This window comes from Asaia sp. As-1742, assembly GCF_011753235.1.
Lineage (GTDB): Bacteria > Pseudomonadota > Alphaproteobacteria > Acetobacterales > Acetobacteraceae > Asaia > Asaia bogorensis_B.
This window is the reverse complement of the sequence record NZ_VWWA01000003.1, coordinates 461,371-517,734: the sequence shown is the minus strand read 5'-3', so window position 1 is coordinate 517,734 and position 56,364 is coordinate 461,371. Positions and strand designations below refer to the sequence as shown.

The following is a 56,364-nucleotide window of genomic DNA, read 5'->3' as shown; positions in this document are numbered from 1 at the left end:
ACCTCTGCTGACGTTCTACCAGAAAGTAAGTTCACTCTGTCCGTCTCGACGCTAGTTCGTAAATCTCGTTATCGGCTCTGCGGCCAACGACAATCACATATATCACGATCCGCTCGTCGATGACCTGATAAACAAGGCGGTAGCCATCTTTCCGAAGCTTGATCTTGTAAAACCCTGATAGGTCGCGGTGAAGCTCGTTTCCTGGAGAGTGAGGATGCCAGATCAGCTTTTCCAGCTTCTTTTCGAATTTCTTCCGCACACTGCCGTCAAGAGCATCCCACTCCCTGAGCGCTCTATCGTCGAATTCAAGACAATACGCTTTCATTCGTGATGACGGCTCTTAAGCTCTGCAATAGTCATACGATGCTTTTGGACAGGGTTTTTGAGACGTTCACGCACAATCTCGATAAGATGCGCATCCTCGTCTGTGACAAGTGTGCGCTTGACCGGAGCGCGACCTGTTTCAGCGATATATGCGAGGGTATCGCGCAATGCGTCAGAAAGCGAAATGCCTTGAGCAGACAGCTTCTCAACAGCAGCAGCCTTCAGTGTCTCATCTACCCGAAATGTAACGGCAGACATGTTAAGCCTCCTTGCATGTATGAACATCTGTATCACAATTGTTCATACGAGTGAAGCGCAAGATGGCTGATGCCGCTGTCTGCTTTAAGGAGGCCAGATCGGCCGTGGAAACGGCAGAAAAGGAGCGGAAGCTGACATCCGATCTTGGGCGCGGCGGTACCGGCAGCGCCGATGATCTACGCTAAATCGAAACCGTGCCTCAGAGGCAGGTTTTCTGCCCGATCCGCTGACGTTTCGCGCCCCCGGGTACCTACTTCCGATAATATAATCTATCCGAAGTAGATCGGCACCAGGAAAACCCCGCCAAAAACTGTTTGTCCAGAATGGGAGGGGAACCGACTGTCGGCTTCTAGTCAGGGCGGCTGAATGAGCAGACGTTGTCAGGCTGTGAGACGCTCAGGACCGCAAGCTGCGCAACTGGCAGAAGGCCACGCTCGATCGGCCGTCCGAACGCCCTCTTCAACTTCGCCAAAAGCGGAGCGCCAGCCTTCGGTCAGTAGCCCACCAAGTGACATGATGCGGCGCAGCGATGCGACGAACACACGGCTGAAAGATTGTGCAGGTGGATCGAGAAGACAGTCCAACACGACTTCCGCGATCATAGCATTCACGTAAGCGAGCTCCACCGGACCATAGGGCTGATAGTGCGCGCCGCAGGCCGGTTCCTCCTGAGCGATGTCGCTGCCATCCGGCCAGTCCACTGCCGTGAGTTCGGGCGTGCCGGTGCGCCCGATGTGACATTGCAGGCAGCCGCCCCTCTGACCGATGGCGACCGCGTGGCCAGCGCAGGCATGTGTCTCGGTCCACCCATATGGGTCCCGCTGACGTGGCCGTGTCGCATTCTTGAGTTCATAAGCACGCCCAAGCAATGGGCATGCCTGTGGCCATGCGGTGGCATCGAGACCTTTGCTCTGGACGACAGGCGCCGGCGCGTTGTTTTCATGCGCCCGGAGGAAGCCTACGCGGTGCACCAGAAACACCCGCTGGTGGATATCTCGCTCAATGAGCAAACGCTCACGCTGCGTTTTCGCAGGCCAAGCGAGACACGTGGCACAATCAATGCCGAACCTGCATTGCGGCGAGCCTGCCATCTGCCCGTGACGGGGCGCCACAAGGACCAAGCCGCATGAGCGATGACGCCTGGAATGCCCTCTATCTCGCCGCTGCCATTACGATGGTGATCCTGTGGTTCGCAACGAATGAAGTCCGAAGCTACCTGCGTCGTCGCGATCTGCGCGCCCAGCTCAGGCCGCTCGACCACCTGCAAGCACTCAGCTGCCAGCATCAGCACACGAAACAAGGAAAGGCCCCATGACCGCCGCCGAAGCCTGGGACGCAGGTGATTACGAACTGGCCGACAAGCTGCGCCACAAACAGGTCATGCAGGAAGCAATTCGCGCCCGGATAGCGGCGCAGGAACAAGCGCAGGAGGCCGTGAAGGGCCGGAGCGCAGGGGAGAGACGGGGATGAGTGACAGCAATGATGGCAGGCCCGTTCCGATTTATAGCAGGGGTGAGGCATTAGCAGTCGTCAGTATCAGCGGAGGCAAAGACAGCCTCGCCACTGCACTCGTTGCCATTGAGCAGTTGGGCCGGGAACGAGTGCGCCTTGTCCATGCTGATACGGGAAACGAGCACGAGATCACTGAACGGTATGTGCGCGATTACCTCCCGGGGGCGCTGCGCCTTCCCATCGAGATCGTACGCGCCGACTTTTCAACCGATATTGAGCGCAAGCGCCAGGTGGTGAAAACGAAGTGGGTTGCTGAAGGCGTCCAGCCCGAAGTAATCGCGGCCGCGTTGGACGTGCTGCACCCAACAGGTAGCCCGTTTCTGGACTTGTGCATCGAAAAGGGCCGGTTCCCGTCGCGCCTGGCGTCTTTCTGTACACACGAGCTGAAGCACAAACCGCTCGATGCGTATCTCTCGGGGCTGAAGACCGGACAGGCTCGCAAAGCCGAAAGCTGGCAAGGTATCCGCAGGGACGAAAGTCCAAACAGAAGGGATGCTTTGCTTTGGGAGGTTGGAGACTTCGGAGGGTGGATCCATCGCCCCCTGATCCATTGGACTGCGGGCGACGTACTCGCGATCGCGCGGCGGCATAACGTCGAACAGAACCCCCTCTATCTCCAGGGCATGGGGCGCGTCGGCTGCATGCCTTGTCATCAATGCAGCAAACGCGAACTGCGCGAGATCGCGCGGCGCTGGCCCGAGGTGATCGAACGTATTCGGCGTTGGGAGGCGATTTGCTCGCGAGCGAGTAAGCACTCGCTTACGGCCTTCTTCTTTTTCGATCAGGCTGAGGGGCGGACGAATATTGAGCACGCCTCGGCAAACAGCATCGACCAGGCAGTGAACTGGGCTCGGACCTCAAGAGGCGGAAAGCAACTCGACCTTGAAGCATTCACGCCCGCCGCGTCCTGCTCCTCAATCTATGGATTATGCGAATGACCCACGAACAGAAGCCGGAGAGCGCGGAGTTTCGGACGCGGGAAGCGAGCGCGTGGCAACCAATCAGCACTGCCCCGAAAGACGGGTCTTACATCGACTTGTGGGTTTTGGGGCTGGAAGAAGAATTTCGTTTTGAAAACGCGCATTATGGCGTCGAACATCACGATTGCGGCGAATATGGCAGGTATTGCGACAGTTGCCCCGCTCCCGGAAAGCGGTGGATTGATGCCTTTGGTATGGAGATTGCCGGGACTGTCACTCACTGGCGCGCAATTCCCGCATCCCCAAAAGCCGAGGCAGAGCAGCGCCGGAAGGATGCGGAGGGGGCGGAGCCGGTAGGGTATGTCAGGCCGGATATGATTGAGTATTTCCGTCAGTCCAAGGCGCTTTTCACCAGCGCGTCGATTACCCCGGTGCGGGATGAGACGCACACCGAAGCCCTCTACACCCGCCCCGCCAACGTCGCCGCGCTTAGTGCATCGTTTGCGTGGCTGGTCGAGGATATGCGCAAGAAAGATCAGAGTGCCCCACCTTTGGCGCGCTTTGACATGCTCTTTGGCAACGATGAAGTCTCAATCTCCGAGGCGCGGGAGAGGCTTAAAGCTCTGGGCATCGAAAGCCTCTACATCACAGACGATTGGGAAGACGCAACCGAAGGGAATGAGCTTTCTCGCGCAGATGTTGAGGCGCTTCCTCCGCTTCACGAGGATGAACAGAAAGCCGGTTGGAAGTTGGCCAGCGCTTGGGATACCGAGGACGGGACAGTCATTCGTCATTACGTCCGACCGTTGCGCACCTCGGACCAAGGCACCGCCAACGTCGCTACAGGGGTCGATATCTCGGCCATAATCAGAGCAGTATGCGAGCTTCCCGACCGCTTATCTCCTGAAGATCAACCTGACATGATGCAGGTTACGCGGGATGAACTGCGTCTGATCCTTGAAACCGTGCAGCCCGCCAACGTCGCCGCGCTTGAGGATCGGGTGAAGGAGTTGGAGGGGGAGAATAAGGCGTGGAGCGGCGCTGCTACTAACGCGCTGACGTGGCTCGAGAACGGGCGTCAAGCGAATGCGCGGGATGAACTTAAGGCGGCCCAACGCCGTGTCGCAGCCCTCCGCGAGGGAGGCGAGCATGGGTAAATGGGATGCAATGAAGCGTGAAGCACAAGTGAGGCATCGGGCACGTCCTCGATTGCTCGTGACGCTGAAATATCTCGAGAACTTACCGGAATATTCGTGCAGTCTGCCCACCGGCACCACGCCGGGCAAGCGGTGGAAGGGTGAGGTACATTTCCAGCCGTATGGCAAACGTTCCCTGCCTCGCATCGGCTGGATGATCAGTGAGTATTACGAAGGGCCGGAGTTACCGCCGAATCGGATTGGTATTCATTGGTATCGCCCTGTCATCCGCGTGAAGGCAGAAACAGAAAGGGCAACGCTATGACTGACCCCACCCCCTTCAACCGCCTCCTGGGCGAGCGGGTGCGTCGGATGATCGTCTCGCGAGGGCGAACGCAGGAGAGCGTAGCTATCGAGGCCGGGATTTCCACAAGCACGCTGAGCTTCTTGATTAGGGGCCAGAACAGCACCATCAACACGGTCCTTAGCGTCTTGGCCGCGCTCAAGGCCCCGCCTGAAGTCATGGCCGCGATCTATGCTGACTTCGTGGAGCATTGGAAGGAGAGGGCGGATGGGTGAGGGATTGCCTCGGCTGCTTACCGTCAAGAAAGCAGCCTCCGAGATCGACGTTTGTCCTGAGACGGTTCGCCGGGCCATCCGGGCTGGAAAGCTCGCAGCCTATCGCAGGCCGGGCGGATACCGCGTCTCAACAACTGACCTCCAAGCCTACATGGACACCTACCATTGCCCCGCATCAGAAATGATAAGCCCCACCTGGAATTACGTCGCGGCAAATGGGCGATCGTCTGGTGGGAAGAAGGACAGAGAAAACGACTTTCGACTGGCACAGAGGACGAGAAACGCGCTCGCCAAGCGTTAGCAGACTTCGAGGGAGCGCTGGAAAAGGCGCCCCTTAAGATGGCGGTGTCTGAGTGTTTGTCTCGATATGTCGAGAGCAGAAGGGGGAAGGTATCGGCGCTGAAGCGCCTCGAGGAAGCTACAGTGCCGCTCGAAGAGGCGTTGGGCCACCTCCGCATTGACCAGATCGACCAGAAGCGTTGGGACACTTTCGCCGCAAGCCGGTTCAAGAAACGTGGAGAGGCGAATGTCCCGATCTCTGCGGGGACGCTGCGCCGTGAGTTCAACGTCCTACGGGCGGCGCTGCGCCGTGCGTGGAAAGACGGTTATCTCGTCAGACCGCCCGAAATCGAGCCGCCACGTGATAGCGCCCCGCGTGACCGATTCCTGACCAAGGAAGAAGCCCGACGCCTGATCGACGCTGCGCAGACTCCACATGTTCGGCTGTTCATGGCCTTGGCCATTTACACGGGCGCCCGCAAGGGCTCGATACTGGCGCTCACCTGGGACCGGGTCCACTGGACCACCAACATGATCGACTTCCAGGAGCCAGGCCGCGCTCTAACCCGTAAGCGCCGCGCAACCGTGCCAATGACCAAGGCGCTACGCGAGGAAATGGAGGCGGCGTTTGATGAAAGGAATGGCGACTATGTTGTGAACTGGCATGGCAAGCCGATCCCGACCGGGCTGCGCTGGTCCTTCAACAAGGCTTGCGAAAGGGCAGGGCTGACATGGAAGCCAACGCCCCATCACCTGAAGCACTCTCTGGCGTCATGGTTCGCGATGGACGGCGTGCCGATTGATCAGACCTCAGACTGGCTGGCCACTGATCCGCAGACATTGCGTCGCGTCTATCGGAAGTTCGAACCGTCATACCTGAAGAACATTGCGGAGGGCTTTAATTTGTAGTGGTCCATGTGGACCGCTACTATGCCTGTGGATAACAGAGAAACCTCAATGTTATCAATGGCGTCCCATAGGGGATTCGAACCCCTGTTGCCGCCGTGAGAGGGCGGTGTCCTAGGCCTCTAGACGAATGGGACGAGGCGAGGTGCGTTCTATGATACCGGACGGAACCCCGCAAGAGGGAAAATACGAATCTAACGAACTAATTTCGCGCTTAGCTTCTCGCCGGCCAAAAGATGCACGTGATAATGGGGTACTTCCTGTCCCGCATCGCCGCCAGCGTTGCTGATCAATCGATAGCCCGTCTCGGTGACATCAAGGGCTTCAGCGACTTTCGAAATTGCCCGTGCAAAACCGGCTATCTCCGTAACGGATGCATGCAGGCCGAAATCCTGTGCACTGACATAGTGCCCCTTGGGAATAATCAATACATGCACGGGGGCTTGTGGCGCGATATCCGGGAAGGCGAGGGCGAAGTCGTCTTCGTATATAGGCTTGACCGGAATCTCCCCGCGCAAAATTTTCGCGAAGATGTTTTGCGGGTCGTATGGAAGGCGCAAGTCAACAGCCATCGGTCAGACTCCCGGCTCGACGGGGCGCGAGGCCTTTTCCTCAACACCGCTCATAGCCTCCCGGCGGCGTAACTCCTGCCATACGTCATGCGGCGTCACGCCAGCGTCCACCCACATAACAATAAGATGGTAGAGCACATCCGCGCTTTCACTGACGAGCTCTGATGGCTTGCCAGCAACCGCCTCGATAAGACACTCAACAGCCTCTTCACCAAACTTCTGGGCGATCTTCTTGCGCCCACGCGATAGAAGTCGCGCCGAATGGCTCAGTGATGGATCGGTACCTCGTCGGGATTCAACAGTTGCGAACAGACGATCAAGAACCTGCGCGTCAATCGGGCTCAGATCAGCTTCGGGCTTTTTGACAGCGTTTTTCTTGCCCTGCGCTTTCTTCGTGTTGTCACTCTTGGGCGCAGCGTTCTTGAGACCCTTCTTTCCGGCGCCTCCTTCGGTCTTGCGGGTCGTCCGTTTTGTGGCAAGCGCCATGATCGTCATCCGTCTGAAAACGAGGTGAAAAGAATGCGTTAGTTGGCTGGCCTCACAGGCAGTCCCGCAGCTTCAAGCGCTGCCTTGACCCCCGCAATACCGAATGTGCCAAAATGGAAAACGCTGGCGGCCAGGAGGCCACTCGCTCCGGCCTTGGCGCCTTCCACGAAGTGCTCGAGCTCTCCCACACCACCGGAGGCGACGACCGGAATGGTGATCTTGCCGCAAACCTCACGCAGAAGGTCAAGGTCGAAACCTTTACCCGTTCCATCGCGGTCCATGCTTGTCAGCAAAATCTCACCTGCACCCCGCGCCTGCGCCTCCTGCGCCCAGGCAACCGCATCTATACCGGTCGGTTCTCTACCGCCCTTGGTATAAACTTCCCAACCGCCCTTGCCATTGGAACGCGCATCAATCGCGACAACGACGCATTGGCTGCCGAACCGATTGGCTGACTCATTAATCAGCTCCGGATTCACGACTGCGGCTGAATTCACGGCACATTTGTCAGCGCCCGCAAGGAGCAGTTTGCGCATATCCTCGGGGGCACGCACACCACCGCCAACAGTCAGGGGCAAAAAGACACGCTCTGCGGTGCGACGGACCACATCATAGATCGTGTCGCGGTTCTCGACACTTGCCGTGATGTCCAGAAAGGTCAGCTCATCGGCTCCTGCCGCATCATAGACGACGGCCTGCTCCACCGGATCTCCTGCATCCCGCAGCGATACAAAATTGACGCCCTTGACCACGCGGCCATCCTTGACGTCGAGGCAAGGGATAACCCTCAGCTTCAGCATGTGGCCCCCTCGACAATGCTGAGCGCTTCCTCAAGCGATATACGCCCGTCATAAAGCGCGCGCCCTACGATCACGCCCTCAAGCCCAGAAACCTCCTGGGCAATCGCACGGAAATCACGCAGATGCTGCGCCGAACCAACGCCGCCGCTGGCAATGACAGGAATGGACAATACACGTGCCAGATCAGCCGTCTGTTCCAGATCCAGCCCTTCGAGCATGCCGTCGCGTGTGATCTCGGTGAAGATCACGGCAGCCACGCCAGCATCCTGCATCCGCAGGGCAAGGTCACGCGCATTGAGCTCGGAAACTTCGGCCCAACCTTCAGTCGCGACACGCCCCTGACGCGCATCGATGCCCGCGACAATCCGCCCAGGAAAAGCCTTGCAGGCCTCACGCACAAGCCCGGGGTTTTTCACTGCAACCGAACCAAGAATGACCCGGTCCAGGCCGGCTTCCAGCCAACGCGTGATGCCCGCCATATCGCGAATGCCACCACCAAGCTGCACCGGCAGATCGGTCGCAGCGATAATCGCCTCTACCGCGGCACCGTTTGCCGATTTCCCGGCAAAGGCCCCATTGAGATCGACCACATGCAGGCGTGAACATCCGGCTTCAGCAAAAGAACGCGCCTGTGCGGCAGGGTTATCGGAATAGACGGTGGCATCGTCCATCTCGCCGCGTCGGAGACGTACGCACGCGCCGTCCTTCAGATCAATGGCCGGATAGAGGGTGAGGGCGCGATGGGGGGTGCTGTCCGTACTGGCCACGATATGATCCTTCCCGGAATGTTTCTTGTGTCTCGCGCCACCACTTTCGGGAGAGAGGGGCAGGGTCATAAAGACGCCCCTGACCACCCCGTCGTGATTGCGGGCATAAAGGGGGTGCGTGCCCCAGGGCTCGAAACCGAGCGAGCGGAACATGGACAACGCGGAGGCCTGTGTCTCCGGAACCTCGCAGTTCAGTACGCGGCAGCCCAGTGCTCTCGCGGCCGCAATCACGGCATCGGCTAGAACATAACCCAGCCCACGACCGCGCATATAGGGTGCTACGAAATAACCCCTGATCTGCGCCGTCTGGGCTTGTGCCTCGTTATTGCGTGAAGGTCGCACAAGCTGGGCGCAACCCTGTATCTGCCCCGTTTCATCGCGCACAACGAAAAACCGGGTTTCCGGCACAAGCAGCAGACCACTGAAATAGCGTTCGAGTACGGCCCGCCCCGGCGGCGTGAGCCAGCCAAGGCCGCCCCCGTCGATGATCGCCGCCGTTGTGATCTCGCACAGGGCGGCCATGTCACTGTCATCGATGCGCGACAGGCGCTCGGCAATGCGGGTCACGGCATCCAGCTCAGAAAGTTAGCCATGATTGTCAGTCCGGTCTTCTGGCTCTTCTCGACGTGGAATTGGGTGCCACACCGGTTGTCCCGCGCGACGATTGCCGGCACGGCCCCGCCGTAACTTGCCGTGGCGACGATGTCAGCGGAGTTCCACCCTGTCAGAGCGTAGGAATGCACGAAGTAACCGTGGTCGCCCTGTTCCAGCCCTGCAGTCAGCCTGTGTGCGCCGGGTTCGAACTCCAGAACGTTCCAGCCCATGTGTGGCAGACAGAGCCCCGCCTCGAGCGCGAACTCCATTCTCGCGATACTGCCCTCTATCCAGCCGAGCCCTGGCGTGCGTCCGTGCTCAAGGCCCCATTCTGCCATAAGCTGCATGCCCACACAGATGCCCAAAAAAGGCGTGCCGCGATCGGTCGCCTCAACCAGCGCTTCGCGAAGGCCACCCCGCAGCCCGGAGGCGCAATGAGCAAACGCACCCTGTCCGGGAAGGATGATATGGTCTGCCTTCAGAACAGTTTCAGGGTCGGCCGATATCTGCACTTCGGCGTCCAGCCCGCGCTCCGCAACGACGTGGCGCGCCGTTTGTGCTGCTGAGGCCAGATTTCCACCATCATAATCGATGACTACAACGCGTCTCATAAGGCAGCGCGATCCTTGTCCATCAGCCTGAGGCGAGCCTCCTCAGCCGAGCGCCCCATCCAGAGCCCGTTGCTGGCATAGCCCTTGAGCCGGGCATCCCAACCAATCACTTCGGCCCCGAACACGGCCAACAAGACGTTGAAGGCCCACGAAAGCAGCAGCCCTGCACCCCCGCCACAACGCAGGAGGAGTACACTAACCAACGCTGTCAGAGCGAACGCAATCCAGCGCCCACTGGCCAGCAATGCGAGCGGACCGAAAACGAGCAGGGACCAGTGAAAACCCTGCTTAACCATGATCGGCGTACCATGACCGTCGGCGCGATAGGCAAGATAGTCGTTCACAAGACCCCCTTCGTGGATGGAATCATGCCAAGCGCTCGCGGATCATGCGCGACCGCCATTCGCAGAGCGCGGGCAAATGCCTTGAATCCGCTCTCTGCAATATGATGAGCGTTGCGCCCGGCCTTGCAGGTCACATGAAGCGCAATCGACGATGCCATGGCAAAGGCGCGATAGAATTCCTCGAACAGATCCGTATCCATCTCGCCGATACGCTCGCGCTCGAAGGTTACATTCCAGGCGAGGTAGGGCCGGCCCGAGATATCCACGACCACCTCACACAGCGCCTCATCGAGTGGCACCAGCGCATGCCCGAAGCGGGTGATGCCCTTCTTGTCACCCAGCGCTTGGGCAAAGGCCTTGCCGAGGGCGATGCCAATATCCTCGACGGTATGATGGCCATCCACATGAAGGTCACCGTGACAGCGCACATCGAGGTCGAATCCGCCGTGCTTGGCAAGCGCGGTCAACATATGGTCGAAAAACCCTATGCCGCTATCGAGTTCGGCCTGCCCGCTGCCATCAAGATTGATCGCAACGGAGATATCGGTCTCACCGGTCTTGCGGTGGATGCGGGACTGTCGGGCGTCTGTCATGTTTCCCTCCATAAACTATTCGTCGCGAATACGCGATGGCCTCTTGGCGAGCACGCGGGAACTTGCCATCTATCCGGCATGAGCAGCTCTCCCGCATCATCCCCCGCCCTTGATGTCCTGCTATCCAGGGCCTCGACCGATCATTTGAGCGCGCCCGCTCCTGACAAGGAGCAGATCGCCCGCATCCTCTCTGCCGGGCTGCGCGCGCCGGATCACGGGAAGATGCGACCCTGGCGATACATCGTGATCAAGGGCAAGCATCGCGCGGAATTTGCCGAGCAGGTCGTCAAGGCCATGAGCGCGGCCGACCCTGAGGTGCCGCAAAAGAAGATCGACAAGCGCCGCCAGCGTTTTGGTGAGATGCCCATGACCATAGCCCTCGTCATGGACATCGACTCCCGAGGCAAGATTCCCGTCTCGGAGCAGGAACTGTCGATTGGCGCAGGGGCCATGAACGTGCTGAACGCACTCCATGCCGAGGGTTTCGGCGGTTTCTGGGTATCGAGCGACTTTGCCGAGCAGCCCTGTTTCCGTGAGGCTTTGGGCCTTCGGGACTCCCAACGCCTCGCAGGGTTCCTTTTCGTGGGCACACCGGACAAACCAGTCCATGGCAGCAAACGCCCCGACATTGCCGAGTATATGGCGTTCTGGAAGGGCGAGCCCGTGAGCTTCGAGGCGGACAAGTGACGCGCACAGGCTCATCGCTCGGTTTCGATATCACGATTGCCGGGGCCGGCCCGGCAGGGCTGGCCTGCGCGCTTTCTCTCGCCGAGAGTGGATGGCGCGTCGGCGTTATCGATCCGGCACCCGATACGGCCCTCAGCGCACCTAAGTTTGATGGTCGTGAGATCGCCCTGACCCATCACTCGCGCAGCTGGCTGCAGACGCATGATGTCTGGCGTCACATCCCGTCCGAGTATGTTTCGCCCCTGAAAACTGCCCGCATTGAAACCGGCCAGGAAGCGCCGGATCATCCTTCGGGGGCTTTGCTGTTTCGGGCCCCGGCAGGGCAGGAATTCGGCGACGCGACAGAAGCGCTGGGTTATCTCGTTCCCAACCACCTGATTCGCACCGCGCTGCATCGAGCGGTTCAGGAGCAGGGCAAGGTATCGATCCTGTCGGGTCGCTCTGTGGCCAGAAGCTCCGGCACCAGCGATGTCGCGACGGTCTTGCTCGATGATGGCAGGCTCATCGAAAGCGCTCTTCTGGTCGCCGCGGATGGACGGTTCTCACGCATCAGACAGTCTCGCGGAATTGGCGCAATCGTGCATGATTTCGGCAAGGTCATCATGGTCTGCCGCATGCGCCACCCCGAGCCGCATGACGGCGTGGCGCTGCAGTGGTTCGATGAAGGGCAGACAATTGCCCTCTTGCCAGTGGCAAATGACGATCAGCCCGGTCATTTGTCATCACTCGTGCTGACCCTTGATCCTTCCGAAATTGAGGCGCTCAAGCAGCTCGATAAAGCTGCCTTTGATGAGGACATCACGCGCAGGACACAGGGGCGACTGGGCCCAATGAGCCTGGAAAGCGCGCGCTGTACCTACCCCCTCAAGACCGTCTTCGCCCATCGCTTTCAGGCCCCGCGCCTTGCCTTGATCGGCGATGCCGCTGTGGGCATGCATCCGATAACAGCCCATGGCTTCAATCTCGGGCTCAAAGGCCAGAGTATCCTGAGTGAGGAAATCGGCTTGGGTGATGCCGATCCGGGCGCTGCCGATGTGCTGCGACGCTTCGAGCGCCGTCATCGCCGGGCCACGGCACCCTTGTTTGCCGCCACGAATGGTATTGCCTCACTTTACACCCATGACGCCAAACCTGTTCTGGCATTGCGCCGGGCGGGGCTGGCGCTTGCCGAGCGTCTGACACCGTTCAAATCCTTGGTCACAGGCTTCCTGATGGACCGTGACCACGCAGCCTGAGCCGTTGTCTGAAAAAATTCAGGGTGAGAGATGAAATAAGGGGGCGGGAGATTGATCTCCCGCCCCCTTGTTCATTTCAGAGCCGATCGCTGTGATGTCAGGCTGGCTTGCCAAGTTCGACCCCGGCTTCCTGCAATACGCGGTAGGCATCCAGCATGATGGCATTGGTCACACCCCCAACATCACGCACCGAGGCGACCTTGGCCGAAAGGGCGAGCGTTATACCCGTATCGGTAATCGCCGAGATGGCAACGCCGGGCGCCGGGTTCTGGAGGATATCCTCGCGCTGGGTCATCATGTCCATCAACGCTGCCTGAGCCTTTGTCGCATCGGCACGCGGAGAAATCGTGACGGTTGCAGAAGCGGCGCTCAGCGCGGTGCCGAGCGTCGCATTGCGAACGGCAGAGGTGATGAACTGCGAGTTCGGGACAATCATGGTCGATCCGTCGCCAAGACCGATTTCGGTCGAACGAACACTGATGCGTTTGACATCTCCCTTGATAGAACCGAGTTCAATCAGGTCGCCAACGCGGATCGGCCGCTCCGCCAGCAGGATCACGCCTGACACGAAATTCTGCACGATGGCCTGAAGGCCAAAGCCGATACCGACAGACAGGGCGCTGACGACCCAGGTCAGGTTTTTGACCGTCACGCCGGCTTCTGAAAGCACCATCAGAAACACCGCGATCCATGCGACATATTTGAAGATGTTAAGGATCGATGTGCGGGCGCCGATATCAAGATTGGTCGTCGGGAAAAGTCGTGACTCAAGCCACTGGCTGAATGCGCCGATGGCATAATAGGACACAACAAGAATAACGAGACAGAGGACTGCCGTATTCAGCGAAAACTGAACGCCATTGATGGTCTGGCCGACAAAAAGCCCACGGACGTTATCCGCGACAACCGGAACATCGAGCCTGCCTTCGGAAAGGCAGATCGCCACGAAAACGATAATCAACCCGATATTGATGGCACCAGATACAATGACCCCGAACTGCGCGACCCGGTTAGCATGGACACCGAGACGTGAGAGACGTCTCGAAACGGTCGAGCCAACCGAAAATGCGCGCGTGGTGAATTCCTTGACCGCCACAGAGAGCAGAAAGAGTGTCGAAAGGCTCACAGAGAGTGTCAGTGCCCATACGGCAACAGCAAATGCGAAGGCCAGATAACCCAGCGCAATGGCAATCCAGCTGACTACGAGCACCAACCAGGCCATGCCATAGAAAGCCGGCGCCATTTTGGCGTCTGTTCGACCGGTCAGCTTGCGGCACAAACCTACGAAAAGGAGGCTTACGACAATCGTGAATAATGCCTCGATCAGACGCCGGGCGGTTGTGGGAAAAGCGTTTTCCTGACCGACAATTATGAAAAGTGTCTGGAGCAGCAAAAGGATTGCAACGCCCCAGTCTACACTCCACAGGGCACGGGTGACGTGCTGGGACACCGCGTCTACGGCGGTAGCACGGCTCAGGGCCGGCAGGCCTGCTCCGAGGATGAAGCCGCAAAGCGGCATGATACCGGCAATTCCTGCTGCAAATAAAGGGGAGCGGCCGGCGTCGAGAGACAGTAACCCGGATGCGATCTCCCAAAGAACGAACATGATGAAGCCGCAGGCCAGACCGCTGAGCGCTACAGGGATGAAAGACTGGTGCGTGTCATCGAGGGGCTCGCCGGTGAAGCGCGTCGATATGTTACTCTCCGCCACGCGAAAAAGGCGGTAAACCGGGCGAGACAGCAGGGCTGTCAGAGCGAACACGACGATCAGCGACCCAAGCATCCAGGGCCAGTTGTAGAGCACCCCAGCGTAACCGTTATTCAGTGGCGGGGCGAATGTCAGACGAAGGTCCTGACCCTCTGCGACAAGATTGCGCCAGAACGTCAATGTAAACGGCGAAGCGATGCGCTCGGACAGCAGAGCCTGCTGACTCACCGTACCGCGCCGCTGGACCTCCAGCTGGACCTGTTTGGCCTGCAAACCGAGAAGCTTGCCCTGTGTCACCGTAGACTTGATATCTTGCAGCACCGCCTGCAAATGAGCTCTTTGCGCGACGATGGCCTGACTTTCTCCGTCCGCCTTGGCACCGACGATCTCAAGGTAGCTCTGATAGACAGTCTGATACGACGTCGCCTGCGTCTGTATTGACTGGGCCATTGTCGTGATCGTGTCTATCTGATCAGACAAGTCAGAAAGGGTCTCACTGCCAAGAACGATGTCGGTGCGGTTAAGCTGGCCGTAGATATATTTCAAGCGCCCCTGCGCCGTAGCAATCTGACGGTTCAGTGTGGCCGAGACAGTCGTCCAGCCGTATCCGTCAGCTGCCGATGGAACCAGCGGTGTTAGCGATGAACTGCTGTCGCTGGGAGCCGCTTGAGCCAGTGAAGGCGATACCGAAAGGGCAAAGACAAGGAAGAGCCCGTAAAGGGTTTGCAGGGCCGACCGCCTTTTCAGAGCAGACATTTCGATGATCGCCTCCAGTGTTCGTTCAGGATGATAGGGATGCAAACGGTCGAGGGGCCATTACGTTTGCATCCTTGGTTTACCCACTGCTCAGCTTCGCAGAGACTTCAGGTCGGTTACGGACTCCAGACCCTCACGGGAGAGCTCGCGTAGCAGTTCCTTCTTGATGCGCTGCACCAGATAGGGTCCGTGATAAATCAGGGCGCTATAGACCTGCACCATATCGGCGCCAGCCCGCAGGCGTTCGAAAACGTCGAAACCGCTCTCGATGCCGCCGCAGGAGATCACGGCTATACGCCCCCGAACCAGCGGCACAATCCGATGAAGCATCCCCACCGCCAGCTGTGCCAGAGGGCGGCCCGACAAACCGCCAGTCTCTTGCGCAAGAGCAGAGCGCAGGGAAGGGGGGCGACTGATCGTGGTGTTGTTCACGATGATACCCGCAGCGCCGCCTTCGATGGCCGCCTCGACAATTTCCGGCAGCGCGTCAGGGTCGAGATCAGGCGCCAGCTTGATGACAAGGGGCGGGTGCCCGACGTTATGGCGCTTCACGGCATTGAGGATGTCAAGAAGCGTGCCTGCGCTCTGGAGGTCACGCAGTCCCGGCGTATTGGGCGATGAAAGGTTGATGGTAATGTAATCAGCCAGAGGAGCGACGCGCGAGACGAGATAAGGATAATCTTCCAGAGGGCGGGCACCGAGCTTGTTGATGCCCAGATTGGCCCCGACCGGCACCGCCCTAAGTGCTGCATTGCGCCCAGCCTGGAGGGAGCGGAACCGTTCAAGCCGCTGGACAAAGGCATCGATGCCATCGCCGTTGAACCCCATGCGGTTGATGATCGCCCGGTCTTCGGTCAGACGGAAAAGACGCGGCTTGGGGTTGCCCTCCTGCGGGCGCGGCGTCACGGTGCCACATTCGACGTGACCGAAACCCATACGGGCCAGAGCAAGCGGGGCGCGGGCATTCTTGTCAAACCCCGCGGCGAGGCCGACCGGGTTTGGAAAACGCAGCCCCATACAGCGGGTAACCAGCGCTGGCACATCCTTCGCGGCACTCGGCCCGAGCCCCAGCGCAAGCGCCTCGATGGCGGCTTCGTGCGCCGTCTCCGGGTCGAAACCGTGGAACATCTGGGTTGAAAGTCTGGATAGGAACGCGCGCGCCATGACATATCCTGCAGGTAATTTCTGTGCGCCTCTCTATAACGTCGTGACAGGACGGGTCGACCCCTTTCCAGGTCAATTTGCCTAGCCAATCACAAAACCCGATGTCGCCACCCGACCCGTTTCCTGCTCTGGTGCAATACCCGGACAGAGGTGCTCCTGACTGCATGAAAACGGGCAAAACGTGACCGGAAGATGCGATGGACCGTGGAAAGGCCGGGCACGACCTGTTATGCGAAGCGCCACGCCACCCAATCGGGCGCAATATGGAGACAGCATCATGTGGGATGAACCCTATCTCGAAACGTGCTGTCGCTCGACGCTACATCGTGTGCTTCTCTGCGAGGGCATAGGCCGTCCGCAGGATTTGCGCGACCAGCCTTGTCTGGAGCGCCTGCAGGAGATGGGTTTTGTGACTCTGGGCGATGACGGGCGCTTTCACATCACGCCAGCTGGCATGAATCGCCATGATCAGGAAATAGGGCAGCTCAAGCCAATGAGCGCCCGGGCTTCCCATGTGCGTGCCTGACAGGCCACGCACGGGCTATCAACCCAACCGGGCAATCTTGCAGAGGCCGTGATCCTGCATCGTTAATTCGATTGACAGTACGCGCCTAACCACGCAATGCTCCCGTCCATACCAGGGGGGGCCTCGACAAGAGGCTGAGAGGCTGATGGCGGGATTTCCGCAGCGCAGCGACCCTTTCGCCCCGGCATGTGGGCGAAGAACCTGATCCGGTTCGTACCGGCGTAGGGATTGGTGTGAGCGGCCCGGTCCCCCTACACGCGACTTCCGTTCACTCTGCTCTTGCGCTGTCGGACATAACTCCACGCCGCAAGGGGAGACATGATGGACGACTCAACGCTTCATTCCACCAAGGTCAACACGCTCGATCGCGCGCCCGCGCATGGCACGGTCACAACCGGTCCAATCTCGGGCTCGCGCAAGATTATTTCAAGCCCGGCTGACCGGCCCGATATCACCGTGCCATTTCGCGAGATCGATCTCGAACCCACCGCGAACGAGCCCGCGGTGAGGGTTTACGACACATCCGGTCCTTATACCGCCCCCGGCTATCATGCCGATGTATCTCTTGGTCTGCCCCGACTGCGCGAGCATTGGCTGTCGCGCCGTGGCCTCACGAAAGTGACCGAAACCCGCGCGATCAAGCCCGAGGATAACGGCTTTGCCAAGGGCGATCACGCGGTGCCCCAATGCCCGGCCCCCCACGGCGTTCTGTGCGGGCAGGATGGCCACCCTGTGACCCAATACGAGTTCGCCCGTGCAGGGATCATCACGGAAGAGATGATTTTCGTCGCCCATCGTGAAAATCTAGGGCGCGCCGAAATGGTCGAGGGTGCCGAGGCACGCCGTGCCGATGGTGAGGATTTCGGGGCTGAAATTCCGAGCTTCATCACCCCAGAATTCGTGCGCTCGGAAATTGCAGCCGGTCGCGCAATCATCCCTGCCAATATCAACCATCCCGAACTCGAGCCCATGATCATCGGGCGCAACTTTCTGGTGAAGATCAACGCCAATATCGGCAATTCGGCAGTGACATCCTCCGCCGCCGAGGAAGTTGAAAAACTGGTCTGGTCCATACGCTGGGGCGCCGATACGGTGATGGACCTCTCAACCGGTCGTAACATCCACAATATCCGTGACTGGATCCTGCGCAACTCGCCCGTGCCGATCGGCACCGTGCCGCTCTATCAGGCGCTCGAGAAAGTGGGCGGCGTTGCGGAAGACCTGACCTGGGAAATCTATCGCGACACCCTGATCGAACAGGCGGAGCAGGGGGTGGATTACTTCACCATCCATGCAGGCGTCCGCATCGCCCATGTGCCACTGACGGCGCAACGCACCACAGGTATCGTCTCACGCGGCGGGTCGATCATGGCCGCATGGTGCCTCGCCCATCACCGCGAGAATTTCCTGTACGAACATTTCGACGAGATCTGCGACATCATGCGTCGCTACGACATCTCGTTCTCGCTGGGTGACGGGCTGCGCCCTGGCTCAATCGCCGATGCAAACGACGCAGCCCAGTTTGCCGAGCTGGAAACGCTAGGCGAACTCGCCCGAGTGGCATGGGCGAAGGGATGTCAGGTCATGATCGAAGGGCCGGGCCATGTGCCCATGCACAAGATCAAGATCAACATGACCAAGCAGCTGCGCGAATGTGGCGAAGCCCCGTTCTATACGCTCGGTCCGCTCACCACCGATATTGCCCCCGGCTATGATCACATCACCTCAGGCATCGGCGCCGCGATGATTGGCTGGTATGGTTGCGCCATGCTCTGTTATGTCACGCCAAAAGAGCATCTTGGGCTGCCAGACCGATCCGACGTCAAGGTGGGGGTCATCACCTACAAGATCGCCGCCCATGCCGCAGACCTCGCAAAGGGGCATCCTGCCGCGCAGGTCCGTGATGATGCCATCTCCCGTGCGCGTTTTGAATTCCGGTGGCAGGACCAGTTCAATCTGGCACTCGACCCGGATACAGCGCGGTCTTATCACGACGAGACCCTTCCGAAAGAGGCGCACAAGACTGCCCATTTCTGCTCGATGTGCGGGCCCAAATTCTGCTCGATGAAGATCAGTCATGACATCCGGCGCAATGCCGAACGTGAGCAGGGCATGGAAGACATGAAAGAGAGCTTCAAGGCCCATGGCGGGAAGCTTTATCTGAAGACAGACGAGGTCGAGCCGGCCTGACCTATTGTACCCGGCGGCCCCTGAAAGGTCGCCGGCACCCGGCGTTGCTCCTCCCACCTCGCGGGGCAAAGCGGGCAGGGGCAGGACGTCCTGGATCGGACATATCATTCAGGTGCGGGCGCCTCACCACCATGTGACCTTTCTTGTCAGCTCTCGGCCAACCGCGCAGACGCCTTGTGCCGCAGGAACTCAGGCCAGTCGTGGGTATCCCTGGTCCCTCAGGAAAGGTGACACCCCTGCCGGGTTGCGATAAGAAAACCCCGGTTTCATGGTCCGGGGTTTCATGACGTATCTTTATCTTCTGATTGCGATCTGCTCGGAGGTGTTTGCCACCACCATGCTCAAGATGTCGGACAGCTTCACGCGCGCAGTACCGGGCATGCTGAGCGTTCTGGGCTATGTCATCTCGTTTTACGCGCTATCCTTCACCTTGCGTACCATGCCCACCGGCATCGCCTATGCCATCTGGTCCGGCGTCGGGATCGTGCTGATTTCGGCCATCAGCTGGATCAAGTTCCGCCAAGCCCTCGACACGCCAGCTCTGATCGGGCTCTCCTTCATCATCGTTGGGGTCATTGTTGTTAACGTGTTTTCGCGCTCGGTTGGGCATTGATCGACAGATCGCGTCAAAACATCCGAAGATACACGCATTTAATTGACGATTGCCGTGGCAAATTCATATGCGGATAAGATGAAGGTGCCTATGGACGATCCGCATATTCTTGAGGTCTTGCTCGGCCGGCTTGGCCCGGCGAGACCTGCCCAGCCCGAAAACGCGCCTGCTATCCCCAAGCCCAAACGAGGCAAGAAGCGGCAGAGCGCTCCCGACAAGACGCGCTCCAGGGCTGGCAACAGGAAGGATACCAAGGGACGTACGCCGCAGTCTCCGGTTGTCGCCGTTCTCTCTGACGACGCGCTGCGACGTGATCTCGCTCATGCCACTGTGCGATGCGTTACCTTCTACTCGCTCGAGCAACCTCAGGATCTGGTCGAGCAAAGCGCCACCTTTATCGAGGCGCTTCTGCGCCTGTGGGCGCTGCGCGGTATTGACGCAAAAGCCGTGTGGCGCGAGATCGATCATCGGGTGCAGCTGGGGAACCTGCTGAACCAGATCAATCGCGACATCCCTGCCAGCTCCGATACGACACGCAGATTCTGGCGTCCCTCATCCACCAAGCTCCCCTGACCGGATCCGCTCCAGAACACCCATGGAAAATTCTGCCGATATTGCTGTTCTTTTCGTTCTTCTCGTCTCGGCGCTCTGGGGCGGCGCACGTGGGTTTGCAAGGGAGGTGTTCAGCCTTGCTGCCTGGGTTGGCGCTTTCGTGCTGGCGGCGCGCACGGCGCCTCTCATTCTTCCCTGGATTGCGCAGAAAGTTACTGACCCGCTTGCTGCAACGGCACTCGCCTATATCATATCTTTCATCGTGCTGGTCCTTGTTCTGTCGACCGTTGCGCAGCGCTTCGCTACCGGGCTTCGCAGCGTTCTCGTAGGGGGAACGGACAAGCTGCTCGGCTGCCTGTTCGGTGTTGCACGCGGCTATATTCTTCTGGTCGTGCTCTATCTTGTCTGCGTCTCAATGGTGGGCACGGTTGTGGCCCATTCGCTCATTGCAGGAAGCAAATCGGGTCCCTACATCCTCGATGGCGTCTATTTTGTCAGGGAACTAATGCCATATTTCCCGAAACTTCATCTTGCCATGCCGCCCGCAACAGGTCATGAGGCTGCCTTCTGACAGACCCCGGTCCCGAATGGCCCATTCCAGATCGCCCGATCGCCGCATCACCGATCGCCCCATTTCCGGTCGCCCAAGCGTGACCATGCCCAGGAGCGCCGCCCGATGATTGATCCCGCCACACTCGAAACTGCGAACCGTCCCTACGAGGAATGCGGCGTGGTTGGCATATGGGGAGCCCCCGACGCCTCTGCTCTGGCAGCGCTCGGCCTTCACGCCCTTCAGCATCGCGGACAGGAAGCCGCCGGTATTGTCAGCCATGATGGCGAACGCTTCTGCCAGCACAAAGGCCTTGGCCTCGTGGGCGACGTTTTCAGCGACGCACGTGTCATGAGCACGCTCAAGGGCAGCGGAGCCATTGGCCATAACCGCTATGCAACGACCGGCGGTACGCTGCTGCGCAACGTTCAGCCGCTATACGCCGATTTCGAGTTCGGCGGTCTGGCGGTGGCACATAACGGCAATCTGACCAATGCGGCAACGCTGCGACAGGCGCTCGTCAAGCGTGGCTGTCTGTTCCAGTCCACGACCGACACAGAGGTGTTCGTTCATCTCATCGCCATCTCGCTTTACGCCACTGTGCTGGAGCGTCTGGTGGACGCCGCCAAGCAGGTAAAGGGCGCCTACTCGGTGGTGGCGCTGGCGCCCGACTTCCTTATCGGGCTTCGTGATCCGCTGGGTGTACGCCCGCTTATTCTCGGTCGCGTAGCCGATGGCGGCTGGATGCTGGCCAGCGAGACTTGCGCCCTTGATATCGTGGGCGCCGAATTCGTGCGCAATGTCGAGCCAGGCGAGATGGTGATCATCGACAATGACGGGATACGCTCCATGCGTCCCTTTGCGCAAACCAGCCCGCGCTTCTGCGTCTTCGAATACATCTATTTCGCCCGCCCTGATTCGATCCTTGAAGATCACTCGGTCTATGAAGCGCGCAAGCAGATTGGCGTCGAGCTTGCCCGCGAGAGCGGCGTGGAAGCCGATGTGATCGTGCCCGTACCCGATTCAGGTGTGCCCTCTGCAATGGGTTTTGCCGCGGAGAGCGGTATTCCGTTCGAGATGGGCATCATCCGCAACCACTATGTCGGACGCACTTTCATTGAGCCGACGGACCAGATCCGCAATCTGGGCGTTCGCATGAAACACTCAGCCAATACGCCCGTGCTCGCAGGCAAGCGTGTCGTGCTGGTGGATGATTCGATCGTACGCGGCACAACGTCACGAAAGATCGTCGATATGGTGCGCGCTGCCGGGGCAACCGAAGTGCATATGCGTATCAGCAGCCCGCCCACGAAGCATCCTTGCTTCTATGGCATCGATACACCCGAGGAGAGCCAGCTTCTGGCCGCGACACACACCATCGAAAAGATGGCCGAGGCCATTGGCGTGGATAGCCTTGCCTTCATCTCGTTCGATGGTCTGTATCGTGCGCTTGGGCATGACGGCCGTACCGGCGCACAGGGACGGTACTGCGATGCCTGCTTTACCGGTGATTACCCGATCGAGCTGGTGGACAAGGAAGGCAGGCTGGTCGCCTGACGAATGAGAGGGGCCTTTTCAGGCCCCTTTTTCGTTTTCGAGACCGCAGAGAAACATCCTCACAACGCGGCGCAGATAACGCGGCGTTTCGTCCCAGTGCTGGCGCGGCCGACAATGGCTTAGCTCGCACAGCATCGACGTCGCGAGCGAAGCGCCGAAAAGCAGGTCAGACGCTTCCTCGACATCGTCAATCGCCAGGGCCCCTTCATCGACGAAGCGCTCGAGCCACACGCGTAGTGGGAACGGGCCAGCCGCACTGGAGAAGAATTCGCGAACGAAGCGACTGACCTCGGGGTTACGCGAGACTTCGGCGATCACCACACGGATCAGACTGAGGCGCTTTTCGGTCATCATCGCGACAGCCAGACTTTCAAGCCCGTAAACGAGCTTGTCCTCCACCGTATCGCCGCAGAGTTCCAGATCACGCAAACCTGACAGAAGCAGGCGATCCCGGAGCAGTAATTCGACCATCTCCTGCTTGCTTGAGAACATATGATAGAGCGTCTTTTTCGACATGTTCGAGCATTGGGCAATACGGTCCATGGACGCGCCCGAATAACCGTGCTCCTGCAACACAATTTCGGCCGCGTCGAATATACGATCCCGCCTCTCAGTTTCACATAATACTGGCGGCCTGCCACAATGCTTGCGTAATGACGCCTGCTCTGGCTCTTGCATGATACTTTTGGTCTTGAGGGGCGTAACTGACATTGTATTGCGAAAAACCGCTCCTGGGCTTCAACAGGTCCGTTGACCAGCTTTCGGAAACCGTATAGTTCCCTATAGCAGAGAAACTCAAGGGTTTCCGAAGCCTTTTTTGGCGCGACCTTACGGTTTGCGGTTACCCTTCATGAACATCGGTAATTTTGGATAGCGCCAGCATGCGAGCATTTCCGTCTTATACGCCCCATTTGACGCGGTCTCTCAAGACCACAACAAGCCTTTCGCTACGCCTGTTTCCGTTAGCCCTCCTGACGCTCGATCTGACAGGATGCAAGCATAAGGCAGAAGCACCCAAGCCGCCGCCGCAGACAGTCGGGGTCTATACGGTTCATCCCCATGCCCTGAAGACCGCCACGTCACTTCCCGGTCGGGTAGAGGCATTCGAGCAGGCACAGGTCCGCCCCCAGGTGGGTGGGGTGATCCTCAAGCGTGCTTTCGAGCAGGGGACGGATGTCAAGGCAGGGCAGCTGCTCTATGTCATCAACCCGGCGCCCTACAAGGCAAGCTATGATCAGGCGAAGGCGCAGCTTCTTCATGCCCAGGCGGCAGCCCTGAGCATTCGTGCCCAGCTTGAGCGTTATCGCCCCCTTGCTGCGGCTCATGCTGTCAGCAAACAGGACTACGATAATACCCTTTCGTCCTCCCGTCAGGCGGAAGCTGATATCGCGCAGGCGAAGGCCAACGTGGACAGCGCAGCCGTCAATCTGGACTGGACCCAGGTACGCTCACCCATCGACGGGCGTATCGGCCGTATGCTCGTCACCCCCGGCACACTCGTCACCGCGGGTCAGACCACGGCTATTGCCACGGTCACGCGCATGGATCCGATCTATGTGGACGTGAACCTTGCCACCTCGGACATGCTGCGTCTGAGGAGGGAGTTTGCGAGCGGAAAACTGCAGAAGGTGTCGGGCAACGCCGCTGCGGTTGAGCTCACACTCGAGGATGGCAGCCGCTACGACAAGTCAGGTCAGCTCCGCCTGACCGAAGTCACGGTCGACCCCGCAACGGGCACCATGGTCGTCCGCGCCGAATTCCCCAACCCTGATCGCCTGCTGATGCCCGGCATGTATGTTCATGCCGAAGTCGCCGAGGGTGTCGATCCCAAGGCCATCACCATCCCGCAGCCGGCATTGCAGCGTGACTCCAAGGGCGATCCCTTCGTCTATGCGCTCGATGGCGACAACAAGGTGACCATGCGCTTCGTGCAGCTCGACCGCGCCCTTGATGGCGACTGGGTTGTGATGGGTGGCCTCAATGACGGTGACCGCATCATCGTCGAGGGATTGCAGAAGGCCCATCCGGGTGCCGTCGTAAAGCCGGTTGAGAAAACGGCTGACGGCAAGGCAGCCGACGCCCAGCCCGCGCACGCAGGATAAGAGTAGTCCATGTCTCGTTTCTTCATCGACAGACCGATCTTCGCCTGGGTTATCGGGCTGATCATCATGCTGGTGGGTGGGGTCGCCATCTTCAGCATGCCGATTGCCCAGTACCCCTCCATCGCCCCGCCACAGATCGCGATCACGGTTGATTATCCCGGTGCATCGGCCGAGACGGTGAACAACACCACCGTCCGGCCAATCCTGCAGCAGATGTTCGGCCTGGATCACCTCGAATATCTTTCGGCATCGTCCTATGGCAGCGGCCATATGGAAATCGACCTGACCTTCGCGCAGGGGACAAACCCTGACATCGCGCAGGTGCAGGTGCAGAACAAGCTGCAGCTGGCGCAGCCGCGCCTGCCGACAGAAGTTGTCAACCAGGGCCTGAGCGTCACGAAGGCCGTGAAGAACTTCATGCTCGTGCTCGCCTTCATCTCGACCGACAGCAGCATGTCGGGTCAGGATATTGCCGATTACGTAGCCTCGAACGTATCCGATCCGCTCTCGCGCGTTTCCGGTGTGGGTGACCATACGCTGTTCGGTTCCGAATACGCGATGCGCGTATGGATGGACCCCAACAAGCTCTATAAATATTCGCTCAACGTCAGCGATGTTCAGACAGCCATCCAGCAGCAGAACATTCAGGTTTCCTCGGGTGAACTGGGCGGTCTGCCCTCCACCAAGGAGATCGGTTTTGACGCGACCATCATCGGTCCGACCCGCCTCAGTGAGCCCGAGCAGTTCAAGAAGATCGTGCTCAAGGTACAGCAGGACGGTTCTCAGGTACTGCTCAGCGATGTCGCTCGTGTCGAACTGGGTGCGCAGAACTACAACCTGACCTCGTTCTATAACAACCTGCCGACGGTCGGTATGGCGCTCAAGCTCGCGCCGGGTGCGAACCAGCTGACAACCGAGACGGCAGTGCGCGCCAAGGTTGCCGAGCTCGAGAAGTTCTATCCGCAGGGCCTCAAGACGGTTTATCCGCTCGATACCGAGCCGTTCATCACCCTGTCGATCAAGGAAGTTGTCATTACGCTGCTCGAGGCCATCGCGCTCGTGTTCGTTGTGATGCTGATTTTCCTGCAGAATTTCCGTGCCACGCTCATTCCGACAATCGCCGTGCCAGTCGTGCTTCTGGGCACATTCGGTGTTCTCTCGGCCCTTGGCTTTTCGATCAACACGCTAACCATGCTGGCCATGGTGCTCGCCGTCGGCCTTCTAGTCGATGACGCGATCGTGGTGGTCGAAAACGTCGAGCGCGTGATGAGCGAGAAGGGACTATCTCCCAAGGAAGCCTCACGTCAGTCAATGGATGAAATCACCGGTGCTCTCGTGGGTATCGTGCTCGTCCTGACCGCCGTGTTTCTGCCAATGGCGGCGTTCAGCGGTTCGACCGGCGTGATCTATCGCCAGTTCTCGATCACCATTGTCGCAGCCATGTGGCTCTCGGTGCTGGTGGCCACGATCATGACCCCCGCACTGTGCGGCTCCATGCTCAAGCCCACTCACAAGGAGCACAAGACCGGACCGATTGCCTGGTTCAACCGCAATTTTGATCGCATGACCAATGGTTACCTGAACGGTGTGCGTCGCCTCGTGCGCAGCCGTCTGGTGAGCATGCTCATCTTTGCCGTCTTCGCTTTCGGTGCGGTCTTCCTGTTCCTTCGTGTTCCGGGCGGCTTCCTGCCGGAAGAAGATCAAGGCATTATCTTTGGTCAGGTGACCATGCGTCCGGGCGCCAATAATGCCCAGACGGCGGCGGTCAACCGCAAGATCACCGATTACGTGATGCATAAATACGGTGATATCGCGCAGTCGGTCTTTGCCATGAACGGCTTCAACTTCGCCGGTCAGGGCCAGAGTGCTGGTGCCTTCTTCATTCGTCTCAAGCCGTGGGATGAGCGTCCGGGGTACAAGAACACCACCATGTCGGTGGCTGGCGAAATCATGAAGCACTTCTGGATGGATCCGGAAGCCATCATCTTCGCCATCAACCCCCCAGCTGTGATGGAACTCGGCAACGCGGCCGGCTTCGATCTTGAACTGGAGGATAACGGGCATCTGGGTCACAAGGCCCTCCTTGCGGCCCGCAACCAGGTTCTGGGCGAGGCTGCCAAGAACCCGCGCCTGATGGCTGTGCGTCCGATGGGCCTTGAGGATCAGCCCCAGTTCCATCTGGATATCGACCGTGAGCGCGCCAATGCGCAGGGCGTGACGAACGCCGAGATCAACACCACCATCCAGGGGGCGTTTGGCTCGATTTACGTCAACCAGTTCATGCGCAGCGACCGCGTCAAACAGGTTTATATCGAAGGTGAAGCCTGGGCGCGCATGACGCCTGAGGATCTTAATAAATGGTATGTGCGCAATACCACCGGCAATATGGTGCCATTCAACTCCTTTGCCACGGGTAACTGGATTGTCGGCCCGCAGAAGGTGGAGGACTATAACGGTCTGAACTCCTTCGAACTGCAGGGTCAGGGCGCGCCTGGCACAAGCTCGGGCGATGCCATGAAGGAGATGGAAAAGATCCTGTCCCATCTGCCCAAGGGTATCGGGTATGAGTGGACCGGCATTTCCTACGAACAGGTCGCATCCAGCGGTTCGACTGGCCCGCTCTACGCACTCGCGGCCATCGTCATCCTGCTTTGCCTTGCCGCGCTTTATGAAAGCTGGGCCATCCCGCTTGCAGTGCTGATGGTGCTGCCACTTGGTGTGCTTGGCGCGATTGGTGCCACGCTGTGGCGTGGTCTGGATAACGACGTGTATTTCCAGGTGGGCCTGCTGACCACGGTCGGTCTATCGGTCAAGAACGCCATTCTGATTGTCGAATTCGCAAAAGAGTTCTTCGAGCAGGGTGACTCTCTTGAAGATGCCGTTCTCAAGGCCGGTCGCGAGCGTCTTCGCCCGATCCTGATGACGTCCATCGCTTTTGTCTGCGGCGTTTTCCCGCTGGCCATTGCGACGGGCGCCGGGTCGGCAGCACGTGTGGCCATCGGTACCTGCGTGGTCGGCGGCATGTTGTCCGCAACCCTGCTGGCCGTCTATTTCGTCCCGGTCTTCTTCGTGGTGATCCTGCGTCTGTTCAAGGTGACACGCATGAAGGATCGCGTCGATCCGTACGAACACCGCAATGAAGCTGCGCGAGGAGAGGGCGCATGAGCCTTTTGACCAGAACCGGATCGGTCGGCGCCCTGCTGGCGTTCACCATGCTCGCCTCATGCGATCTGGCCCCGAAATACCAGCGCCCGACCCAGCCCGTGCAGAATGCCTATCCTGCCGATGCCGGAGCGACGCAGGCCCTTCGGGGTCAGGCAGCCTCTGATATCGGCTGGAAGCATTTCTTCACCGATGCAAGACTGCGCGCGCTGATCGAACTTGCCCTGCGCAACAACCGTGACCTGCGCAGCCAGGCGGCAGCGATCATGGAGGCTCAGGGCAGCTACGAGGTTCAGCATGCCTCACTGTTCCCCCCCATCGGGGTAACAGGGCAGGGCCAGTATTTCGCTCCTTCTGATACGGCAGGCTTTTCCTTCGCCCCTGGTCTGGGGCGCGGCACGTCCATGCTGCGCTATTACGGCGTCAATATCGGCTTCTCCTCTTATGAAGTCGATCTGTTCGGCCGTATCCGCAACCTCTCCCGCCAACAGGCGGAAGAGTTGCTGGGCTCACGCATGAATGCGCAATCCGTGCTGATCAGCATGGTGGCGCAGGTGGCCAACACCTATCTCCAGTGGCTGGCGGACCGTGAACTTGTGCGCGTGACTGACCAGACCCTGACATCGCAAAGCGACACACTGCGCCTGACACGTATGAAATACGATCACGGCGAGGCCGATGCCCTGACGCTGGCCCAGACCCAGACCCAGGTCGAGCAGGCAGCCAGCAACAAGGCACAGTATGAGCGCCAGATGGCACAGGATGAGCACCAGCTGCAGTTGCTCATTGGTGTTCCTTTGCCTGACAGCCTGCCGGCACCCCAGCCCTTTGGAACCCAGACCCTGATGGCGGATCTGCCTGCAGGCCTCCCTTCGGACCTGATTGGGCAGCGCCCCGACATCCAGTCGGCCGAGCATAATCTGATCGGTGCCAACGCCAATATCGGTGCGGCGCGCGCCGCCTTCTTCCCGAAGGTGACGCTCACCGCGCAGGAGGGCGTGAGTTCCCTTCAGTTCCGTCACCTGTTCACGCCGGGTGCGCAGACGTGGTCGGTCTCGCCCAACATCACGTTCCCGATCTTCACCTGGGGTCAGAACGAGGGCAATCTCAAGATCAGCAAGGCGCGTCGTCTTGCCCAGATCGCCACCTATGAGAAGACGGTCCAGACGGCATTCAAGGAAGTGTCAGATGCCCTGACGGCGCGCGAGACCTATCTGGCACAGGATAGTCACCTCAAGAGCCTCGTCCAGTCGTCGCAGCAGGCCTTCGATCTGGCGATGATGCGCTACAATACGGGTATCGACCCCTATCTGACCACCCTGACGCAGCAGCGCAGCCTGTACGACGCGCAGCAAAGCCTCATCAATGTGCAATTGGCCCGTTACCAGAATCTGGTAACGCTCTACCGGGCACTCGGTGGTGGCTGGAGCGCCAGTGATGTCGCAAAGGCTCAGGCCATGCCCGGTGCCGCAAAACAAGGTTGATACAGGAATAGCTTTGATGAAACAGTCAGCGCCGCTTCGTCTCTTCCTCTGCGTCCTTGGCGCAGGGGCGGTGCTCATGCCCGCCCTTGCCACCGCGCAGGATGATGATGACGACAAGAAGAAGCCGGATATGCATCAGCTGGCCCGCTCCTCTGCCCTGCCCAAGGCAGAGGCGGATTTCAGCATGTTCAAGTACCGCCCGCCCGGCGACAAGATTGTTGAGCAGGCCGACGCCCACCGTATGCTGTTCAAACGCCCGGACGGCACGCCAGACGGCTATGCCCAGCGCCGAGGCAATGCGATCATCTATTACGATCGCGCCGGCAAGGTTTCGCACGTTCAGCCCATCGACGAGTGACCCCGGCCAAGCGGTCGACCGGGTAATAAGCTGAAGCCGATACGGCGTGATGCCTGCCCATGACGGCAACATGATGGTCGGGATTACCTGATCCTTTCCATCATGTTGCCTATTTATTATTTATTTTATCGTTCAGCCAAGTTTTGTCGTGGAGCGATGCTCATATCCGCCTAAGATCACCCATCATGTCAGTGATTCTTCGGCAAAAACGGGCTTTCAGGCGCCGTCAGCTTCCCATCGGCCCAATGCGGGCCAGATGCTTTCTCGCATCCTCCCTCGTTGCTGTCTCAGCGCTTGCGCTCGCACCCGGCGCAAGAGCCGAGAGTTTTCACGAGGCCATCCAGCTTGCATGGGACCGTGACCCGGCCAACCAGTCGTTTTCCGTCGATGCCACGGCGTCACACAAGAACGCTCGTGCCGCGCAGTCATGGTTTCCTGATGGGCCGATCGTTGCCGGGCAATATCTCGATGACCATTTCATCGGCACCAATCTTGGCTACACAACCTATCAGGGCAGTATCAGCGTCCCCCTCTGGCTTCCCGGTCAGGGCACGGCCACCGTGCGCAACGCGCTGGCCGATGAAGCAGTCGCCAAGGCACGGATCAAGGTTCAGCATCTTCTAAGCGCCGTACGCATCCTCGACCTCGCCAGCGCCGCGACATTACTCGAGAAAAAGATCGGCAATCTGCGCGCGACCAGCGATCTCCTCGAACGCGTGGTGCAGAGCTCCCATCAGGGTCTGCGCGCCGGCGAAATTGCTGCGGCTGATTTTGATGCTGTCGTGGGCGAGAAGGGCGATTTCGATGCGCAGATCGCCCAGTCAGAGCAGGCTCTTGAAAACAATCGCGCCGAGCTTGAGGCCCTAACCGGGACTGACGAGATCCCCGATATCCTGTCGCTCGACGGTCGTATCCTGGGCACGCAGAACCTGACACTCGACCCCACCCGCGACCCGCGTATCGAGATGGCTGCGGCAGTCTCGCGTAGCGCTAAGGCAGCGTATTCGCTGGCGCGCCACTCCTACATGCCCAACCCGCAACTTGGCGTACAGGTGGTCAAGCAGGGCCAGTACGGCAGCCCGTGGGACACTCAGGTAGGCGTCCAGTTCTCGATGGCGTTGCCGAGCGAGGCACGTAATACGCCAATGGTCATGAAAGAGGTCAAGGCCATGGGTGCGGCCGAACGCGATGCCATACTGGCGCAGCGCAAGGTCAAGACCGAATACCGTCAGACACGCGCCAGCCTCAGCTCAGCGCTGGCCATGCTGCGCAATGCCTCATCGGCGCGGCAGGCACTCGATGCCCGCGCCCATGACCTTGAACATGCGTGGAGCGTCGGTGAAACGCCGGTCATCGAATATCTTCGCGCACGCCGTGCGGCGCTCGAAGCCGGACAGAGAAACGCCGAGGCCGATGTCATCTGGCACGCGGCAATGATCAGAATGAGCCTGATGGCCGGAAACTACCCATGATAATCAACCTCAGGCCTCGCCTGTATGCGCGTTATCGCTGCGCTCTCCTTGCCCTCACAAGCCTGTCTTTCGCGCTCGTACCCGAGATCGGGTGTGCGCAGGTCGGGCCGGTCTCGACGCCCCCCGGCACAGTCAGCGCGCCGGCAGCGCCGAGTGCCCCGAGCGCAGAGAGCGGCTCACAGAGCCCTGCGGACTGGCCGAATGCACCCATTGCCATCTCGCGGGAGGCACTCAGGCAGGAAGGAATTCATACCGCCGTAACGCGTCAGGGGGCTTTGCCACCGCATGTCGACGTGCCTGCCTATATCGATCAGGATGACCGGCGCAGCGCCCGGATTCACCCGGTGGGGCAGGGACGTGTGCAGAGCGTTCTGGTGACGCCGGGCGAGATCGTCAAAAAAGGGCAGGTGCTGTTCACCTATGACGATTTCAGCCTGAGCGATGCCCATCAGCGTCTTCTTTCGGCCGAAGCTGCGGTCCAGCAGGCCCGCGCCCTGCGCGACGATGCCCGCCTGTCCTATGATCGGGCCCGCGCCCTCCAGGGCGGCGCCATATCGCAGGGTGAAGCCCAGCGTCGCCGGTCGCGTCTTCAGGACGCAGAGGGCACTGTCAAACGCAGCGAGGCCATTGCGCAGAATGAGCGCGAAAGGCTGGCCCGGTTCTCGTCATCGTCTGAAAAGACTGAAGGGCTCCATTCATCCGTTATCTCCCCGATCGATGGCATCGTGAACAAGATTGTGGTGGGCGTGGGGGAGGAAGTGTCCGGCCGTGCCGCACCAGCGGTCGAAATTGACGATCTCTCCCGGGTTTGGGTGGTCTCGCAGGTTGGTGAGCAGCAGGCAACGCATCTGAGCCGGGGTGGAAGACAACTGACCTGGCCGGCTCCTGACGCCAAACCCATCGAGTCACGCATCGACCTGATTGAGGGCAGTGTGGACCCGATGACCCGCCATGTGCTCGTGCGCAGCCTCGTGGATAACAGCAAAAGACAGCTTCGGCCCGACATGCTTGTCAAGACACGGCTCTTCTCGACCGAAACCGTGCATGGCATCGTGATCCCGGCCAGCGCCATACAGAAAATCGGCTCGCAGCCCTGCGTGTTTGTCCGTCTGGATGACACACATTATCAGGCGCGCAAGGTGACGACCGGCCCTGATCTCGACGGGCGGATTGTCGTAACGCAGGGACTTAAACCCGGCGAAACAGTCGTGACGGATGGCAGCTTCGTTCTGAAGTCGCAGGCCCTCCTGGCCCCCGAACCCAATCACGGCGAGGGCGGTCAGTAACCATGAAATTCATGCTCGCCCTCCTTAAGGGGCGCGCCGCCATACTCGGTGCGGTCGTCCTTCTCATGATCGCCGGGATCGCGGATCTGCGTTCGCTCTCTGTCGAGCCGGTGCCGGATATCTCGCCCCGGCAGGTGCTCATCTCGGTGCGCGCACCCGGCCTGCCGACAGAGGAGGTCGAGCGCCTGGTGACTTTCCCCATAGAGACCGTCATGTCCGGTATCGTCGGGGTAGATTCCATGCGCTCGGTCTCACGTACCGGCGTTTCGGTGCTCTATCTGCAATTCAATGACGGCACCGACATTTACAGGGCGCGCGAGCTCGTGGCGCAGCGTCTCGATCAGGCCCGCGCTGCCGTGTCTGTTCGCAATCTCGCCATCACGATGGGGCCGATGGCCACCGGTATGGGCGAGATCCTGCAGCTTCAGATTCACGGCGAGGGTCGCTCCCTGGCCGCGCTGAACCGGATCATGACGTGGAACGTCGTGCCCAAGCTGCGCCTGATCCCTGGTGTGATCGATGTCAACATCAATGGTGGCGCGTCACAGACCTATCAGGTCGCGCTTAACCCAATGGCGCTTCGCCAGTTTCAGGTTTCGGTCTCTGATGTGTTCAACGCGGTGGATCGTGACAACGAGGCCGCCGGGGGTGCGTGGATCGAGCATAACGACGAGCAGAACATCATTGTCGGTCGCTCGCTGATCGACAGCCTACATGAGCTGGGCGAGGTGCAGGTGCGCAGCATGCCCAATGGCGGCGTGGTCCATGTGCGCGATGTCGGCACAGTGCGTGAGGGGCGCCTCCCGAGGCTCGGTGGTGTCACGCGCGATGGAGAGGGCGAAATCGTCAATGCCGTGGTCCTGTTGCAGCAGGGGGCCAATGCCAAGGCCACGCTGTCACGCATCAAGGCCGCCCTGCCTCAGATCGTCGCCTCACTCCCTGAAGGCGTGACACTTGAACCCTATTACAGCCGCGCCACCCTGACAGATGTGACCATTCACACCGTCAAGGAAAACCTTGTCCTTGGCGCGATCCTCGTACTGGTCGTGCTTCTGGTCGTGATCGGCGACTGGCGCGCTTCGCTCGTGATCATTTCAGTCATTCCATTCTCGCTCGTGGCCGCAATGGTGGGTATGCGTCACCTCGGCATATCCGCCAATCTGCTGAGCCTTGGGGCCATCGATTTCGGGATGGTGGTCGATAGCGCCCTCGTAATTGTCGAGAGTGTGCTTTCCAGTCAGGCTGGTGACGACGTACCGCTCACACAGCGTATTGCCGAGACGGTGCGCTCGGTGGCGCGACCGGTCATATTTGCCATTCTGATCATCATCATGGTCTATCTGCCGGTGCTCACGCTGGAAGGCGTCGAGGGCCGAATGTTCCGCCCCATGGCCCAGACGGTCATCCTCGCGCTTATTGCTTCGCTGATCTTCGCGCTGGTCGCCGTGCCTGCTTTTGCGGCACTGATCATGAAGATCAAGCCTCATCACGCGTCCGCGCACAAAACCCGCAACGAGGCGCATCCTTCTGATACGGGGGCGCTGACAGGAACCGAGCACGACACCTTCTTCATTCGCTTTCTGCGCCGCGGTTTCGCGCCGGCCTCGCGCTGGTGCATGGATCATGGGCGTATGGTGGTGGGCATCGCCCTGCTGGTGCTGGTGGTTTCGCTTGGCCTGACCACACGGCTGGGCGGTGAATTCATCCCGCAATTGCAGGAAGGTGATCTGATCGTCACCTCGACACGTCTGCCCGGTATCTCGCTCGACGCCTCGCTGCGTGCCATCACCCAGATCGAGAAGACACTCAGGCAATTCCCCGATATCCGGATGCTGGTCAGCAATAGCGGCACCTCCGCTATCCCGACCGATCCTCAGGGTGGCGAGCAGTCTGACACCTATGTTCTGCTCAAGCCGCGCAGCGAGTGGAAAACCGCCACAACGCAGGAAGGGCTGATACGCGCCTTCGATGCCGCCTTGCGCAAGAACAACCCCGGCTCGCTCTATTCATGGAGCCAACCTATCCAGATGCGCATGGATGACCTGCAATCGGGTGTGCGCTCCCAGATTGCCATAGGCATCTATGGCCCGGACATCGATACGCTGATGAAGCTCGCCAGCCAGACGGCCCGTGTGGTGGATTCAGTCAATGGTGCTGCCGATGTCGCCCCGCAGGATGTCGGCACGATCCCGTATCTGCACATCGATGTGGATCGCACCGCCGCAGCCCGGTTGAACGTCGATACATCCGAAGTGTTGGATGTCGTGGAATCCATCGGCGGCCATGTAGGCCCTCCAGTCTCGCTACAGGATGCGCTGATCCCCACTGAAGTGCGCATCATGGCAGAATCACGTGATGATCTGAATGATATCCGCCTGCTGCCCGTGCTGACCCGCGACGATCACTCGGTGAGGCTCGATCAGGTGGCCGATATCACCTTGCGTGACGGCCCGGCGGCCATCCGGCGCAACCAGGGAGAGCGTCGGATGATGGTACAGGCCAATGTGCGTGGCCGCGACCTGAGCTCCTTCGTTCAGGAAGCCCAGAGCGCGGTCAAAAGCCAGATCAAGCTCCCGCCGGGTTACAGGATCGAATGGAGCGGACAGTTCCGCAATCTGCAAACCGCGGTGGCGCGTCTGGAAATTGTCGTCCCCATCACACTGGTCCTGATTTTCTGCCTGCTCATCCTCGCCCTTGGCGATATCTGGCTGGCGGCTCTGGTGTTCGTCAACCTGCCTTTCGCTGCAACAGGCGGTATCATTGCCCTGTGGGTTCGTGGCATGCCATTCAGCATCTCGGCTGGTATCGGGTTCATCGCTCTTTTCGGTGTCGCGACGCTTAATGGCGTGGTCCTGATTTCCTATATTCGTGACAAGCGGCTCGCGGGGTTTGACGCTGTTACCGCAGCCGTCACCTCGGCGCGGGAGCGTTTCCGCCCGGTCATGGCAACAGCCACGGTGGCGTGTCTCGGCTTCTTCCCGATGGCCTTTTCCATGAGCGAGGGCGCCGAGGTAGAGAAGCCGCTGGCGAGTGTGGTGATAGGGGGACTGATCTCCTGCACTGCTCTGACGCTCCTTGTCTTGCCAACTCTTTATATAAGGCTCTCGGCCTGGCGTGAGCGCCGGACCCAGGCCAGTTCGGCCCCGGCTGAATAGGCACTTTGCGCAACGGCCGGAAATGAACTTGCGAGCCCAACGAGACGTTAACACCGAAGGCTTATTGGCAGACACCCCAGAGACGGCGATCGTCTTTGGGGTGTTTGACGTTCCTCTGCCCAGGGCCAGGATGGAGAATCTCGATGCTTTCCTGTATCGGTTACGGCGCACAAGGCGCCTCTGAGCGCCTCGCTCCCTTCAAGTTTGATCGTCGCGACGCCGGTCCTGACGATGTCCGTATAGACATTCTCTATTGCGGCGTTTGCCATTCCGACATTCATCAGGCCCGTAATGAATGGCACAACACCATCTATCCCTGCGTGCCCGGCCATGAAATTGTTGGTCGCGTCAGCGAGGCTGGCGCGTCTGTCAGCAGGTTCAAGGTTGGCGATCTGGTTGGCGTAGGCTGCATGGTCGATTCATGCCGCGAATGTGCCAGCTGCAAGGAAGGTCTCGAGCAATATTGCGAGGTCGGCTTTGTCGGCACCTATAACGGTGAAGACCGTCAGGGGCGCGGTATCACCTTCGGCGGCTACTCCAAGGCCGTAGTGGTCGATCAGGGATTTGTTCTCAAGGTTCCGGAAAACCTCGAACTCGCGGCTGTCGCGCCCCTGCTTTGCGCTGGTATCACGACCTACTCACCGCTCAAGCACTGGAAGGTTGGCCCGGGCCAGCGCGTGGGTATTGTCGGCCTTGGCGGGCTCGGCCACATGGCTGTTAAGTTCGCACGGGCGTTCGGTGCCGAGGTCGTTCTGTTCACGACATCGCAAAGCAAGGTCGAGGATGGCCTGCGCCTTGGCGCGCATGAAGTCGTGCTCTCCAAGGACCCTGAAGCGATGGCGAAGGAAACGGGTCGCTTCGACTTCATCCTCGATGCAGTGGCGGCCGATCATGACATCAACGCCTATCTCAACCTGCTCAAGCGCGAGGGAACGCTGGTTCAGGTAGGGGCTCCCGAGAACCCGCTCCCCGTCAGCGTATTCAGCCTGATCATGAAGCGCCGCAACTTTGCCGGCTCACTGATTGGCGGCATCGCCGAGACACAGGAAATGCTGGATTTCTGCGGCGAGCATGGCATCACCTCGGATATCGAGATGATTGCGATGGACGAGATCGAAAACGCCTATTCGCGGATGCTCAAATCGGATGTGAAGTATCGCTTCGTCATCGATATGGCGACGCTCGAAAACGCCTGATTGCGCTAAGGGGCCGGGCAGGGGACGCTGCCTGCCCGGCCTCATCGCTGGCTTACGCTGGCACGACCAGGCACGCCGCCTGACGAGAAGCTTCAGCAGATCTCGACGGGAATACCAGCGGCTTCAAGATCTGACAGCGTATCGGATTTGATCTGGCTGTCTGTGAGAATACGGTCGAATTCCTGCAGCGATGTCAGGCGATGCAGACCGCCCTGTCTGAATTTGGTGCTGTCCACCAGAAGCACGCATTGATCGGCAATATCCATCAGGGCACGCTTGACCTTCACGACATCCTGATCGTTCTGGAAAGCCGTGTCCCCCGAGATCACGGAGGTGGACATGAACATGATATTGCCGCGCAGTGAGCGCGCAGCCTGCTCGCACACCAGCCCGAAGAACGCGTTGCGTGAGTTGCTGTAATCACCCCCCAGACAGATGATCTTGATACCGGGGAAAGGGGCCAGAGCCTGGACGACCCCGACCGCATTGGTAATGACCGTCAGCGGTGCCCGGGCAGGCAGCAACGGCAACATCTCGGCAACAGTGGTCGAATCATCAAGAATAATGACCTGACCGGGCTCGATCATCGACACGGCACGCTGGATGATCGCCTTTTTCAGATTGGCGGCGCGATGCTGACGATAGGCAACGTTTTTCTCGGTACGGGCACGGTTCTTGAGCGTGATGCCGCCATGGATCTTGTCAATCAGCCCCTGACTTGCCAGCGTATGGGCGTCACGATGAATGGTCATACGGCTGACATCGAAATGCTCTGCCAGAAACTCTATGCTCGCATTACCCTGCTCGAACAGCAGGTCGAGGATCTGCTGCTGACGTGATTTCAGGTTCTGGCGCTTGATCCCGGAAAAACCGTCGAGCGCGGCTGCTGGCTTGAGGTCATCACTCATCTTGAAGAACTGCCTTTGACAGATTTTGCTTTGCTCCGATGGACCAAGCAGACCAATCGATAGATAACAAAAATATCACAAATATCTCATGCCAGCAAGAGAGGGTCGTGCCCTTGCGCATGGCTTTTCCAACCAGGGCAACAACTTGTCATCACGCTCAACATGCGTTGATCGGCCGCTCGATGACTAAAATCGTATCATATATCGCACTTCATTGTGATTATCGGAACATTTATGGACGGTTTAAGTCTTACAGCCAGATCACCACCCCTCTTGTCAGAACGGAGTCCGGTCATGAGCACAGGATATCTGATTGGGATCGATTGCGGTTCGTCGAGCGCCAAATCTGTGATTTTCGCAACAGATGGCAGGATCGTCGGTCTCGGGCAGGCGCGCGTTGCCCAGATCACCGATACGCCGCGCCATGTCGAGCGCGATATGCCTGCAACCTGGCGCATCGTCGCTTCTACGATACGCGATGCTTTGGCCGATGCCGGGCTGACAGGCGCCGATATCGCTGGCGTAGGGGTCACGGCGCATGGTGACGGACTCTTCCTGCTCGACCGCGACAGGCAGCCGCTCGGTCACGGCATCATGTCGCTTGATAGCCGCGCCTACGGTATTCATGACGGGTGGAAGCGCGAAGGGCTGCTCGATCGTCTGATGCCGGTAGCTGGGCAGCGCCCCTATCCGTACTCCGCTACCACGTTGCTTGCCTGGATCAAGCGGCACGAACCCGAGCGTTTTGCTTCGATTGGAACGGTGTTTTTTGCAAAGGACTGGCTGCGTTACTGCCTGACCGGAGAGATTGCCACCGATCTCACAGAGGCCAGCACTGCCTTCACAGACCTGCACAGCCAGACCTATAGCCCTGATATCCTCTCTGCGCTCGGTCTGTCGGAAATATCCGCCGCCCTGCCACCCATGCTCGATTCATGCGCCCTGGCAGGCACGGTAAGCGCCGAGGCGGCGGCCCTGACAGGCCTTGCTGAGGGCACGCCCGTTTCTGCTGGCCTGCATGATGTAATCGCGGCCGCTGTCGGGTTGGGTCAGGTTCGCCCTGGTGACATGACCGTCACGGCCGGAACGTTCTCCATCAACGAGGTTTTGCGTGACCGCCCGGTGATCGGGACCGAGTGGGCCTGCCGCGCCGGCTACCGCAAGGGCTTGTGGAACTGCATGGCGATCTCGCCTGCGTCGGCCAGTAATCTGGAGTGGATGGCACGTTACGTGGCACCTGACGACCCCGAGGCTGCTGCGAGGCTCATTGAGGCAACCATCGCCAAATTTGCGACGGGCCGCACCGAGCGTCAGATACCGCTCTACCATCCCTACCTGTTTGGGTCCCCCTTCGAGACGCCCGCCACCGCCTCCTTCCTCGGCGTCCAGTCCTGGCACGACAGGGCCGATCTCTTCCGCGCGATGATCGAAGGTACGATATTCAACCACCGCCACCACGTGGAGGATCTGCTGCAAACGGGCGGGGTGCGTCAGATCGGCATTTCGGGAGGAGGCAGCCGCCGCCCCGAAATTGGCCAGCTCTTTGCCGATATCCTCGGCCGCCCTGTCATAACGTCTCCCGTGAGAGAGGCCGGCGCCCTGGGCGCAGCCCTGACAGCTGCTGTCGCCTGTGGTCTCGCTCCTTCACTGGAAGAAGCCGTGGACGCGCTGCATATGCAGGCGCGTCAGTTCGAGCCCGACGCCGCGCTCGCGCGATACTATGACGCCGTTTATGGCCGCTATCTGGCCATAGCCCGCGTGCTCGAGCCCTTCTGGCCATCCCTGCACAGCGATCAGGGTGATGATTACCCGAAGGCGGAGCCCCAGCACGAAAAGCTGCCTCAAAATCTGGCCGCTGCAGCCACGTCCTCACTAGCAATGCCCGGGAGCGGACAAGTTTCGCCTCCGCCCTCGGGGGAAGCAATAGCGCCGACCATCACACAGACCATGACCGCGGCAATCGCCGCGACTCAAGCGCCTGCCGTACCGATCGGTTCGATGCCTTTGCAACACTGAAACGCCCGATCACGAAAGCCCGCTTTCGCTCAATCATAAAAATGCTCTAGACAACACTGGACCCGAACACCCCATGACCCATTCTGCCGAACATCTCGACTCAGCCCATTTCGATGTGACGATCATCGGTGCTGGCATCAACGGGGTCGGCCTCTTTCGTGAACTGGCCCTGCAGGGCGTTAATGTCCTGCTCATCGAACGCGAGGATATATGTGCGGGAGCCTCTGCGGCTCCTTCGCGCCTCATTCATGGTGGCATCAAATATCTCGAGACAGGGGAATTTCGTCTCGTGGCGCAGTCGACGCTCGAGAGAAACCTGCTGCTTCGCAACGCCCCGCATCTGGTAACGGCCTTGCCAACCGTGATCCCGATCCACTCATGGTTTGGCGGCATTGTCCCTTCAATCAAGCGGTTCTTCCACCTCAAGAGCAAGCTTGCGGATCGCGGGGTCCTGATTACCGAGATCGGAATGCAGATCTACGATTTCCTTGGTCGACGCGCCAGGGTGATGCCCCGCCATTCGCTCACGCTAGGCAGGAAAGTCCGGCAGAACTGGCCGCATATGACCCGCAAGGTCATCGCGACCGGGCGCTATTACGATGCTGCCATTTCCCAGCCTGAGCGGCTCGGATTTGAATGTGTGGAAGACGCGCTCAAACTGAATCTCGGCTGCGCCATCAAGACCTATAGCGAGGTTGAGTCATTCAGTGAGGGCACCCTGACCTTGCGAGACCGTCTGACCGGCAGCAAGGAGTGGGTACGGACCGACCTTATCGTGAATGCTGGCGGCGCGTGGATCGACAGCGTCAACGCCGCGCTGGGGCTGACGACGCGCTATATCGGTGGCACCAAGGGATCCCACCTCGTCATCCGTCACGAGGGCCTGCTGCGCGAGCTCAACGGGCAGATGGTCTATTTCGGCACGGCCGACGGGCGTATCTGCCTGGCTTATCCCTTCCTCGGGCACGTTCTGGTCGGATCGACCGACATCCCTGTAAAGGATCCCGATACGGCGCAGTGCTCGCAGGACGAGCAAGCCTACATGCTGCGCATGCTGTCCGAACTGTTCCCCGGATTCACCATCGGTGAGAGCAATGTGATCTATCGCTATTGCGGGGTCAGACCGCTCCCCGCCAGTAATGCTGATGACCCCGGCGCAATCAGCCGCGATCACATCATTCACACGGATTACGCGGGCATCACCCCTGTTCTGTCGCTCGTCGGCGGAAAATGGACCACATTCCGTGGACTGGCGGAAGAAGTGGCCGACAAGACGCTCTGCATACTGCACAAAAAGAGAGTGTGCTCTTCACGTCAGCGCCCGATCGGAGGGGGGACGAATTATCCGTCCTCGCGCAAGAAAACTGCCTATCTGCGTCAGCTTGCGAGCAGACATGGCCTGACCGAGGCCCGCGCAGCACTTCTGTTCGAGCGCTACGGCACCATAGCCGAACGGGTTGCGGAATATTGTGCGCGAACGCCCGATGCGCCGCTCGCGAGCCTTCCAGAATACACACGCAACGAGATTCTCTATGTGGCAAACGAAGAACTCGTGCGCAGCGTCAACGATATCGTTTACCGACGCACACCAATTGCCCTGCGCGGCACGCTCGATCATGCTGTCATCGACGAGATTTGTGCGCTCATCGCCACCCCGCTTGGCTGGTCGGAAGCTGAACGCACCACCCAGGCTGAAACCTGCTGGCACATCGCGCGCGAACAGCACGGGGTGACCGACAACCGCACCGCTGCACAGGCCGCCTGAGGGAGGATGCGCGGCACGAAAGGACGCTCATGAACCGTTTCCGTCAGAAGCTTGCCCGTATGAGGGCCGAGTGCGACACACGTGACGACTTTATTCTGGTCGATGCACGTGACGCGGATATGGCCGGCGGCATGTCGGCCTTCTGCCGCCCCGGTCAGGGGATGATGACCAAGGCTGAGTTTCTCGCGGACATCCAGAATGTCGTGTCGCATGACCTGGTGGACATGGTTCTGGTATCGGTATCCACCCATGAAGATCTTCTGGCGTCGCACCTTACAACGCTGCGCGACATACAGCTTGCCGTGCGCGCCAATGACAGTTCGGACCTCTGGCGCATCCGCGCCGGCACCTATGAAAGCCAGAGATCGCTGCCTTTCAGAACAGCCACGCTCGATCAGGCGCTCTGCCATTTCGGCCTGTATTCGCTGACCTTCAATGGCGAGGCCAGCCACGATGTCATGGTTCTGGACCGGTTCAGGGCCTTTCGCAGGGAAGCCCGCGAAACGGGTTTCGAGTATTTCCTGGAGGTCTTCAACCCCAATCAGACGGATATCGATCCCGACGATTTCGGCGATTTCCTCAACGACATGATCACACGCTGTCTGGCGGGGATGCGTCGTGATGAAGTGCCGCATCTGCTGAAAATTCCGTTCAACACGACAGAAAGCCTGTCATCCCTATGCCGTTTCGACCCACGTATGGTGATTGGCATCATGGGAGGCGGAAGCGGCACCACACGCGACTGTCTGGAGTTGCTCGGACAGGCGCAGCAGGCGGGGGCGAGGGCCGCCCTTTTTGGTCGCAAGATCCTGCACGCCGAAGACCCGGTACTGATGCTCGGCATGATGAGAAGCGTGACCGATGGTGTTCTAACGCCTGCTCAGGCCGTGGAATTCTACCATCAGGGCCTTGCGGAACGGGGGATGACACCGCGTCTTTGTGTTCGTGACGATTGTGAGATCACAGAGTCACGGCTCTCAAGATAACATCAGGCTTAAATCGACAAACCGCTGAGATAATACAATATATTTCGCAAATCCGCCTTTTCAGGTAGTTCGTTCATATCAATGTGAACGGTCATAGTGATATTTTCTCTATAAAAATGTTAGAGCCTCCCATAGAGTAACATCAAGACGTTACGAACCGGCCGTCGCGCTGTGCAGAAAGAGGAAGCAATGCCCCAAAAGTCGCTCTGGGTCGGAACAAGCTGGAAGATGAACAAGGGGCCAGGTGCTGCCCGCGACGCGGCCGCCCGCATTGCCGACATGGCGGTGCCTGACACGATCACCCCTTTCGTCCTTCCCCCGTTTACCTCACTCGAAACCGTCGCTGCCCGTCTCGAAAACACGGCCTGGCATGTCGGTGCGCAGAACATGCACTGGGAAGAGGAGGGCGCCTGGACGGGTGAAATCTCCCCTCGCATGGTGCGCGAGTGCGGGGCAGACCTGATTGAGCTTGGCCATTCCGAACGACGGGAGCATTTCGGCGAGACCGATATCACGGTCAACCTGAAGGTCCGCGCTGCCATTCGTCACGGCCTGCGGCCGCTCATCTGCATCGGCGACAGCGCCGAGGAATATGAGTTCAACGTGACGCACGAGACTTTGGCACGTCAGACCAAGATGGCGCTTCACGGCCTGACATCGAATGAAATCGCAACCGTGCTTCTTGCCTATGAGCCCGTCTGGGCAATCGGCGCGAAGGGCAGGGCGGCCGAGCCGGATTTCGTCGATATCGCCCATAAGCGCCTGCGCCAGGTGCTGATCGAACTCGTGGGAGAAGAGCAGGCGCGACGTGTGCCCCTTCTCTATGGTGGGAGTGTCTCGCTCGATAACGCCGCCCGCTACACGGCACTGAGCGATGTGGATGGTGTCTTTATCGGTCGCTCGGCCTGGGATCCCTCCGGGCTTGAGGCCATCATCAGGTCTGTTGCGTCATGAGCGGCGCGACCGGGGTCGAGAGCAAGGCCGTCTCGGCCAGACGACGCGAGATTCTGGACTACGTGCTCGAAAACGGGGGTGCGCAGATCGAGGAACTGGTGGATCGTTTCTCGACCAGCCGCATGACCATTCATCGCGACCTTCATGCCCTGTCCGAGCAGGGGCTGGTGCGCAAGGTGCACGGCGGTGTGACCATGCTGGCCAGCGGTGTGATGGAAACGAGCGTCGTCCATCGCATGCGCCGTGCCTCGCGTGAGAAACAGGCCATTGCCCGCCTCGCAGCAGGATTTATCAAGGCTGGCGATATCATCGCACTCGATGATTCCACCACCTCGCGCATCCTGTCTGAAAACCTGCCCTCGGGCATGCCGCTCACTGTGCTGACAAACAGCATGGGAATTGCCACGCAGATTGCAGGCGCACGCGATATCAGTCTGATATCGCTGGGCGGCAAATATCACCCCCGCTTCGACGCCTTTCTCGGCATCCTGTGCGAGCAGGGAACCAAATCACTAAGGGCCAATACGCTCTTCATGTCCGTCTCTGCCGTGCGCGATCTCGGCGCGTTCCATCAGGAGCAGGAGATCGTCAAGTGCAAGATGGCCCTCATGGAAATTGTCGATCGTCGCATCCTGATGATCGACAGCCAGAAATTCGATGTTACCGCATTGAACCGTCTGGCCAGCCTTTCTGACTTTGATGTCGTGATCACCGATTCAGGTGTGTCCGAAAGCCAGAAGAACCGAATGCTTGATGCTGGCATCAACCTGCACGTCGCCCATCTGGATGACGCAGCGCCCACCTCGCATTCTCCATCCCCCTGAAACACGATCAAGGAAAACGATCATGAAAATTGCAGTTGGTGGCGACAGCGCCGGTGAAGGTCTGGCCCAGCAGATCGTAGCCCATCTCAAGGCCAAGGGTGTCGATGCGGTCGATCTCTCGCGCCCCGTCGATGCGAAAAGCGAGCTTTATTCCGAACTTAGCGAGCGCGTGGGTCACGCCATTCTTTCCGGCGAATATGAGCGCGGCATCCTGTGCTGCGGCACCGGTATTGGCGTTGCGATTTCGGCCAACAAGATCCCTGGTATCCGCGCAGCTCAGGCTCACGATGCGTATTCGGCCGAGCGCGCCGCCCTGTCGAATAATGCCCACATCATCACATTGGGCGCACGCGTCGTAGGGGCCGAACTGGCCAAGACGATTGTCGATTCCTTCCTAGCGAAAGAATTCGACCCGGCAAGCGCTTCCAAGAAGAATGTCGATGGCATCGACGCTCTCGACAAGAAGTATTCGCCAAACGCCATCAAGTAATGGATTAACACGACCACATAAGGTCTGATTTCATGAAAAAAGTCCTGCTCGCTACCGCATCCCTCCTTCTCGCTCCGTTGGCCGCTCATGCGGCCCCGGAGAACGGGCCGATGCGTTTCGTCATGATACCGAAAGCCGTGCATCCCTGGTTCGACAAGGCCAATAATGGTGCCCAATCGGCTGCCCAACTGCTCAGCAAGGCAACCGGGCGCACCATCACGGTGGAATATCGTGCACCGCAAACGGCCGATGTCTCGACCCAGAACGACATCATCGAACGGGCCATTGCGACACATCCCGATGGCCTGATCCTCGATCTCCTCGATGAGAAGGGCAATCGCTCGACCATGCAGGAAGCGGTTGACGAGAAGATCCCGATGACGGTGTTCGACTCCCTTCCTCCCGAAGGCATGGATATCACGGCAGTCGGGGCGGATTTCTGCGAGCAGGGTACTCTGGCAGCCGAACGGCTTGCCAAGCTGATCGATCACAAGGGCGAGGTCGCCATCATGATGGGTGTACCAACCGCCCCCAATCATGCATTGCGCGCCCGTTGTGAACTCAAGGTGTTTGCCAAATATCCCGACATCAAGGTTGTTGCCACAGGCATCGACAATGACAGCATCGAGACGGCTCAAAAGCAGGCTTCGGCCATCATGCAGGCCCACCCCAATCTTGGCGGCTGGGTAGCCTGTGATGCGGCCGGCCCCGTGGGTATCGGCCAGGCCATCCGCGAAAGCGACAAGGTGGGCAAGGTTCAGGAAGTCGGGCTCGATAACCTGAGTGACATGCTCCAGCTTATCAAGGACGGTGTGGTGGATTCCTCGGCGTCGAGCCGCCCTGAAATGCAGGGCTACTGGGCCGTAATCGCCGCCTGGCAGAAGGCGATGGGGCAGCAGACGCCCAAGAACATCGATACCGGTATCGACATCATCACCAAAGCGACTCTCACCAAGTAAGCGATGGGAGCAGGGCCATGGTCCTTCTCAAGGCAACAGGCATACGAAAGACCTATCCGGGTGTCGTAGCGCTTGACCATATCGACCTGACCCTGGAACCCGGCAAGGTGCATATCCTTGCCGGGGAAAACGGGGCGGGCAAATCTACCCTCATCAAGACTCTTTCCGGACTGGTCAGACCCGATGAGGGGACATTGGTGATCGATGATGCCGATGCCCTTCACGATCACAAGCTGTTTCGACGGGTGGCCTACGTTCCCCAGGAACTCAATCTCTTTCCCTACCTGACCGTTGCGGAAAACATGTTCATGCCGTTTGCCCGCTCGGGCTTCGGCACGGTCACCGTTTCCGAAAAGGCCATGGAAACCAAGGCCGCCGAGTATATAGCGCGTTTCGGTATTCACGCGCAGCCCGATCAGAAGGTTGCCGAAATCAGCGTGCCCGATCAGCAGCTTCTGCAGATTGCCCGCGCGGCAACCCAGGAAGATTTCGGGGTCATGATCCTCGATGAGCCGACCTCATCGCTGACAGCCCGGGAGACAGAACAGCTTTTCCGCATCGTATGTGATCTGCGCGACCGCGGTGTGGCCATCGTGTTCGTCTCCCACAAGATGGAGGAAATCTTCGCGCTGGGCGATACGGTCACCGTGCTGCGCAATGGTCGCAGCGTTGGCAGCTTCCCTATGGAGGGCATGACCGAAAACGAACTGATCCGCCTGATGTCGGGCAGTACGGTCAAGCTGGACGAACAATTCCAGTCCAATCCGGCCTCTCGCACGGGCGAGACGATCCTCAAGGTAGATAATTTGTGCGGGCCCGGGTTCGAGGATATTTCCTTTGAATTGAAAAAAGGCGAAATCCTCGGCTTTGCGGGGCTGGTTGGCGCAGGCCGTTCCGAAATCATGCAGGCCATGTTCGGTTTCCGCAAAGTCCGGAGCGGCCAGGTGATGCTCGATGGAAAGGTCATCGCCCCCAACAGGCCGGATAAAGCCGTCAAGGCGGGGATGATCTACCTCTCTGAAGAGCGCAAGCATCACGGTATCTTCCCGATGCTCAGCGTGCGCGAAAATATCGCGCTCGCCGTCACCGATGACATCTCCACAGGCGGGCTGATCTCCCCCAGGCGGGAGAAAGAGATCGTCCGTGAGATCATCCAGCGTTTCGATGTCCGCACCTCGTCAGCGGCGAAGAAGATCATGTTTCTCTCTGGTGGCAACCAGCAAAAAGCGATCATCGGCCGCGCCATGGCACGCAAGCCTCGCCTGCTCATATTCGATGAGCCGACGAAGGGCATCGATATCGGCACCAAGTTCCAGATCTACCGGATCATGCAACGCCTTGCGGAAGAGGGCGTCGGGATCATTCTCGTCTCGTCCGAGATGAACGAATTGCAGCGTTGCGCCACGCGCATCATCACCCTCTATTCCGGCCGTATCAACGGTTCCTTCGAGCACGACAAGACGGATGTCAGCACGCTGGTCGCCTCGATCATCGGCTCACCGGAGACCAGACATGTCGCATGAACCCTCAACGCTTCCTCAGGCCGACAGCACGGCGGTCGTGGCAGCCCCCGGCGCGGGCGCCCGCATCAAGGCTCTGGCGGCCAACCCGCTCTGCGGTGTGATCGTGGCGCTGGTAGTCATTTTTGTCCTGTCCTGCTCGCTGTCATCGCACTTCCTGACCGCGTTCAACATGAAAATCATCGCGCGCTCGCTGGCTTTCGTGGGGCTCGTCACGATCGGTCAGGCCATATTGATGATCCTCGGTGAGCTCGATCTTTCCGTCGGTGCCATTGGCGGCCTCGCCGGGGTGGCGGGTGGCCTGCTCATGGTTCAGGCAGGCCTCAACCCGTGGCTTTCCCTCATTCTCTGCCTCGCGCTCGGCACGGGGTGCGGGCTGCTCAATGGCCTGCTCATCACGAGGCTGCGCCTGCACTCGCTGGTGCTGACCATTGGCATGGCCGGTGTCTATGGGGGCGCCAATCTGGTGCTCACCAAGGGCGTGGCAATCACCGGAATCCCGAGTGATATTGCTTTCCTTGGCCGTGGCATGATGTTCGGTCTGCCCGTACCCTTCGTGATCCTGCTCGTCTGCCTTGCGATCGTGTCCTTCGTCATGATCCGCACCCCGCTGGGGCGCTATGTCTATGCCATTGGCAGCAATAATGCGGCTGCACGGATGCTTGGCATCAGGGTAGACGCCATTCGCGTGTGTGCTTTCGCAACGGCAGGCTTCCTTTCCGCACTCGCGGGTATCGTGATGGTTGCCCGCCTCGGAACAGCCCAGCCTTCCATCGGCGATACATGGGTGCTTGCCCCCATCGCAGCGGCCGTCATCGGCGGTGTCGCCACGACAGGCGGCCTTGGCAGCCCATTCGGCGCCGTTCTGGGTGCGGTCATCATCGGCATCATCGAGAACGTTATCGTGCTGTTCGGCATCTCGCCCTACTGGCAATCGATCGTCAGCGGCGGGATCGTCGTTGCCGCCATTTCCTTCGACTCAATCGCAAGACGCTATTTCAACCGCGAGGTCTGACAGGGGGCCCCTGCGGGGGTCACCCATTGCCTTCATCGCGGACCCTATCGAGGATATTTTCATGACCAAGATCTGTGGTGACGCCGAAAATTTCGCGACATCGGCCCTGCGTGGCTTTGCCAGCCTCTATCGCGACATCGTCCAGCCGGTCCGTGGCGGCGTGCTACGCAGTCAGCCCGGCGCCAAGGGCAAGGTGGCTCTGGTGGTTGGCGGCGGGTCCGGGCATTTCCCGGCATTCAACGGCTATGTCGGCACCGGCTTTGCCGATGCTGCTGTGGCGGGCGACGTCTTTGCTTCGCCCTCTACCCAGGCCATTTTGCGCATTGCCCGACAGGCCAATCTGGGTGGCGGCGTTATCCTCGGCTACGGCAATTACGCCGGCGATGTGCTGAATTTCAGTATTGCCGCTGAACGCCTCCGCGCCGAGGGGATCGATGCCCGGATGATCGCCACGACAGACGACATCGCGAGCGCCCCCGCCGAGGAGGCCAGCAGACGTCGTGGCACGGCAGGCGATGTGCCTGTTTTCAAGATCACGGGGGCTGCGGCCGAGGCAGGTCTCTCCATCGACGAAGTCGAGGCGGTGGGCCAGCGCGCCAATGAGCGCACACGTTCTTTCGGTGTGGCTTTCGACGGGTGCACCCTGCCCGGTGAAACCGAGAAGCTGTTCCATGTCCCGCATGGTCGGGTTGCGCTCGGCCTTGGTGTTCATGGAGAGCAGGGCATTGATGAGCAGGATCTCATGCGCCCCGAAGCCCTGGCTGCCATCCTGTGCGAGCGTCTGCTTAAGGAAGCGCCCCCCAAGGCGGGATCGCGCATCACGGCGCTGCTGAATGGCCTGGGCGGGACGAAATATGAAGAGCTTTTCGTGCTGTGGGAAGCGATCATCCCCTATCTCGAAAATGCCGGATATACTCTGGTCGCACCCATCGCCGGGGAATACATCACCAGCCTCGATATGGCCGGATGCTCACTGACCATCACATGGCTCGATGAAGAGCTCGAGCGTTTCTGGTGTGCCCCGGTGGATAGCGCGGCATTCCGCCGCAACGCGGTGACCCGCGTGCAGGATCATGCCCTGTCGGTGCTGACAGATGCCCCGGCCGTTTACATGAAATCCCTTACCGATGCCGGACGCGATGGCGGTCGCTGCGTGGCCTCCATCATGGTCAAGCTCTCACACGCCCTGACAGAGGCCGAGGCCGAGCTCGGGCAGATCGACGCCCATGCAGGCGATGGCGACCACGGCCAGGGAATGGCCCGTGGGGCAGCTGCCTCGGCCAAGGCCGCACTGGCGGCCGTTGAGGCCGGGGCGGGCCCTGCGACAGTGCTCGCAGCAGCAGCAGATGCCTGGGCGGATCGTGCCGGCGGCACATCGGGCGCCTTGTGGGGGGCAGGGCTGTTCGCCTTCAGCACAGCCTTCGATGACTCTGCCGTGCCCGATGCCCAGAGCCTTTCAACCGGCCTGTGTCGCGCAATGGAAAAGATTACAGCCCTCGGCAAGGCGAAGCCGGGTGACAAGACCCTTATGGATGCTCTGGTCCCCCTCGTGGAACGCTTCGAGCAGGGTCTGCGCCAAGGAGAGAATGTCTCGAAAGCCTGGAACGAAGCCGCCAAGGCATCAACCACCGCAGCCGAGGCAACGAAAGACCTCCTGCCGCGACTGGGTCGCGCACGCACTCATGGAGAGCGCAGCAAGGGCTATCCTGACGCTGGTGCAATTTCCATGGCGCTTAGTGCCCGTGTCGTGGGTGAGGCGCTTGCGTCGCTCTCTGTGAAGTAACATCGCAAGGTCAAACACGGTGGCTCACAAGGCCACCGCCTGTACGACCAACTGAAGCAAGCTGGAAAGGGGGGCTCTCATGCCCCCTTATTCACGTTCTGTGCCCAGCTTATCCACAAGCTTGCCCACGAACGCATCCACCAAATCTGTGGGTAACGTCATGAGCAGTGGGAGAACGACCTCTCGGCAGACACCCGCGCCTCATGCTTCAGGAGGAGGAGGATTCCTCTGTGGCAAAGCGGGAGTTATGCCGGGAGTAGAACCAGTAGGTCGCAAATCCGAGCCCTGCATAAGCAATCAGCAGCAGGGCCGGGACCGGATTGCCGTGCATCAGGGCGCGCGCCATGTCGGCAAAAAGCGGCGCAATCATCACGAGGCAGAACAGGATACCCAGCGTGGGGGTGACGCCAATCCACCATCCCCTGATGGTGACGCCCCCCAGCGGAACACTGAAGCTTCTCGGCATATCGGGGTGCTTGTTGCGCTGCCATATGACCGTGAAGCACACAATACCAAAGGCGGCTGCCGTCCCGATGCTGACAAGATCGCTGATCACGTCAATCGGCAATGTCGCCGTGGCGAGAGCTACCAGAATACCCAGCAGGATCGTCCCGGTCCAAGGCGTGTGGTAACGCTTGTGCACATACGCAAAGATCGGGGGGAGCAACCCGTCGCGGCTCATGGCGAAGAAGATGCGTGTCTGCCCGTAAAGCAGCCCCAGCAATACCGAGCAAAGCCCGATCGTGGCGCCAAGATTGACGAACAGGGCAAGCCACGGCTGATGCATGGCACGCACGGCGATTGCGAGCGGATCGGCCACATTGAGCTGCTGATAGGGCACAATACCGATCAGGATGGACGCCACACACACGTAGACGATCGTGCAGATCACAAGGCTTCCTATAATCCCGATCGGGACATCACGGCGCGGGTTGCGCGCCTCGGCCGATGCTGTCGAGACAGCCTCGAACCCGACATAGGCAAAGAAGATGATCGAAGCCGCGCGGAACATGCCGGGGATGCCGTACTGGAACCCGCCGCGATATTCCGGAATGAACGGATGCCAGTAGGAGGGATGCAGCGCGAAAAGACCGCATACGACAAACAGGAAAAGCACCCCAACCTTGATGAACACGATCACCGTGTTGACGCGTGCTGACTCCTGTACACCACGCACCAGACAGGCCGTCACCACCGCAATGGCCAGCGTCGCGACCAAGTCGAAGCGCCAGCCCGAGGTGATGGCCATGCCGCCGCTTCCCGGCACGGTCTGGAAGGTTGCCTGACTGAGTGCCGCCGGGACATGCATGTTGAAGCTCGAGAGCAGGCTCGTGGCGTAACCCGACAGGCCGGACGCGACGGCGGCACAGGAGATGCCGTATTCGAGCAGCAGCAGCCACCCGACCGTCCAGGCCGCTTTCTCACCCATCGACACATAGGCGTAGGAATAGGCCGATCCCGACACAGGCAGGCTGGAGGACAGTTCGCCGTAGGAGAAGGCCGTAAAGAGACAGGCCAGCGCCGCAATGATGAACGAAACAAGAATGGACGGCCCCGCATACTCGGCGGCGGCCGTGCCGGTCATGACATAGATGCCCGCGCCGATTGTGGAGCCGACACCGAGCATCACAAGCTGCGTGGCAGTCAGCGAGCGCTTGAGCCCATTGGTTTCGTAATCAGCCGTGACCTGTTCGAGCGTCTTGCGTCGGCTTGCGGAGTTCGATGAGGAGGGTGGAGGTTCGGCCAGGTCAGGAATGATACTAATCGCCCATAGAGGAAAAGCCGATCATGCCGGATCGGCTGTCAAAGTGGAAATTATTTCGTTATCAAAAGAGAACGAGTGCGACGAGGGAGACGGCACCGGCTCCCATGCAATAGAAGGCGAAAGGCGACAACGCCCAGCGCTCATGATTGCGGAAATAACGCAGCAGAACAGCCGTGCTGATGAGCGCCGTCACACCCGCGGCGATAGCCGCGATGATAGAAATGCGGATCATGTCTGGGCTGACACTCATATGACGGAGCTGCCACGCCTCATGCACCGTCGCCGCCAGAACAGCAGGCTGCGCCATGAGCAGCGAGAACCGGGCGGCTGTCTCGTGATTGAGCCCGCAGACAAGCCCCGCGTTGATGGTCGAACCCGAACGCGAGATGCCGGGGAAGAGCGCCAGACACTGCCACAGCCCGATGACCACCGCATCGCGGGCCGACATATCGGCAATGGCACGCTGGGGCATACGCCCCTTGTAAGACCGCATCCACTCGGTAACGAGCAGGATCACACCGTTCAGGATCAGGAAGATCGCCACAGCAGCAGGCGTACCGAAAATGACCTTCAGCTTGTGCTCGAACGCCGCACCGAAGATGACCACCGGAATGGTGGCCACAACCAGAAGCACCAGAATACGGATGGCTTCCTCTCGGCGGGCCGCACCATGCATCCCGATTGCACCGGTAAAAATGGCCAGCCAGTCACGCCAGAAGAAGCAGAAAAGCGCAACCAGTGTGCCAAAATGCAGCATCGTCAGAAATGGCAGAAACAGCTCGCTCCGCTCGTCCAGATTCCAGTGAAGCAGGGCGGGAAGGAGGACTGCATGGCCAAGACTGCTCACGGGGAAGAGTTCGGTCAGTCCCTGGACGATGGCCAGAACCAGTGCTTGAAGCAGCGTCATGTCAGCTCAGTATGAAATAAATGTTTCCATCTCCTGCCTTACTGCGGCACGGATCGCAAGCCCGCGCTTGACCGTCACCGCAACTCGGGCGAAGAGTTCCGCTGATATAACAGGCAGGTGACGCAGATATGGCAGCAAAAAACCGGGGCGGCGCGATTCTGGCCAGCACAATGGTGCTGGCTATTGCGGCAGGCTTTGCTGTCTTTGCCGTGGCGCAGCGACATGGCCCGTCAGGAGACACCCAGAAGCTTCATGCCCGCTTCGTTTCTGCCAATGGGCTGGACGCAGGCGCTGCCGTCGTGCTGGCAGGCGTTCGCGTCGGCACCGTTCAGAAAATCAGCCTCGACCCGGCCACACAGATGGCACAGGTCGATTTCTCCATCGACCGCCATCTGTCGCTGCCTTCAGACACAATCCTGACGATCGCGGCCCCGACGATGACCTCGGAAAACGCTCTGGCCATCGAGCCTGGCACGTCCCGCGAGCGTCTGCCCTCAGATGGCACCATCACCAACACCCAGGCGCCCACATCGCTTGAGCAGCAGGTCAGCAACTATATCTTCGGGTCCGGCATCCAGTAGGCCGCATCGCCCCTGAATGGGGGTGATCCAACAAGGCGGGCAGGGGGGCCGAGGCACCGCGCGCGGGCTTGTGTACGTATCCATAGCATCCGCAAAAATCGTCCGGCCTGCCAACCAAGGCGGTTTCAGCAAAACGCTATCTAGCTGAAGCTGGCGCTCGGGACGACAGCCATCAATCTGCGTCCGATACTGTCGAATACCCTCAGTCGTTGAGGGGGTAGAGTGCGAGAAGGCGTCTTTGCTTGCGCCAGTAGCGCAGCATCGTATAGGCCCCACAGGTTTTCCAGCCTCGTGCCCTGTTCATCGCCCCGACACGAAACGCCATACGATAGTGATAGAATTGCGCGCGATACGCCTCCCACAGCGTCGTGCGTGAATCCCATATATGTGTGGCCTCGGATCCGACGCCGTTGAGTTCGATGATCTCGAAATCCTCACCGCGTCTGAGTGCCTCGATCGAGGCCGCCTTGACGTCGATACGACCGAAATGGAATTCGCGGATATCGCCGATGATTTCGTCAAGGCGACGTGTGAGCGCGGGAGTGGCATCGGCACAACCGTTGCGGAAGATAGAGCCCTTGCAGTGGTTGCCGGTAAAGACAAGCTGCACCGATTCCCCCTTGGCGGGAACCGTGTCGAGACGATCCTTGAGGCGCGGCAGATAGATGTCGGGCAGCAGATTGGTTCGCGTATCGCGCGCAATGAGCTCGCGTATGGTCGCAGCTCCGTCTCCCTCAAGGATCGGCGCTTCCTTGTAGGTGATCGAGGTGATGCGCCCTGAGGAAGCGCCCGGCTCACGGATATAGAACAGTCCGGCCTCGACAGGCCCGGTGGCGAGTGCCTGCGCCATGATACGCACATTGGAAGGGAACGTCTCAAGCACCCCGAGCAGGGCGTCCTCACTCCGGACGAGCTTTACCCCGGTTCCGTTGCACCCGATATCCGGCTTGATCACGGCTGGGAAATCGATGCCCTTCGTCCTCATGGCGGCGACCAGTTCACGCGCATCGTTCTCGCGGCGCCCCTTACGCAACATCTGCGTGACATAAGGCGCGATCCAGCGCGTAGCGACCGGACCGGCCAGATCGAGAATACCGCTTTTGCTTTCGCCGCAGAGCCCGCCCGTTTCGATCAGGGGGTTCGCCGCACTGGGTACGCTGAAATCGCCGTATCGCAGGCCGAGACCGATCCAGTACAGAACGATCGGCGTATAGAAAATCGACCCGGGCCAGAACTCGAACAACGAGAGTGGATGCGGCTCCTTCTTTGTTTCTCCCTGTCGGGTTGTGGTCTCTGCGCCCATGCCGGTGTCATCGCGATCGAGAGAGTCGGGCAATCCGTGTGTCGTCTGAAGCATCTGCCACTCAGTCACTGAAAGTCTGGAACCGGGCAATCAGACGCCCGACGAAAAGGATGGTCAGTATGAACCCTGCGATGCCAAACCAGCGCCAGCTCGCCATATGGACCGACATCCAGCCACCCACATGCAACGACACGCTGAAAAGGAGCGAGGTCCAGATCAATGTAGCGACTACCGCGCTGGCAGCAAACGCGCCGAATGGTGCCCGGAAAAACCCGCAAGCCGTATAGAGCGGCAGGCGGGCCCCGGGGATGAAACGACTTATCACGACGGTGCGTACGACGTTGCGGTGAAACCAGCTGCGCCCCTTGTCGTGACGCGGCATGGTCAGCCAGCGCCGGGCAGGGGGCCATTTGGCGCCCACAGCACCCAGGCCATAGAGCCCGAGATCGCCCACAGCCACGCCGATATAGAGGGAGACAAGCGCCAGCGCGACGCTGAGACGGCCATCATCCACCGCCATGGCCGCAATCATGGTCGTGGCATCCTCGAGGATGAATGTGCCGATGATGACAGCCAGTCCCTTGGACCACCACGCCGCACCGGCAATCGAGAGGAGGTGGTAGAGCGAACTGCTATGAAGAGGGGTGCCATCGGACATGGCGCATCATGTGCCACGGCGACCCCCAAAACGCCAACAGGGCAATTGCGAATCGCTCCCGACTTGCAGCGTTCGATTGTAACACCCTGCGGCGACGGAACGCCGCCGTAACCTATTGGAGATTTACAAAGCAGCCGCCATCGACCAGCAGGGCGGCACCCGTGACATAGCTGGCAAGTGACGAGCCCAGAAAGACGATTGGCCCCGCCAGATCTTCCGGCTCGCCCAGCCTGCCGAGAGGAATACGCGCGATCATTGCGCTGGCCTTCCCCTCATCGGCAAGATCCTCCTGATTGATTGGCGTCCTTATGGTCCCGGGCAACACCGAATTGCAGCGAATGTTATGAGGCCCCAGAGCAATAGCTGTGGACTGCATGAGCGAGTGAACGCCCGCCTTGGTAGGCGTGTAATGTGTCTGGAATTCCCCTCCAACCAGAGCCGAGATGGACGACACCGCAATGATCGCCCCGCCGCGCCCCTGTCTGACCATCTGATTGGCCGCCGCCTGCACCATGAAATAGGCCCCAAGCAGATTGACGCCGATTGTCTTCTTCAACACGTCCGGCGGCAGGTCGAGAAAAGCGTGGAACGGGCAGATCCCGGCATTACTGACAAACACGTCCAGACCGCCCAGTTGTGACTCGACAGCGCTCATGAAACGATTGGCCGTTTCCGGCTCGGCCACATCGCCCTGCAGGTACAGGGCGCGCCGCCCGGTTACCTCAATCTCATCGAGAAGACTGCGGACAGTCTCGGGGGCCACGATATCGGTTATGGCGACGTCAGCCCCCTGCCGCGCTGCTTCCAGGGCCGCCGCCTTGCCGATGCCTGAAGCGCCACCTGTAATTGCGAATACCTTGCCTTCGAGCAGCATGAGCTTCGTCTCCTTCTATGCGGTCGCATGTCGGGCCTGCGTATTCTGGCCTTGACGGGAGCAAGTCGCGTTGCGGCCCAACCATACCACAATCCCCCCTGAACCCTGACTTCCGTTTGATGGACTAGGTTCAGGATTGGCCCTTGCGAGCCAGCCGGGGGTGCTCCCTCAAATCGCGTTGTAGCGGCGGCGGAGCACCATGCTCAATTCAGCTCTGCGCGAGCCACGAAGGCGATGGACACGACACTCTTAAGGGAAAAGCAATGGCGATCATTGGCTACTCCCGCGCGGAGCCATTCCGCACGACCGGCCCAGTTCCCCTGTGCCAAACCTAGAGCGGCAGGATCTGGCGCAGATAGTCGCGGTTGCGGGCCGCGACACTCAGGCCGTCACCGCCATAATGCTCGACCAGAAACGGGCTCGAATACCCATATTCCAGCGCCATCGCGATGGCGGCCCTGTAGCTGATCACACCCTGCTCCATCGGCGCTGGCGCGGTAACGATCATCCCGGTCGTCGCATCCTCGGTACGCAGGTAGTTCTTCACATGCCAGTAACGCAGATAGGGAGCGAGCTTGACCATCATGCTGTGCCAGTGCTCGACCGGACGATGCAGCCGCAC

The 56,364-nt window shown here is 59.7% G+C and carries 56 protein-coding genes, 1 tRNA gene and 1 riboswitch (1 of these 58 only partly in view); of the genes, 36 read left to right on the top strand and 21 right to left on the bottom strand.

Annotated elements, in window-relative coordinates:
• Positions 1–31 precede the first annotated feature (31 nt).
• The 3 genes from F3J08_RS07255 to F3J08_RS07245 form a co-directional block, all read right to left on the bottom strand.
• Positions 32–325 carry a type II toxin-antitoxin system RelE/ParE family toxin gene (locus F3J08_RS07255; RefSeq protein WP_166928957.1) on the bottom strand — a complete coding sequence of 98 codons (294 nt, stop codon included), beginning with the start codon at positions 323–325 and terminating at the stop codon, positions 32–34.
• Positions 322–582, bottom strand: a complete 261-nt coding sequence (locus F3J08_RS07250; RefSeq protein ID WP_166928956.1) for a type II toxin-antitoxin system RelB/DinJ family antitoxin — start codon at positions 580–582, stop codon at positions 322–324. Before F3J08_RS07250 ends, F3J08_RS07255 begins: the two co-directional genes overlap by 4 nt.
• A gap of 380 nt (positions 583–962) precedes the next feature.
• Positions 963–1,553 carry a hypothetical protein gene (locus tag F3J08_RS07245; protein ID WP_205206781.1) on the bottom strand — a complete coding sequence of 197 codons (591 nt, stop codon included), beginning with the start codon at positions 1,551–1,553 and terminating at the stop codon, positions 963–965.
• On the opposite strand from F3J08_RS07245, the gene F3J08_RS07240 reads away from it, so the two are divergent.
• Genes F3J08_RS07240 through F3J08_RS07200 form a run of 9 tightly spaced genes read left to right on the top strand, consistent with a single transcriptional unit; the run spans position 1,548 to position 5,917 of the window.
• Positions 1,548–1,712, top strand: coding sequence for a hypothetical protein (locus F3J08_RS07240; protein WP_166928955.1), 165 nt, complete (start codon positions 1,548–1,550; stop codon positions 1,710–1,712). The genes F3J08_RS07245 and F3J08_RS07240 overlap by 6 nt on opposite strands.
• Positions 1,709–1,897, top strand: a complete 189-nt coding sequence (locus tag F3J08_RS07235) for a hypothetical protein (protein ID WP_166928954.1) — start codon at positions 1,709–1,711, stop codon at positions 1,895–1,897. Before F3J08_RS07240 ends, F3J08_RS07235 begins: the two co-directional genes overlap by 4 nt.
• Positions 1,894–2,052, top strand: a complete 159-nt coding sequence (locus F3J08_RS07230) for a hypothetical protein (RefSeq protein ID WP_166928953.1) — start codon at positions 1,894–1,896, stop codon at positions 2,050–2,052. Before F3J08_RS07235 ends, F3J08_RS07230 begins: the two co-directional genes overlap by 4 nt.
• A complete protein-coding gene (locus tag F3J08_RS07225) occupies positions 2,049–3,032 on the top strand; it encodes a phosphoadenosine phosphosulfate reductase family protein (RefSeq protein WP_166928952.1) in 984 nt (327 codons plus the stop codon). The genes F3J08_RS07230 and F3J08_RS07225 overlap by 4 nt, the downstream gene beginning before the upstream one ends.
• Positions 3,029–4,171, top strand: coding sequence for a hypothetical protein (locus F3J08_RS07220; protein WP_166928693.1), 1,143 nt, complete (start codon positions 3,029–3,031; stop codon positions 4,169–4,171). Before F3J08_RS07225 ends, F3J08_RS07220 begins: the two co-directional genes overlap by 4 nt.
• A complete protein-coding gene (locus F3J08_RS07215) occupies positions 4,164–4,475 on the top strand; it encodes a hypothetical protein (protein WP_166928951.1) in 312 nt (103 codons plus the stop codon). Before F3J08_RS07220 ends, F3J08_RS07215 begins: the two co-directional genes overlap by 8 nt.
• Complete coding sequence (locus F3J08_RS07210; protein ID WP_166928950.1) at positions 4,472–4,729, top strand: helix-turn-helix domain-containing protein; 258 nt, start codon at positions 4,472–4,474, stop codon at positions 4,727–4,729. The genes F3J08_RS07215 and F3J08_RS07210 overlap by 4 nt, the downstream gene beginning before the upstream one ends.
• On the top strand, positions 4,686–5,030 hold the full coding sequence (locus F3J08_RS17510; protein WP_370458680.1) for a helix-turn-helix domain-containing protein: 345 nt from the start codon (positions 4,686–4,688) through the stop codon (positions 5,028–5,030). Before F3J08_RS07210 ends, F3J08_RS17510 begins: the two co-directional genes overlap by 44 nt.
• 38 nt (positions 5,031–5,068) lie before the next feature.
• On the top strand, positions 5,069–5,917 hold the full coding sequence (locus F3J08_RS07200; RefSeq protein ID WP_166928948.1) for a site-specific integrase: 849 nt from the start codon (positions 5,069–5,071) through the stop codon (positions 5,915–5,917).
• Positions 5,918–5,975: 58 nt separating this feature from the next.
• Here the strand turns inward: F3J08_RS07200 and F3J08_RS07195 are convergent.
• From F3J08_RS07195 to hisB, 8 genes are all read right to left on the bottom strand, one after another.
• A tRNA-Glu gene (locus F3J08_RS07195) sits at positions 5,976–6,051 on the bottom strand.
• A gap of 57 nt (positions 6,052–6,108) precedes the next feature.
• The gene (locus tag F3J08_RS07190; RefSeq protein WP_166928947.1) at positions 6,109–6,486 is read right to left on the bottom strand and encodes a histidine triad nucleotide-binding protein; all 378 of its coding nucleotides are present in this window, start codon (positions 6,484–6,486) and stop codon (positions 6,109–6,111) included.
• A 3-nt stretch (positions 6,487–6,489) separates the two neighbouring features.
• The gene (locus F3J08_RS07185; RefSeq protein ID WP_166928946.1) at positions 6,490–6,972 is read right to left on the bottom strand and encodes a phosphoribosyl-ATP diphosphatase; all 483 of its coding nucleotides are present in this window, start codon (positions 6,970–6,972) and stop codon (positions 6,490–6,492) included.
• Between the two features lie 38 nt (positions 6,973–7,010).
• On the bottom strand, positions 7,011–7,772 hold the full coding sequence (hisF, locus tag F3J08_RS07180) for an imidazole glycerol phosphate synthase subunit HisF (RefSeq protein ID WP_166928945.1): 762 nt from the start codon (positions 7,770–7,772) through the stop codon (positions 7,011–7,013).
• Positions 7,766–9,061, bottom strand: coding sequence for a 1-(5-phosphoribosyl)-5-[(5-phosphoribosylamino)methylideneamino]imidazole-4-carboxamide isomerase (gene hisA, locus F3J08_RS07175; protein WP_166929041.1), 1,296 nt, complete (start codon positions 9,059–9,061; stop codon positions 7,766–7,768). The genes hisF and hisA overlap by 7 nt, the downstream gene beginning before the upstream one ends.
• Before the next feature lie 41 nt (positions 9,062–9,102).
• Complete coding sequence (hisH, locus tag F3J08_RS07170) at positions 9,103–9,744, bottom strand: imidazole glycerol phosphate synthase subunit HisH (RefSeq protein ID WP_166928944.1); 642 nt, start codon at positions 9,742–9,744, stop codon at positions 9,103–9,105.
• Entirely contained in the window at positions 9,741–10,088 is a 348-nt protein-coding gene (locus F3J08_RS07165) for a hypothetical protein (RefSeq protein ID WP_166928943.1), read from the bottom strand. The genes hisH and F3J08_RS07165 overlap by 4 nt, the downstream gene beginning before the upstream one ends.
• Positions 10,085–10,681 carry an imidazoleglycerol-phosphate dehydratase HisB gene (gene hisB / locus F3J08_RS07160; RefSeq protein WP_062165762.1) on the bottom strand — a complete coding sequence of 199 codons (597 nt, stop codon included), beginning with the start codon at positions 10,679–10,681 and terminating at the stop codon, positions 10,085–10,087. Before hisB ends, F3J08_RS07165 begins: the two co-directional genes overlap by 4 nt.
• A 78-nt stretch (positions 10,682–10,759) precedes the next feature.
• Here hisB and F3J08_RS07155 point away from each other — a divergent pair, with 78 nt between their 5' ends.
• Complete coding sequence (locus tag F3J08_RS07155; RefSeq protein WP_062164548.1) at positions 10,760–11,368, top strand: nitroreductase; 609 nt, start codon at positions 10,760–10,762, stop codon at positions 11,366–11,368.
• A complete protein-coding gene (ubiM, locus tag F3J08_RS07150) occupies positions 11,365–12,603 on the top strand; it encodes a 5-demethoxyubiquinol-8 5-hydroxylase UbiM (RefSeq protein WP_166928942.1) in 1,239 nt (412 codons plus the stop codon). The genes F3J08_RS07155 and ubiM overlap by 4 nt, the downstream gene beginning before the upstream one ends.
• Before the next feature lie 97 nt (positions 12,604–12,700).
• Here ubiM and F3J08_RS07145 read toward each other — a convergent pair whose 3' ends face one another.
• Positions 12,701–15,067, bottom strand: a complete 2,367-nt coding sequence (locus F3J08_RS07145) for a mechanosensitive ion channel domain-containing protein (RefSeq protein WP_166928941.1) — start codon at positions 15,065–15,067, stop codon at positions 12,701–12,703.
• Positions 15,068–15,157: 90 nt separating this feature from the next.
• Positions 15,158–16,231 (bottom strand): quinone-dependent dihydroorotate dehydrogenase, encoded by a 1,074-nt coding sequence (locus F3J08_RS07140; protein WP_166928940.1) that lies wholly within the window; start codon positions 16,229–16,231, stop codon positions 15,158–15,160.
• Between the two features lie 277 nt (positions 16,232–16,508).
• On the opposite strand from F3J08_RS07140, the gene F3J08_RS07135 reads away from it, so the two are divergent.
• The 6 genes from F3J08_RS07135 to purF all read left to right on the top strand — a co-directional run bounded on the left by F3J08_RS07135 (position 16,509) and on the right by purF (position 22,219).
• On the top strand, positions 16,509–16,757 hold the full coding sequence (locus F3J08_RS07135) for a hypothetical protein (RefSeq protein ID WP_023977247.1): 249 nt from the start codon (positions 16,509–16,511) through the stop codon (positions 16,755–16,757).
• A 104-nt stretch (positions 16,758–16,861) separates the two neighbouring features.
• A riboswitch (TPP riboswitch) is annotated at positions 16,862–17,003 on the top strand.
• A gap of 72 nt (positions 17,004–17,075) precedes the next feature.
• Positions 17,076–18,947 (top strand): phosphomethylpyrimidine synthase ThiC, encoded by a 1,872-nt coding sequence (gene thiC, locus F3J08_RS07130; RefSeq protein ID WP_240149187.1) that lies wholly within the window; start codon positions 17,076–17,078, stop codon positions 18,945–18,947.
• A 283-nt stretch (positions 18,948–19,230) separates the two neighbouring features.
• Positions 19,231–19,560, top strand: coding sequence for a multidrug efflux SMR transporter (locus F3J08_RS07125; RefSeq protein WP_166928939.1), 330 nt, complete (start codon positions 19,231–19,233; stop codon positions 19,558–19,560).
• A 90-nt stretch (positions 19,561–19,650) separates the two neighbouring features.
• Positions 19,651–20,133, top strand: a complete 483-nt coding sequence (locus F3J08_RS07120) for a hypothetical protein (RefSeq protein WP_166928938.1) — start codon at positions 19,651–19,653, stop codon at positions 20,131–20,133.
• Between the two features lie 22 nt (positions 20,134–20,155).
• Positions 20,156–20,683, top strand: coding sequence for a CvpA family protein (locus F3J08_RS07115; protein ID WP_166928937.1), 528 nt, complete (start codon positions 20,156–20,158; stop codon positions 20,681–20,683).
• A gap of 105 nt (positions 20,684–20,788) precedes the next feature.
• On the top strand, positions 20,789–22,219 hold the full coding sequence (purF, locus tag F3J08_RS07110) for an amidophosphoribosyltransferase (protein WP_166928936.1): 1,431 nt from the start codon (positions 20,789–20,791) through the stop codon (positions 22,217–22,219).
• 18 nt (positions 22,220–22,237) lie between these two features.
• Here the strand turns inward: purF and F3J08_RS07105 are convergent, their stop codons facing one another.
• Positions 22,238–22,897, bottom strand: coding sequence for a TetR/AcrR family transcriptional regulator (locus F3J08_RS07105; protein ID WP_166928935.1), 660 nt, complete (start codon positions 22,895–22,897; stop codon positions 22,238–22,240).
• Between the two features lie 203 nt (positions 22,898–23,100).
• Here F3J08_RS07105 and F3J08_RS07100 point away from each other — a divergent pair, with 203 nt between their 5' ends.
• The 8 genes from F3J08_RS07100 to F3J08_RS07065 all read left to right on the top strand — a co-directional run bounded on the left by F3J08_RS07100 (position 23,101) and on the right by F3J08_RS07065 (position 36,434).
• Positions 23,101–24,321 carry an efflux RND transporter periplasmic adaptor subunit gene (locus F3J08_RS07100; protein ID WP_122039471.1) on the top strand — a complete coding sequence of 407 codons (1,221 nt, stop codon included), beginning with the start codon at positions 23,101–23,103 and terminating at the stop codon, positions 24,319–24,321.
• Positions 24,322–24,330: 9 nt separating this feature from the next.
• A complete protein-coding gene (locus F3J08_RS07095; protein WP_122039470.1) occupies positions 24,331–27,486 on the top strand; it encodes an efflux RND transporter permease subunit in 3,156 nt (1,051 codons plus the stop codon).
• Entirely contained in the window at positions 27,483–28,967 is a 1,485-nt protein-coding gene (locus F3J08_RS07090; RefSeq protein WP_205206779.1) for an efflux transporter outer membrane subunit, read from the top strand. Before F3J08_RS07095 ends, F3J08_RS07090 begins: the two co-directional genes overlap by 4 nt.
• A 76-nt stretch (positions 28,968–29,043) precedes the next feature.
• Positions 29,044–29,325 (top strand): hypothetical protein, encoded by a 282-nt coding sequence (locus F3J08_RS07085; protein ID WP_122039532.1) that lies wholly within the window; start codon positions 29,044–29,046, stop codon positions 29,323–29,325.
• A 185-nt stretch (positions 29,326–29,510) separates the two neighbouring features.
• Entirely contained in the window at positions 29,511–30,797 is a 1,287-nt protein-coding gene (locus tag F3J08_RS07080) for a TolC family protein (RefSeq protein ID WP_166928934.1), read from the top strand.
• Positions 30,794–32,083 carry an efflux RND transporter periplasmic adaptor subunit gene (locus F3J08_RS07075; protein WP_166928933.1) on the top strand — a complete coding sequence of 430 codons (1,290 nt, stop codon included), beginning with the start codon at positions 30,794–30,796 and terminating at the stop codon, positions 32,081–32,083. Before F3J08_RS07080 ends, F3J08_RS07075 begins: the two co-directional genes overlap by 4 nt.
• Before the next feature lie 2 nt (positions 32,084–32,085).
• Positions 32,086–35,238, top strand: a complete 3,153-nt coding sequence (locus F3J08_RS07070; RefSeq protein WP_166928932.1) for an efflux RND transporter permease subunit — start codon at positions 32,086–32,088, stop codon at positions 35,236–35,238.
• A gap of 143 nt (positions 35,239–35,381) precedes the next feature.
• Entirely contained in the window at positions 35,382–36,434 is a 1,053-nt protein-coding gene (locus tag F3J08_RS07065; protein WP_166928931.1) for an NAD(P)-dependent alcohol dehydrogenase, read from the top strand.
• Positions 36,435–36,526: 92 nt separating this feature from the next.
• Here the strand turns inward: F3J08_RS07065 and F3J08_RS07060 are convergent, their stop codons facing one another.
• Entirely contained in the window at positions 36,527–37,342 is an 816-nt protein-coding gene (locus tag F3J08_RS07060) for a DeoR/GlpR family DNA-binding transcription regulator (RefSeq protein WP_166928930.1), read from the bottom strand.
• 294 nt (positions 37,343–37,636) lie between these two features.
• On the opposite strand from F3J08_RS07060, the gene F3J08_RS07055 reads away from it, so the two are divergent.
• The 10 genes from F3J08_RS07055 (at position 37,637) to F3J08_RS07010 (ending at position 49,654) form a co-directional block, all read left to right on the top strand.
• On the top strand, positions 37,637–39,358 hold the full coding sequence (locus F3J08_RS07055; RefSeq protein ID WP_166928929.1) for an FGGY-family carbohydrate kinase: 1,722 nt from the start codon (positions 37,637–37,639) through the stop codon (positions 39,356–39,358).
• A gap of 73 nt (positions 39,359–39,431) precedes the next feature.
• Complete coding sequence (locus F3J08_RS07050) at positions 39,432–41,123, top strand: glycerol-3-phosphate dehydrogenase/oxidase (protein ID WP_166928928.1); 1,692 nt, start codon at positions 39,432–39,434, stop codon at positions 41,121–41,123.
• Positions 41,124–41,152: 29 nt separating this feature from the next.
• On the top strand, positions 41,153–42,109 hold the full coding sequence (locus F3J08_RS07045; RefSeq protein ID WP_166928927.1) for a hypothetical protein: 957 nt from the start codon (positions 41,153–41,155) through the stop codon (positions 42,107–42,109).
• 189 nt (positions 42,110–42,298) lie between these two features.
• The gene (locus F3J08_RS07040) at positions 42,299–43,063 is read left to right on the top strand and encodes a triose-phosphate isomerase (RefSeq protein WP_166928926.1); all 765 of its coding nucleotides are present in this window, start codon (positions 42,299–42,301) and stop codon (positions 43,061–43,063) included.
• Complete coding sequence (locus tag F3J08_RS07035; RefSeq protein WP_122039460.1) at positions 43,060–43,887, top strand: DeoR/GlpR family DNA-binding transcription regulator; 828 nt, start codon at positions 43,060–43,062, stop codon at positions 43,885–43,887. The genes F3J08_RS07040 and F3J08_RS07035 overlap by 4 nt, the downstream gene beginning before the upstream one ends.
• A 22-nt stretch (positions 43,888–43,909) precedes the next feature.
• On the top strand, positions 43,910–44,377 hold the full coding sequence (locus F3J08_RS07030; RefSeq protein WP_166928925.1) for an RpiB/LacA/LacB family sugar-phosphate isomerase: 468 nt from the start codon (positions 43,910–43,912) through the stop codon (positions 44,375–44,377).
• A 32-nt stretch (positions 44,378–44,409) separates the two neighbouring features.
• The gene (locus tag F3J08_RS07025; RefSeq protein WP_062164530.1) at positions 44,410–45,336 is read left to right on the top strand and encodes a substrate-binding domain-containing protein; all 927 of its coding nucleotides are present in this window, start codon (positions 44,410–44,412) and stop codon (positions 45,334–45,336) included.
• 17 nt (positions 45,337–45,353) lie between these two features.
• Complete coding sequence (locus F3J08_RS07020) at positions 45,354–46,859, top strand: sugar ABC transporter ATP-binding protein (protein WP_166928924.1); 1,506 nt, start codon at positions 45,354–45,356, stop codon at positions 46,857–46,859.
• Positions 46,849–47,871, top strand: coding sequence for an ABC transporter permease (locus F3J08_RS07015; protein ID WP_166928923.1), 1,023 nt, complete (start codon positions 46,849–46,851; stop codon positions 47,869–47,871). The genes F3J08_RS07020 and F3J08_RS07015 overlap by 11 nt, the downstream gene beginning before the upstream one ends.
• A gap of 61 nt (positions 47,872–47,932) precedes the next feature.
• Positions 47,933–49,654 (top strand): dihydroxyacetone kinase family protein, encoded by a 1,722-nt coding sequence (locus tag F3J08_RS07010; protein ID WP_166928922.1) that lies wholly within the window; start codon positions 47,933–47,935, stop codon positions 49,652–49,654.
• Positions 49,655–49,862: 208 nt separating this feature from the next.
• Here F3J08_RS07010 and F3J08_RS07005 read toward each other — a convergent pair whose 3' ends face one another.
• Both F3J08_RS07005 and F3J08_RS07000 read right to left on the bottom strand, forming a co-directional pair.
• Positions 49,863–51,281, bottom strand: a complete 1,419-nt coding sequence (locus F3J08_RS07005) for an amino acid permease (RefSeq protein ID WP_240149184.1) — start codon at positions 51,279–51,281, stop codon at positions 49,863–49,865.
• Between the two features lie 199 nt (positions 51,282–51,480).
• A complete protein-coding gene (locus F3J08_RS07000; protein WP_023977273.1) occupies positions 51,481–52,326 on the bottom strand; it encodes an undecaprenyl-diphosphate phosphatase in 846 nt (281 codons plus the stop codon).
• A gap of 128 nt (positions 52,327–52,454) precedes the next feature.
• Here F3J08_RS07000 and F3J08_RS06995 point away from each other — a divergent pair, with 128 nt between their 5' ends.
• The gene (locus F3J08_RS06995; protein WP_023977274.1) at positions 52,455–52,907 is read left to right on the top strand and encodes an MlaD family protein; all 453 of its coding nucleotides are present in this window, start codon (positions 52,455–52,457) and stop codon (positions 52,905–52,907) included.
• Positions 52,908–53,109: 202 nt separating this feature from the next.
• On the opposite strand, the gene F3J08_RS06990 is transcribed toward F3J08_RS06995, so the two are convergent.
• The 4 genes from F3J08_RS06990 to F3J08_RS06975 form a co-directional block, all read right to left on the bottom strand.
• On the bottom strand, positions 53,110–54,210 hold the full coding sequence (locus tag F3J08_RS06990) for a D-alanine--D-alanine ligase (protein WP_166929033.1): 1,101 nt from the start codon (positions 54,208–54,210) through the stop codon (positions 53,110–53,112).
• Between the two features lie 61 nt (positions 54,211–54,271).
• Positions 54,272–54,868, bottom strand: a complete 597-nt coding sequence (locus F3J08_RS06985; protein ID WP_062164523.1) for a DedA family protein — start codon at positions 54,866–54,868, stop codon at positions 54,272–54,274.
• Positions 54,869–54,980: 112 nt separating this feature from the next.
• Complete coding sequence (locus F3J08_RS06980; RefSeq protein ID WP_166928921.1) at positions 54,981–55,742, bottom strand: SDR family NAD(P)-dependent oxidoreductase; 762 nt, start codon at positions 55,740–55,742, stop codon at positions 54,981–54,983.
• 331 nt (positions 55,743–56,073) lie between these two features.
• Positions 56,074–56,364: the end of a sugar phosphate isomerase/epimerase gene (locus F3J08_RS06975; RefSeq protein WP_166928920.1), read on the bottom strand. Its footprint extends 699 nt past the window's final position; only the last 291 of its 990 coding nucleotides appear in the window; its start codon lies off the right edge, out of view — the gene reads right to left on this strand; its stop codon occupies positions 56,074–56,076.

Excerpts from the sequence above, each read along its gene's own strand:
- F3J08_RS07255 (WP_166928957.1), bottom strand. The coding sequence starts at position 325 with ATGAAAGCGTATTGTCTTGAATTCGACGATAGAGCGCTCAGGGAGTGG.
- F3J08_RS07250 (WP_166928956.1), bottom strand. The coding sequence starts at position 582 with ATGTCTGCCGTTACATTTCGGGTAGATGAGACACTGAAGGCTGCTGCT.
- F3J08_RS07235 (WP_166928954.1), top strand. The coding sequence starts at position 1,709 with ATGAGCGATGACGCCTGGAATGCCCTCTATCTCGCCGCTGCCATTACG.
- F3J08_RS07230 (WP_166928953.1), top strand. The coding sequence starts at position 1,894 with ATGACCGCCGCCGAAGCCTGGGACGCAGGTGATTACGAACTGGCCGAC.
- F3J08_RS07225 (WP_166928952.1), top strand. The coding sequence starts at position 2,049 with ATGAGTGACAGCAATGATGGCAGGCCCGTTCCGATTTATAGCAGGGGT.
- F3J08_RS07220 (WP_166928693.1), top strand. The coding sequence starts at position 3,029 with ATGACCCACGAACAGAAGCCGGAGAGCGCGGAGTTTCGGACGCGGGAA.
- F3J08_RS07215 (WP_166928951.1), top strand. The coding sequence starts at position 4,164 with ATGGGTAAATGGGATGCAATGAAGCGTGAAGCACAAGTGAGGCATCGG.
- F3J08_RS07210 (WP_166928950.1), top strand. The coding sequence starts at position 4,472 with ATGACTGACCCCACCCCCTTCAACCGCCTCCTGGGCGAGCGGGTGCGT.
- F3J08_RS17510 (WP_370458680.1), top strand. The coding sequence starts at position 4,686 with ATGCTGACTTCGTGGAGCATTGGAAGGAGAGGGCGGATGGGTGAGGGA.
- F3J08_RS07200 (WP_166928948.1), top strand. The coding sequence starts at position 5,069 with ATGGCGGTGTCTGAGTGTTTGTCTCGATATGTCGAGAGCAGAAGGGGG.
- F3J08_RS07190 (WP_166928947.1), bottom strand. The coding sequence starts at position 6,486 with ATGGCTGTTGACTTGCGCCTTCCATACGACCCGCAAAACATCTTCGCG.
- F3J08_RS07185 (WP_166928946.1), bottom strand. The coding sequence starts at position 6,972 with ATGGCGCTTGCCACAAAACGGACGACCCGCAAGACCGAAGGAGGCGCC.
- hisF (WP_166928945.1), bottom strand. The coding sequence starts at position 7,772 with ATGCTGAAGCTGAGGGTTATCCCTTGCCTCGACGTCAAGGATGGCCGC.
- hisA (WP_166929041.1), bottom strand. The coding sequence starts at position 9,061 with ATGGCCGCCCTGTGCGAGATCACAACGGCGGCGATCATCGACGGGGGC.
- hisH (WP_166928944.1), bottom strand. The coding sequence starts at position 9,744 with ATGAGACGCGTTGTAGTCATCGATTATGATGGTGGAAATCTGGCCTCA.
- hisB (WP_062165762.1), bottom strand. The coding sequence starts at position 10,681 with ATGACAGACGCCCGACAGTCCCGCATCCACCGCAAGACCGGTGAGACC.
- F3J08_RS07155 (WP_062164548.1), top strand. The coding sequence starts at position 10,760 with ATGAGCAGCTCTCCCGCATCATCCCCCGCCCTTGATGTCCTGCTATCC.
- F3J08_RS07145 (WP_166928941.1), bottom strand. The coding sequence starts at position 15,067 with ATGTCTGCTCTGAAAAGGCGGTCGGCCCTGCAAACCCTTTACGGGCTC.
- F3J08_RS07140 (WP_166928940.1), bottom strand. The coding sequence starts at position 16,231 with ATGGCGCGCGCGTTCCTATCCAGACTTTCAACCCAGATGTTCCACGGT.
- F3J08_RS07135 (WP_023977247.1), top strand. The coding sequence starts at position 16,509 with ATGTGGGATGAACCCTATCTCGAAACGTGCTGTCGCTCGACGCTACAT.
- thiC (WP_240149187.1), top strand. The coding sequence starts at position 17,076 with ATGATGGACGACTCAACGCTTCATTCCACCAAGGTCAACACGCTCGAT.
- F3J08_RS07125 (WP_166928939.1), top strand. The coding sequence starts at position 19,231 with ATGACGTATCTTTATCTTCTGATTGCGATCTGCTCGGAGGTGTTTGCC.
- F3J08_RS07120 (WP_166928938.1), top strand. The coding sequence starts at position 19,651 with ATGGACGATCCGCATATTCTTGAGGTCTTGCTCGGCCGGCTTGGCCCG.
- F3J08_RS07115 (WP_166928937.1), top strand. The coding sequence starts at position 20,156 with ATGGAAAATTCTGCCGATATTGCTGTTCTTTTCGTTCTTCTCGTCTCG.
- purF (WP_166928936.1), top strand. The coding sequence starts at position 20,789 with ATGATTGATCCCGCCACACTCGAAACTGCGAACCGTCCCTACGAGGAA.
- F3J08_RS07105 (WP_166928935.1), bottom strand. The coding sequence starts at position 22,897 with ATGCAAGAGCCAGAGCAGGCGTCATTACGCAAGCATTGTGGCAGGCCG.
- F3J08_RS07100 (WP_122039471.1), top strand. The coding sequence starts at position 23,101 with ATGCGAGCATTTCCGTCTTATACGCCCCATTTGACGCGGTCTCTCAAG.
- F3J08_RS07095 (WP_122039470.1), top strand. The coding sequence starts at position 24,331 with ATGTCTCGTTTCTTCATCGACAGACCGATCTTCGCCTGGGTTATCGGG.
- F3J08_RS07090 (WP_205206779.1), top strand. The coding sequence starts at position 27,483 with ATGAGCCTTTTGACCAGAACCGGATCGGTCGGCGCCCTGCTGGCGTTC.
- F3J08_RS07085 (WP_122039532.1), top strand. The coding sequence starts at position 29,044 with ATGCCCGCCCTTGCCACCGCGCAGGATGATGATGACGACAAGAAGAAG.
- F3J08_RS07080 (WP_166928934.1), top strand. The coding sequence starts at position 29,511 with ATGTCAGTGATTCTTCGGCAAAAACGGGCTTTCAGGCGCCGTCAGCTT.
- F3J08_RS07075 (WP_166928933.1), top strand. The coding sequence starts at position 30,794 with ATGATAATCAACCTCAGGCCTCGCCTGTATGCGCGTTATCGCTGCGCT.
- F3J08_RS07070 (WP_166928932.1), top strand. The coding sequence starts at position 32,086 with ATGAAATTCATGCTCGCCCTCCTTAAGGGGCGCGCCGCCATACTCGGT.
- F3J08_RS07065 (WP_166928931.1), top strand. The coding sequence starts at position 35,382 with ATGCTTTCCTGTATCGGTTACGGCGCACAAGGCGCCTCTGAGCGCCTC.
- F3J08_RS07060 (WP_166928930.1), bottom strand. The coding sequence starts at position 37,342 with ATGAGTGATGACCTCAAGCCAGCAGCCGCGCTCGACGGTTTTTCCGGG.
- F3J08_RS07055 (WP_166928929.1), top strand. The coding sequence starts at position 37,637 with ATGAGCACAGGATATCTGATTGGGATCGATTGCGGTTCGTCGAGCGCC.
- F3J08_RS07050 (WP_166928928.1), top strand. The coding sequence starts at position 39,432 with ATGACCCATTCTGCCGAACATCTCGACTCAGCCCATTTCGATGTGACG.
- F3J08_RS07045 (WP_166928927.1), top strand. The coding sequence starts at position 41,153 with ATGAACCGTTTCCGTCAGAAGCTTGCCCGTATGAGGGCCGAGTGCGAC.
- F3J08_RS07040 (WP_166928926.1), top strand. The coding sequence starts at position 42,299 with ATGCCCCAAAAGTCGCTCTGGGTCGGAACAAGCTGGAAGATGAACAAG.
- F3J08_RS07035 (WP_122039460.1), top strand. The coding sequence starts at position 43,060 with ATGAGCGGCGCGACCGGGGTCGAGAGCAAGGCCGTCTCGGCCAGACGA.
- F3J08_RS07030 (WP_166928925.1), top strand. The coding sequence starts at position 43,910 with ATGAAAATTGCAGTTGGTGGCGACAGCGCCGGTGAAGGTCTGGCCCAG.
- F3J08_RS07025 (WP_062164530.1), top strand. The coding sequence starts at position 44,410 with ATGAAAAAAGTCCTGCTCGCTACCGCATCCCTCCTTCTCGCTCCGTTG.
- F3J08_RS07020 (WP_166928924.1), top strand. The coding sequence starts at position 45,354 with ATGGTCCTTCTCAAGGCAACAGGCATACGAAAGACCTATCCGGGTGTC.
- F3J08_RS07015 (WP_166928923.1), top strand. The coding sequence starts at position 46,849 with ATGTCGCATGAACCCTCAACGCTTCCTCAGGCCGACAGCACGGCGGTC.
- F3J08_RS07010 (WP_166928922.1), top strand. The coding sequence starts at position 47,933 with ATGACCAAGATCTGTGGTGACGCCGAAAATTTCGCGACATCGGCCCTG.
- F3J08_RS07005 (WP_240149184.1), bottom strand. The coding sequence starts at position 51,281 with ATGCTCGGTGTCGGCTCCACAATCGGCGCGGGCATCTATGTCATGACC.
- F3J08_RS07000 (WP_023977273.1), bottom strand. The coding sequence starts at position 52,326 with ATGACGCTGCTTCAAGCACTGGTTCTGGCCATCGTCCAGGGACTGACC.
- F3J08_RS06995 (WP_023977274.1), top strand. The coding sequence starts at position 52,455 with ATGGCAGCAAAAAACCGGGGCGGCGCGATTCTGGCCAGCACAATGGTG.
- F3J08_RS06990 (WP_166929033.1), bottom strand. The coding sequence starts at position 54,210 with ATGGGCGCAGAGACCACAACCCGACAGGGAGAAACAAAGAAGGAGCCG.
- F3J08_RS06985 (WP_062164523.1), bottom strand. The coding sequence starts at position 54,868 with ATGTCCGATGGCACCCCTCTTCATAGCAGTTCGCTCTACCACCTCCTC.
- F3J08_RS06980 (WP_166928921.1), bottom strand. The coding sequence starts at position 55,742 with ATGCTGCTCGAAGGCAAGGTATTCGCAATTACAGGTGGCGCTTCAGGC.